This window comes from Actinopolyspora alba (assembly GCF_900112765.1).
GTDB lineage: Bacteria > Actinomycetota > Actinomycetes > Mycobacteriales > Pseudonocardiaceae > Actinopolyspora > Actinopolyspora alba.
This window is the reverse complement of sequence record NZ_FOMZ01000007.1, coordinates 115,344-173,014: the sequence shown is the minus strand read 5'-3', so window position 1 is coordinate 173,014 and position 57,671 is coordinate 115,344. Positions and strand designations below refer to the sequence as shown.

53 protein-coding genes (2 of these 53 cut by a window edge) are annotated in these 57,671 nt (G+C 68.2%); 25 read left to right on the top strand and 28 right to left on the bottom strand.

The features are described from left to right. A protein-coding gene (locus BM150_RS12200; protein WP_217641616.1) for an EamA family transporter crosses the window boundary here: on the bottom strand, nucleotides 1-487 show its 5' portion. It extends 410 nt beyond the left edge of the window; only the first 487 of its 897 coding nucleotides appear in the window; its start codon is at nucleotides 485-487; its stop codon lies off the left edge, out of view. Between the two features lie 360 nt (nucleotides 488-847). On the opposite strand from BM150_RS12200, the gene BM150_RS12190 reads away from it, so the two are divergent. The 4 genes from BM150_RS12190 (at nucleotide 848) to BM150_RS24920 (ending at nucleotide 3,926) form a co-directional block, all read left to right on the top strand. Next, nucleotides 848-2,398, top strand: coding sequence for an alpha/beta hydrolase (locus BM150_RS12190; protein ID WP_092927212.1), 1,551 nt, complete (start codon nucleotides 848-850; stop codon nucleotides 2,396-2,398). Nucleotides 2,399-2,976: 578 nt separating this feature from the next. Further along, nucleotides 2,977-3,285 (top strand): hypothetical protein, encoded by a 309-nt coding sequence (locus BM150_RS12185; RefSeq protein ID WP_092628576.1) that lies wholly within the window; start codon nucleotides 2,977-2,979, stop codon nucleotides 3,283-3,285. 84 nt (nucleotides 3,286-3,369) lie between these two features. Beyond that, complete coding sequence (gene msrB, locus BM150_RS12180; RefSeq protein ID WP_092927210.1) at nucleotides 3,370-3,798, top strand: peptide-methionine (R)-S-oxide reductase MsrB; 429 nt, start codon at nucleotides 3,370-3,372, stop codon at nucleotides 3,796-3,798. After that, nucleotides 3,795-3,926 carry a hypothetical protein gene (locus BM150_RS24920; RefSeq protein ID WP_281243690.1) on the top strand — a complete coding sequence of 44 codons (132 nt, stop codon included), beginning with the start codon at nucleotides 3,795-3,797 and terminating at the stop codon, nucleotides 3,924-3,926. The genes msrB and BM150_RS24920 overlap by 4 nt, the downstream gene beginning before the upstream one ends. Before the next feature lie 34 nt (nucleotides 3,927-3,960). On the opposite strand, the gene BM150_RS12175 is transcribed toward BM150_RS24920, so the two are convergent. The 5 genes from BM150_RS12175 to hemE are packed head-to-tail and all read right to left on the bottom strand — an operon-like array spanning nucleotide 3,961 to nucleotide 7,908. Then, nucleotides 3,961-4,365, bottom strand: a complete 405-nt coding sequence (locus tag BM150_RS12175; protein WP_092927208.1) for a type II toxin-antitoxin system VapC family toxin — start codon at nucleotides 4,363-4,365, stop codon at nucleotides 3,961-3,963. Further along, nucleotides 4,362-4,598, bottom strand: coding sequence for a FitA-like ribbon-helix-helix domain-containing protein (locus tag BM150_RS12170; RefSeq protein WP_092927206.1), 237 nt, complete (start codon nucleotides 4,596-4,598; stop codon nucleotides 4,362-4,364). The genes BM150_RS12175 and BM150_RS12170 overlap by 4 nt, the downstream gene beginning before the upstream one ends. Before the next feature lie 49 nt (nucleotides 4,599-4,647). Further along, nucleotides 4,648-5,346 (bottom strand): hydrogen peroxide-dependent heme synthase, encoded by a 699-nt coding sequence (hemQ, locus tag BM150_RS12165; RefSeq protein ID WP_092927204.1) that lies wholly within the window; start codon nucleotides 5,344-5,346, stop codon nucleotides 4,648-4,650. A 59-nt stretch (nucleotides 5,347-5,405) separates the two neighbouring features. After that, nucleotides 5,406-6,815 carry a protoporphyrinogen oxidase gene (gene hemG, locus BM150_RS12160; protein ID WP_092927202.1) on the bottom strand — a complete coding sequence of 470 codons (1,410 nt, stop codon included), beginning with the start codon at nucleotides 6,813-6,815 and terminating at the stop codon, nucleotides 5,406-5,408. Between the two features lie 13 nt (nucleotides 6,816-6,828). Next, nucleotides 6,829-7,908 (bottom strand): uroporphyrinogen decarboxylase, encoded by a 1,080-nt coding sequence (hemE, locus tag BM150_RS12155; protein ID WP_092927200.1) that lies wholly within the window; start codon nucleotides 7,906-7,908, stop codon nucleotides 6,829-6,831. A 349-nt stretch (nucleotides 7,909-8,257) separates the two neighbouring features. Here hemE and BM150_RS12150 point away from each other — a divergent pair, with 349 nt between their 5' ends. From BM150_RS12150 to BM150_RS12125, 6 genes are all read left to right on the top strand, one after another. Next, complete coding sequence (locus tag BM150_RS12150; RefSeq protein WP_092927198.1) at nucleotides 8,258-8,836, top strand: DUF3000 domain-containing protein; 579 nt, start codon at nucleotides 8,258-8,260, stop codon at nucleotides 8,834-8,836. A gap of 617 nt (nucleotides 8,837-9,453) precedes the next feature. Further along, nucleotides 9,454-10,107 (top strand): response regulator, encoded by a 654-nt coding sequence (locus tag BM150_RS12145; RefSeq protein WP_017976119.1) that lies wholly within the window; start codon nucleotides 9,454-9,456, stop codon nucleotides 10,105-10,107. A gap of 89 nt (nucleotides 10,108-10,196) precedes the next feature. Continuing rightward, nucleotides 10,197-11,462, top strand: a complete 1,266-nt coding sequence (locus BM150_RS12140) for an HRDC domain-containing protein (RefSeq protein WP_092927196.1) — start codon at nucleotides 10,197-10,199, stop codon at nucleotides 11,460-11,462. Between the two features lie 282 nt (nucleotides 11,463-11,744). After that, nucleotides 11,745-12,938, top strand: coding sequence for a thiolase family protein (locus BM150_RS12135; RefSeq protein ID WP_092927194.1), 1,194 nt, complete (start codon nucleotides 11,745-11,747; stop codon nucleotides 12,936-12,938). Continuing rightward, on the top strand, nucleotides 12,935-15,043 hold the full coding sequence (locus BM150_RS12130; RefSeq protein WP_175496796.1) for a 3-hydroxyacyl-CoA dehydrogenase NAD-binding domain-containing protein: 2,109 nt from the start codon (nucleotides 12,935-12,937) through the stop codon (nucleotides 15,041-15,043). The genes BM150_RS12135 and BM150_RS12130 overlap by 4 nt, the downstream gene beginning before the upstream one ends. Nucleotides 15,044-15,348: 305 nt before the next feature. Beyond that, on the top strand, nucleotides 15,349-15,927 hold the full coding sequence (locus BM150_RS12125; protein ID WP_092927192.1) for a Uma2 family endonuclease: 579 nt from the start codon (nucleotides 15,349-15,351) through the stop codon (nucleotides 15,925-15,927). 54 nt (nucleotides 15,928-15,981) lie between these two features. Here BM150_RS12125 and BM150_RS12120 read toward each other — a convergent pair whose 3' ends face one another. The 5 genes from BM150_RS12120 to BM150_RS12100 all read right to left on the bottom strand — a co-directional run bounded on the left by BM150_RS12120 (nucleotide 15,982) and on the right by BM150_RS12100 (nucleotide 23,610). Beyond that, the gene (locus BM150_RS12120; protein ID WP_092927190.1) at nucleotides 15,982-17,154 is read right to left on the bottom strand and encodes a HAMP domain-containing sensor histidine kinase; all 1,173 of its coding nucleotides are present in this window, start codon (nucleotides 17,152-17,154) and stop codon (nucleotides 15,982-15,984) included. After that, complete coding sequence (locus BM150_RS12115) at nucleotides 17,154-17,870, bottom strand: response regulator transcription factor (RefSeq protein WP_092927522.1); 717 nt, start codon at nucleotides 17,868-17,870, stop codon at nucleotides 17,154-17,156. Before BM150_RS12115 ends, BM150_RS12120 begins: the two co-directional genes overlap by 1 nt. Nucleotides 17,871-17,921: 51 nt before the next feature. Then, the gene (gene dxs / locus BM150_RS12110) at nucleotides 17,922-19,865 is read right to left on the bottom strand and encodes a 1-deoxy-D-xylulose-5-phosphate synthase (RefSeq protein WP_092927188.1); all 1,944 of its coding nucleotides are present in this window, start codon (nucleotides 19,863-19,865) and stop codon (nucleotides 17,922-17,924) included. Between the two features lie 278 nt (nucleotides 19,866-20,143). Beyond that, nucleotides 20,144-21,403 (bottom strand): class I SAM-dependent RNA methyltransferase, encoded by a 1,260-nt coding sequence (locus BM150_RS12105; protein WP_092927186.1) that lies wholly within the window; start codon nucleotides 21,401-21,403, stop codon nucleotides 20,144-20,146. A 170-nt stretch (nucleotides 21,404-21,573) separates the two neighbouring features. Then, nucleotides 21,574-23,610 (bottom strand): APC family permease, encoded by a 2,037-nt coding sequence (locus tag BM150_RS12100; RefSeq protein WP_092927520.1) that lies wholly within the window; start codon nucleotides 23,608-23,610, stop codon nucleotides 21,574-21,576. Nucleotides 23,611-24,022: 412 nt separating this feature from the next. Between BM150_RS12100 and BM150_RS12095 the strand changes: the two genes are divergently transcribed. Both BM150_RS12095 and BM150_RS12090 read left to right on the top strand, forming a co-directional pair. Further along, entirely contained in the window at nucleotides 24,023-24,688 is a 666-nt protein-coding gene (locus tag BM150_RS12095) for a potassium channel family protein (RefSeq protein ID WP_092927184.1), read from the top strand. Further along, on the top strand, nucleotides 24,688-25,359 hold the full coding sequence (locus BM150_RS12090) for a potassium channel family protein (protein ID WP_092927182.1): 672 nt from the start codon (nucleotides 24,688-24,690) through the stop codon (nucleotides 25,357-25,359). Before BM150_RS12095 ends, BM150_RS12090 begins: the two co-directional genes overlap by 1 nt. 147 nt (nucleotides 25,360-25,506) lie before the next feature. On the opposite strand, the gene BM150_RS12085 is transcribed toward BM150_RS12090, so the two are convergent. The 4 genes from BM150_RS12085 to dut all read right to left on the bottom strand — a co-directional run bounded on the left by BM150_RS12085 (nucleotide 25,507) and on the right by dut (nucleotide 28,000). After that, on the bottom strand, nucleotides 25,507-26,328 hold the full coding sequence (locus BM150_RS12085) for a DUF3159 domain-containing protein (protein ID WP_092927180.1): 822 nt from the start codon (nucleotides 26,326-26,328) through the stop codon (nucleotides 25,507-25,509). Beyond that, nucleotides 26,325-26,702 (bottom strand): OB-fold nucleic acid binding domain-containing protein, encoded by a 378-nt coding sequence (locus BM150_RS12080; RefSeq protein WP_092628784.1) that lies wholly within the window; start codon nucleotides 26,700-26,702, stop codon nucleotides 26,325-26,327. The genes BM150_RS12085 and BM150_RS12080 overlap by 4 nt, the downstream gene beginning before the upstream one ends. 151 nt (nucleotides 26,703-26,853) lie before the next feature. After that, on the bottom strand, nucleotides 26,854-27,489 hold the full coding sequence (locus tag BM150_RS12075) for a DUF3710 domain-containing protein (protein WP_092927178.1): 636 nt from the start codon (nucleotides 27,487-27,489) through the stop codon (nucleotides 26,854-26,856). A 4-nt stretch (nucleotides 27,490-27,493) separates the two neighbouring features. Beyond that, nucleotides 27,494-28,000: a dUTP diphosphatase gene (dut, locus tag BM150_RS12070; RefSeq protein WP_092927176.1), complete on the bottom strand. Its 507-nt coding sequence runs from the start codon at nucleotides 27,998-28,000 to the stop codon at nucleotides 27,494-27,496. Nucleotides 28,001-28,024: 24 nt separating this feature from the next. Between dut and BM150_RS12065 the strand changes: the two genes are divergently transcribed. After that, a complete protein-coding gene (locus BM150_RS12065) occupies nucleotides 28,025-28,564 on the top strand; it encodes a DUF3093 domain-containing protein (protein WP_175496795.1) in 540 nt (179 codons plus the stop codon). Between the two features lie 195 nt (nucleotides 28,565-28,759). On the opposite strand, the gene BM150_RS12060 is transcribed toward BM150_RS12065, so the two are convergent. Further along, nucleotides 28,760-29,062, bottom strand: coding sequence for a DUF4193 domain-containing protein (locus BM150_RS12060; RefSeq protein ID WP_092628599.1), 303 nt, complete (start codon nucleotides 29,060-29,062; stop codon nucleotides 28,760-28,762). 558 nt (nucleotides 29,063-29,620) lie between these two features. On the opposite strand from BM150_RS12060, the gene cei reads away from it, so the two are divergent. After that, nucleotides 29,621-30,334 (top strand): envelope integrity protein Cei, encoded by a 714-nt coding sequence (gene cei / locus BM150_RS12055; RefSeq protein WP_175496794.1) that lies wholly within the window; start codon nucleotides 29,621-29,623, stop codon nucleotides 30,332-30,334. A 125-nt stretch (nucleotides 30,335-30,459) separates the two neighbouring features. On the opposite strand, the gene BM150_RS12050 is transcribed toward cei, so the two are convergent. Further along, a complete protein-coding gene (locus BM150_RS12050; RefSeq protein WP_092927172.1) occupies nucleotides 30,460-31,290 on the bottom strand; it encodes an inositol monophosphatase family protein in 831 nt (276 codons plus the stop codon). A gap of 63 nt (nucleotides 31,291-31,353) precedes the next feature. Here BM150_RS12050 and ppgK point away from each other — a divergent pair, with 63 nt between their 5' ends. From ppgK to BM150_RS12035, 3 genes are all read left to right on the top strand, one after another. Further along, a complete protein-coding gene (gene ppgK, locus BM150_RS12045) occupies nucleotides 31,354-32,112 on the top strand; it encodes a polyphosphate--glucose phosphotransferase (RefSeq protein ID WP_092927170.1) in 759 nt (252 codons plus the stop codon). Between the two features lie 327 nt (nucleotides 32,113-32,439). Further along, on the top strand, nucleotides 32,440-33,948 hold the full coding sequence (locus tag BM150_RS12040; protein ID WP_092927516.1) for an RNA polymerase sigma factor: 1,509 nt from the start codon (nucleotides 32,440-32,442) through the stop codon (nucleotides 33,946-33,948). 850 nt (nucleotides 33,949-34,798) lie between these two features. Next, nucleotides 34,799-34,993, top strand: coding sequence for a DUF7455 domain-containing protein (locus BM150_RS12035; RefSeq protein ID WP_092628606.1), 195 nt, complete (start codon nucleotides 34,799-34,801; stop codon nucleotides 34,991-34,993). A gap of 295 nt (nucleotides 34,994-35,288) precedes the next feature. Here BM150_RS12035 and BM150_RS12030 read toward each other — a convergent pair whose 3' ends face one another. Beyond that, a complete protein-coding gene (locus BM150_RS12030) occupies nucleotides 35,289-37,103 on the bottom strand; it encodes a DEAD/DEAH box helicase (protein ID WP_092927514.1) in 1,815 nt (604 codons plus the stop codon). A 226-nt stretch (nucleotides 37,104-37,329) separates the two neighbouring features. On the opposite strand from BM150_RS12030, the gene BM150_RS12025 reads away from it, so the two are divergent. Continuing rightward, on the top strand, nucleotides 37,330-38,541 hold the full coding sequence (locus BM150_RS12025) for a YihY/virulence factor BrkB family protein (RefSeq protein WP_092927168.1): 1,212 nt from the start codon (nucleotides 37,330-37,332) through the stop codon (nucleotides 38,539-38,541). Between the two features lie 20 nt (nucleotides 38,542-38,561). Here BM150_RS12025 and BM150_RS12020 read toward each other — a convergent pair whose 3' ends face one another. Next, nucleotides 38,562-38,816 carry a DUF3039 domain-containing protein gene (locus BM150_RS12020; RefSeq protein WP_092628608.1) on the bottom strand — a complete coding sequence of 85 codons (255 nt, stop codon included), beginning with the start codon at nucleotides 38,814-38,816 and terminating at the stop codon, nucleotides 38,562-38,564. Between the two features lie 81 nt (nucleotides 38,817-38,897). After that, the gene (locus BM150_RS12015; protein WP_092927165.1) at nucleotides 38,898-39,224 is read right to left on the bottom strand and encodes a DUF3099 domain-containing protein; all 327 of its coding nucleotides are present in this window, start codon (nucleotides 39,222-39,224) and stop codon (nucleotides 38,898-38,900) included. Between the two features lie 170 nt (nucleotides 39,225-39,394). Between BM150_RS12015 and BM150_RS12010 the strand changes: the two genes are divergently transcribed. The 4 genes from BM150_RS12010 to BM150_RS11990 all read left to right on the top strand — a co-directional run bounded on the left by BM150_RS12010 (nucleotide 39,395) and on the right by BM150_RS11990 (nucleotide 44,442). Next, complete coding sequence (locus BM150_RS12010) at nucleotides 39,395-40,912, top strand: DUF7782 domain-containing protein (RefSeq protein WP_092927512.1); 1,518 nt, start codon at nucleotides 39,395-39,397, stop codon at nucleotides 40,910-40,912. Next, entirely contained in the window at nucleotides 40,909-41,334 is a 426-nt protein-coding gene (gene dtd, locus BM150_RS12005) for a D-aminoacyl-tRNA deacylase (protein ID WP_092927163.1), read from the top strand. Before BM150_RS12010 ends, dtd begins: the two co-directional genes overlap by 4 nt. Before the next feature lie 194 nt (nucleotides 41,335-41,528). Then, nucleotides 41,529-42,953: a rifampin monooxygenase gene (gene rox / locus BM150_RS12000; RefSeq protein ID WP_092927161.1), complete on the top strand. Its 1,425-nt coding sequence runs from the start codon at nucleotides 41,529-41,531 to the stop codon at nucleotides 42,951-42,953. Between the two features lie 553 nt (nucleotides 42,954-43,506). Next, the gene (locus BM150_RS11990) at nucleotides 43,507-44,442 is read left to right on the top strand and encodes a sigma-70 family RNA polymerase sigma factor (protein WP_092927157.1); all 936 of its coding nucleotides are present in this window, start codon (nucleotides 43,507-43,509) and stop codon (nucleotides 44,440-44,442) included. A gap of 106 nt (nucleotides 44,443-44,548) precedes the next feature. Here BM150_RS11990 and BM150_RS11985 read toward each other — a convergent pair whose 3' ends face one another. From BM150_RS11985 to BM150_RS11965, 5 genes are all read right to left on the bottom strand, one after another. Beyond that, nucleotides 44,549-45,277, bottom strand: a complete 729-nt coding sequence (locus tag BM150_RS11985; protein ID WP_092927155.1) for a tyrosine-protein phosphatase — start codon at nucleotides 45,275-45,277, stop codon at nucleotides 44,549-44,551. A 231-nt stretch (nucleotides 45,278-45,508) separates the two neighbouring features. Further along, the gene (locus BM150_RS11980; protein WP_245755450.1) at nucleotides 45,509-46,006 is read right to left on the bottom strand and encodes a hypothetical protein; all 498 of its coding nucleotides are present in this window, start codon (nucleotides 46,004-46,006) and stop codon (nucleotides 45,509-45,511) included. A gap of 233 nt (nucleotides 46,007-46,239) precedes the next feature. After that, a complete protein-coding gene (locus BM150_RS11975; protein WP_092927153.1) occupies nucleotides 46,240-48,927 on the bottom strand; it encodes a bifunctional acetate--CoA ligase family protein/GNAT family N-acetyltransferase in 2,688 nt (895 codons plus the stop codon). A 133-nt stretch (nucleotides 48,928-49,060) separates the two neighbouring features. Beyond that, the gene (locus BM150_RS11970; protein WP_092927151.1) at nucleotides 49,061-50,236 is read right to left on the bottom strand and encodes an acetoin utilization protein AcuC; all 1,176 of its coding nucleotides are present in this window, start codon (nucleotides 50,234-50,236) and stop codon (nucleotides 49,061-49,063) included. Between the two features lie 44 nt (nucleotides 50,237-50,280). Further along, nucleotides 50,281-51,138 carry a sulfurtransferase gene (locus BM150_RS11965; RefSeq protein ID WP_092927149.1) on the bottom strand — a complete coding sequence of 286 codons (858 nt, stop codon included), beginning with the start codon at nucleotides 51,136-51,138 and terminating at the stop codon, nucleotides 50,281-50,283. 348 nt (nucleotides 51,139-51,486) lie between these two features. On the opposite strand from BM150_RS11965, the gene BM150_RS11960 reads away from it, so the two are divergent. The 3 genes from BM150_RS11960 (at nucleotide 51,487) to galE (ending at nucleotide 54,440) form a co-directional block, all read left to right on the top strand. After that, nucleotides 51,487-52,182: an iron-dependent transcriptional repressor DtxR gene (locus BM150_RS11960; protein ID WP_092927147.1), complete on the top strand. Its 696-nt coding sequence runs from the start codon at nucleotides 51,487-51,489 to the stop codon at nucleotides 52,180-52,182. Beyond that, nucleotides 52,179-53,360, top strand: a complete 1,182-nt coding sequence (galK, locus tag BM150_RS11955) for a galactokinase (RefSeq protein WP_092927145.1) — start codon at nucleotides 52,179-52,181, stop codon at nucleotides 53,358-53,360. The genes BM150_RS11960 and galK overlap by 4 nt, the downstream gene beginning before the upstream one ends. A gap of 120 nt (nucleotides 53,361-53,480) precedes the next feature. Continuing rightward, nucleotides 53,481-54,440 (top strand): UDP-glucose 4-epimerase GalE, encoded by a 960-nt coding sequence (gene galE, locus BM150_RS11950; RefSeq protein ID WP_092927143.1) that lies wholly within the window; start codon nucleotides 53,481-53,483, stop codon nucleotides 54,438-54,440. 176 nt (nucleotides 54,441-54,616) lie between these two features. Here the strand turns inward: galE and BM150_RS11945 are convergent, their stop codons facing one another. From BM150_RS11945 to BM150_RS11935, 3 genes are all read right to left on the bottom strand, one after another. Continuing rightward, nucleotides 54,617-55,195, bottom strand: a complete 579-nt coding sequence (locus BM150_RS11945) for a dihydrofolate reductase family protein (RefSeq protein WP_092927141.1) — start codon at nucleotides 55,193-55,195, stop codon at nucleotides 54,617-54,619. Between the two features lie 277 nt (nucleotides 55,196-55,472). Beyond that, entirely contained in the window at nucleotides 55,473-56,606 is a 1,134-nt protein-coding gene (locus tag BM150_RS11940; protein WP_092927139.1) for a DUF4192 domain-containing protein, read from the bottom strand. Between the two features lie 157 nt (nucleotides 56,607-56,763). Continuing rightward, nucleotides 56,764-57,671 carry the 3' portion of a Xaa-Pro dipeptidyl-peptidase gene (locus tag BM150_RS11935; RefSeq protein WP_092927137.1) on the bottom strand. Its footprint extends 895 nt past the window's final position, so 908 of the gene's 1,803 nt are visible here — the last part of the coding sequence; its start codon lies off the right edge, out of view; the stop codon is at nucleotides 56,764-56,766.

Here is a 57,671-nt window from a genome sequence, read left to right as displayed (position 1 = left end):
AGGCGACCCCCAGCGGATCGAGTCCGCCCTCCACGCGGGAGAGCAGCAGGACGCCGGTGGCGGCGAGCAGCGCCCAGACCACGTCGAGCTTGCGGCGGGAACCGAAAACCGCGACCGACAACGGCCCCAGGAACTCGATGGTGACGGCGATACCCAGCGGAATCCGCTCGAAAGCGTGGTAGATGCTGGTGTTCATTCCGGCGAGCATCGCGCCGTATCCGGCGATGACCAAAAAGGTCCTGCGGTCCATCCGCAACGCGGGACGCCACACCAGCAGCAGCACCAGCGCGGCGAAGGTGAGTCGGATCGCGCTCACGCCGAACGCACCGGCCATGGCGAACAGCTGCTTGGCGAAGGCGGCACCGACCTGCAAACTGATCATGCCGGTGACCACGAGCACGGGCGGGGGCACGGCCCCGAAAGCACGGGTGGCCAGCGCGCCGAACCGTCCTTCGGGATGCCGACCGGCTGACGAGGCCTCGTCCAGTTGTGCCACGGTCGCGTTCCATTCCTGTCCGAATCGATGCCGCACGGGTCGACGACGTTCGCCCCCACCGGTGGTCCGCGCGGGTACCCGTCTCGCGGAACACGGGGAATCCCCGTTCCGCCTCGGTGGTGCTGTCCCGCTGCCGGGACGTGGAAAGCGCCACGAGCGGTGGGTGCGGTCGGTGCTGCCGGAGGACCGGCCGGACGGCAGACTACTGCAACACCGCCCTACCGGTACCACCGACGTGACCGCCGCGACCGTTAACCCACTTCTCACACCGACCGTGCGATGATTCCCGGAGTGCACAGGGGAGGGAAGGCGCCCGTCCGAGTCAGCACACCGCGCCGAGAAGGAGTTCACGTGCCGCGCGTCATCGGCAGAGTCGGTGTCATCCTGCTGCTTCTGGTGCTCACGGCGTGTTCCGCGGGACCGTCCGACCGTCCGGCCGTGGCCTATCGGGACGACGGGAACTCCGGTGCGCGAACCCCGCGGAACTCCGAGCCACGAACCGTGCCGCCGCTGGGGCCGTCGAGCCACAACGCGCTGGACTGGTCGGACTGCACCGCCGCGACCAAAAGCGAGCTTGATTCGAGCCACTCCCCCGGCGACATGCGGTTCTCGTGCACTAGCCTGCTGACCAGCACCGATCCTCCCGGGGCCGTGCGCGGTGGCACCACACGGATCGCGCTGCTGACCGCCGGCTCCGGTGACGTCCCGCTGGTGGTGGTCAACGACATCCGCGGCGCACCGGGAACGACCTTCGCCGCGCGCCTCGCCACGCGGCTGCCCGAACGGATGCTGCGCGAGTTCAGGATCATCGGAATGGACCGCCGGGGCACCGGGGATTCCGATCCGGCGAACTGCGTACCCGAGCGGGAACGCGAGGCCATAACTCGGTTCGACTCCCGAGCGACCGACGACGCGGCGTTGGACGGGTTGTTGGAATCGGTGCGTACGGCCAGCCAGAAGTGCCTGTTGGAGCTGGAACGACGAGCCCAGACCTACGACACGCGCCACGCTTCGAACGACCTGGAGGAACTGCGACTGCAACTCGGCGTTCCCCGACTGCACGCCATCGGCCGTGGCGAGGGGTCGCGCGTGCTGAGCGTCTACGCACGTGACTATCCGAACAACGTGGGCAGGATGGTCTTCGACGGTGCCCCGGACCCGACGCTGAAAACCCTGGCGCAGCTGAAACGGCGCGCCGACGGCGCCGAGCGGACCTTCGACGTGTTCGCCGCGACGTGCCGCGACGCCGACGAGTGCGCGCTGGGGGACTCGCCGAGGCAACGGCTGGACTCGCTCATCGAACGCACTCGCGGACAGGCCCTGCCGACGGACGGCGGAGCACCGCTCACCTCGGGGGAACTGACCAGAGCGGTGCTGCACGGTCTGGGGAACCGGGATGACTGGCCCCGATTGACGCGGGCCATCGCGGCGGCCGAGGACGGCGACGGCAGCGCGTTGGCGGGCTTCATCCGGAATTCCGAGGTCGGGGCCGACCGGCTGGGACAGCGCATGGTGACACGCTGCAACGACACGATGTTGCGGCTCCCGCCGGAGCGAGCGCGCGACATCGCCGAGGAATGGGTCGACAGCAGACCACTCTTCGGCGGCGTGTTCGCACAACGACTGATCAGGTGCTCGACATGGCCCAGACCGCAACAGGCGATGCCTTCGCCCGGCAACGGTCGACTGCCACGTATACCGGTGATAGCCACCGAGAACGATCCCCTGACCCCCGCGACCGGCAGTGAGAACATGGCCGCCACGCTGCCCAACGGCAGCAAGGTGAGCTGGCTGGGAAGCGGGCGCGGTGCGCTGGGGCGGTCCGACTGCGTCACGGAACTCGTCAGCGGATTCCTGGTCGAGGGCGAGGTTCCGCCCCGCGACGCGGCCTGTCCGGCGTGATGCCGCGCCCGGGGAGCGGAATCCCCCGCGGGTTCGCTCGCGGTGCCCTCGCGAACAAGGCCCGACGTGGCGTATTCGACCACTCGACGTCGGGCCTCCCCGTAGCGAGGGCGGACGGCGGGGTTCCGCTCCGCGAGCACATGCGGAACCCGGGGCCGCGGGGTCCCGTCAGCAGCTGCTGCAGCACCCGCAGGAGGGGCCACTGCAACTGGCGCAGCAGCTGCACCCACCGAACTGTGTCTCCGTCGCGGTCTGTGCCACGGCTTGCTCCATGACGGCCTCCTGATCGCAGGAACATCGACACGTCGATGCTGCCCCGCCGTCCGCGCCACGGATACCGCTGGACGGGCGACACCCGCGATCGAACACCATTTCCCGTTCGGCACCGGCGCTTCGTCGGTGCCCGTCCCAGCCGATCAGCCGCGCGCCCACCCGATCAGCCGCGGGAGGTTCCGCCCGTACCGGAACGGGAGAACCGCTTGAACGAAGTCCGACAGCGGCTTTCCGAACCGATCAGGTGGCTCCGGTGAACGTTCGATACGGGCGCGTGGAAGAGCACGGAGGGTTACCGTGGAGACATGTCACGCGCCGAGCACGGCGAACCGGACGAGCCGGCCGGCCGTTTCGCCGACGACCTGATCGGACTGGACCCGCACGACCCGGAGGCGCAGGCGTTCGCCGCGCATCTGGACCGGATGCAGCACTGCGGTTCCCGAGCGACCGTCGAGGGCATGTTGCAGGGGGTCGGCGACTTCGCGCAGAGCGCGAACCGACTGCGGGGTGAGCGGAGACTGCTCGCCGTCGTCGTGGTCACGCTGATCCTGCTGGGAGTGGCCTTCACGATATGGAACGCCCTGGTCTTCATGGTGGCGGCGTTCTCCGGGTGACTCCCGCCACCCGATGGGTCCCGCCTCCCGGTGGAGCGCGCCTCCTCCGGTGCCGCCGCACTCGCGCGGAATTATCGTGGGGGTATGGATCCGGTAGTGGGAAGCACCCCCAAGGTCGTCAAGTCGGAACAGCAGTGGCGGGAGCGACTCGACCAGGACGAGTACGCCGTGCTGCGCCAGGGAGCCACCGAAGCGCCGTACAGCGGTGACTACGTGGAGGAGAAGACCCAGGGCGTCTACGAGTGCCGTGCTTGTGGCGCCGAACTGTTCCGCAGCGGCACCAAGTTCGAGTCGCACTGCGGCTGGCCCTCGTTCTGGGACCCCAGCGACTCGGAAGCGGTCCTGCTCCGGGAGGACCGCTCGCACGGCATGGTGCGCGTGGAGGTGCTTTGCGCCTCCTGCCACAGCCACCTCGGCCACGTGTTCGAGGGAGAGGGCTATCCCACCCCGACCGACCAGCGCTACTGCATCAACTCCATCGCACTGCGGCTGGAGCCGGACGAGAACGCTTGACCGAAGCGACCGAGCAGGCGGGGCGGAACTCCGGCCGGGGTCGACGCGTCCGGGAGGTGAAGCAGCGGGCGCTGCCCCCGCTGCCGGTGATCGCGATCTCGGCCGGGGCGATGCGGGGAACGTGGTGAGAGTCCATGCCGTCCTCCGACCGATCGACAACGCTCACGCGACGAGCTCGACGGCAGAGGACAGTCCGGGTGCTCTGGCAAGACGCGCGTCGGCGGTCAGCAGGGGCACGTCCAGGGTGGTAGCCAACGCGACGTAAAGAGCATCGTAGAAGGTAACCGCACCGCGCAGTGACCAGGCCATCTCGGCGAGTGGCCCGACGTGCGGGTAGCGTTGATCAGCTACATGTCTGCTCGCGCGCAGCGCTGCGTGAGCGGACTCCTGGTCCAGCTCCCCTCGCAGCTCCTTACGTCGCAGGACGTTGCCCACTTCGGCGTCGAACTGATGAGGGACATGGCACTCGAGTTCGGGAAGGCGCATTCGGAAGGACCGCGCGGCGGATTCGGAGCTCGTGAGAGCGAGAAGCGCCGCTGAAGCATCGATGACGACCAATGACGTCATCGACGATCGGCTTCCCGGTCCTCGACGATGCTGTCCACTGTCACACCGGTCCCGGTGTTCGTCTCCAGCACTCGCTCCATCGTCGCCAGAACCTCCGCCTTCGGAGTTCTCGACGCCTCCTCTTCCAACACACCACGTAGATACGCCTGCAGCGACTGACCCGACGCACGAGCCCGGGTGCGGTGAACCTCGTAAGCGCGTTCGGAGAGATCGCGAACTTGTATGGTCGCCATAGCACAACAGTAGCGCTGAATCAGCGCAAAATCAATTCAGCGCCGGAGCTCACGGCAGCCGCGCGACCAGGTCCTCCGCCCCGACTCGCGGTCCGGTGTAGAACGGGGTCTCCTCGCGCACGTGCAGCCGAGCCTGGGTGGCGCGCAGGTGGCGCATCAGATCGACGAGCCGGTGGAGCTCGTCGGCCTCGAAGGACAGGATCCACTCGTAGTCGCCCAGCGCGAAGGCGGGAACGGTGTTGGCCCGCACGTCCGGGTAGTCCCTGGCCTCCTTGCCGTGCTCGACGAGCATGTCCCGCCGCTCATCGTCCGGGAGCAGGTACCACTCGTAGGAGCGCACGAACGGATAGACGCACACGTAGGCACGCGGATCCTCGCCTGCGATGAACGCGGGCACGTGGCTCTTGTTGAACTCGGCGGGACGGTGCACGGCCACATTGCTCCACACCGGTTCGCTGGCCCGGCCGAGCGGAGTCTCGCGCCGGAAGTCCGAGTAGGCCGCCTGCAGGTCCTCGATCCTGGAGGCGTGCCACCAGATGAGGAAGTCGGCGTCGGCGCGCATGCCGGAGACGTCGTAGACGCCACGCACCACGAGGTCCGAGGACTCCTCGAGCCCTTCCAGGAACTGCCTGGTGCTCGCCCCGGCCTTCTCCCTGTCCTCGGGAAGTTCCCCGGCGCGGACGCGGAACACCGACCACATGGTGTAGCGGATCGTATCGTTCAACTCGGCGTAGTTCAGGCGGGCCATGCCGACCAGTCTGCCACCGTTCGTGCGCCCCGAGGCGGACAGGTGGGCGGGTGTGTGCCTCAGGTCGCGGCCAGCTGTTCCGCGATCACGGACGCGGCCGACTCACCGGTGCCGACGCAGGCGGGAACCCCGACGCCGTGCAGCGCGGCGCCCGCCACTGCCAGTCGCGGTGTCCGCGAGACGGCGTCCTCGATACCGGCGACGACCTCGGAGTGCCCCACGCCGTACTGCGGCAGCCCACCGCCCCAACGAACGACACGGCTCTGCGAAGGCGCGGCGGTCACTCCGGTGAGTTCGGCCAGATCGGCGCGTACCCGGCGCAGCAGCTCGTCGTCGTCCGGCCGCAGTTCGGCGGGGTCTCCCCTGCCGACCGAGGCCCGGACCAGCGACTCCCCCTCACCACCGCGCAGATGCGGCCACTTGCGACTGGAGAAGGTGAACGCCTTCGCGGTGAACGGAGTCCCGTCCGCGTGACGCTCGCCACGGGCGATGAGCACTCCGGAGGCCGCGGGCAGCTCGACGTGGGACGGCAGCGCCAGTCCGATCACGGCCATGGAGGCGAGTCGGAGGCGACCGAAGCCGTCGGCGGCGTCCGGAACGGGGTCGGCGAGCAGCTTGCGGGCGGCGGGAGCGGGCACGGCCAGCACGACCGCGTCCACATCGAGCGTTCGGGGACTCGGGGCGGAACCGATGGCCAGGTTCCAGCCCCGGGACAACGGACGCAGGGCACGGACCGGCAGGCCGAGCTCGAAACTCGCTCGCGAGCGCTTCCGCAGTTCGTCGAGCAGCGTGTCGTAGCCCCGCCGGAACGCCCCGAACACGGGCGGTCTGTCCGTACCGGGCGGGGACGGTTCCGGCATGGCCGCGTTGACGGCGGCCGTCAGCGACTCGGCGCCCGCGTCCAGCGCGTTCGCCAGCGCGGGCATGGTGGCGCGCAGCCCCAGGGCGTCGGCCGATCCCCCGTAGACCCCGCCGAGCAGCGGCTCCACGAGTCGTTCGACGACCTCGTGGCCGAGCCGTTCCCGCAGCAGAGCACCGACCGAGGCATCGCCACCGGACAACCGCAGCGGTTCGAGTGACTCCTCCCGCTCCACGGCACGCACGCCGCTCTTCGAGAGGACCCCGCTGACGGCCCGTCCGGAGGCGGGGACCCCCATGAGCATCCCCGCGGGCAGCGAACGACTCCCTCCCCCGGCACGCACCGTCGCCGAGGCGGAACGGGGATGAACCAGCTCGTCGTCCAGCCCGAGCTCAGCGGCCAGTCGGGTGACTTCCGGACGCCGCGCCAGGAACGCCTCGGCGCCGAGGTCGTAGCCGCGATCGGCGAGCCGAGCGGTGTAGAGCTTGCCGCCGGTTCGCTCGGCCTGGTCGAACACGACGATCTCGGCGTGCTCCCCCAGTAGCTTCCGCAACCGGTGTGCGGCGGTCATCCCGGCCACACCGCCGCCGATCACAGCGACTCTGGACATGCTTCCGCTCCGGTCAGTCTCGGCGGGAGTGCACGAACTCGACGAGCCTGGTCAACACTTCGGGATCGGTGTCGGGCAGTACGCCGTGCCCGAGGTTGAAGATGTGGCCACCGGCCGACTCGCCCTCCGCGAGGATCCGTTCCGTCTCGCCGCGCACGGACTCCCAGTCCGAGAACAGCACCGCCGGGTCGAGATTTCCCTGCAGCACCGGGCGCGAGGGCCGCAGCGGATCGATCCGCGACGCGGCCGTGTCCAACGGGACCCGCCAGTCGACCCCCGTCACGCTGGCGCCGGCCTCGTGCATCGCTCCGAGCAGTTCACCCGTCCCCACCCCGAAATGGATCCGCGGCACCTCGCCGCCGGTGTACTCGGCTATGCCCCGCAGGATCCGGCTGGTGTGCGGCTGCACGTAGGTGACGTAGTCACGAGGGGAGAGCGCGCCCGCCCAGGAGTCGAACAGCTGAATCGCGTCGACCCCGGCGTCGACCTGCACCCGCAGGAATTTCAGCGTGGTCTCGGCGAGTTTGCCGAGCAGCGCGTGCCAGGTTTCCGGGTCGGAGTGCATGAGCGCCTTGGTTCGCTCGTGGTTGCGACTCGGACCGCCCTCGACGAGGTAGGACGCCAGTGTGAACGGGGCCCCCGCGAACCCGATGAGCGGGGTGTTCCCCAGCTCACCGAGCAACAGCCGGATCGCCTCGGCCACCCCTTCGACGTGCTCGGTCTCCAGTTCGGGCAGGGCAGCCACGTCGGCGGCACCGCGCACCGGCTGGTTGACCACCGGACCGGTGCCGGAGACGATGTCCAGCCCCACCCCGGCGGCGTAGAGCGGAAGCACGATGTCGCTGAACAGGATCGCGGCGTCCACGCCGTGCCTGCGGACGGGTTGCATCGTGATCTCACAGACCAGTTCGGGCGTGAGACAGGCCCGCAGCATGGGAACGCCTTCCCGGACCCTGCGGTACTCCGGCAGCGAACGCCCCGCCTGGCGCATGAACCACACGGGGGTGTGTTCGGGGGTTCCGCCGTTCGCGGCCACCAGCAACGGAGCATCGTCGAGCCCGCGCCGGTTGGAGACGTGCGTGGGATGGGTCATCGGAATCCTCCGCCGATTCGAAGGGATCAGGGGCGCCGTAGGGCCGACTCCGGGCCCCGGCCGCCGACATGACGAACTGTCGCGGAGCCGGAAGGACCACGTCCGGACAAGCGCATGGAGCTCCTCGGAAGTCCTCGCGGGACGGCTTGAGCGGGTGGCCGGGTAACGGCACGCCGACCGACGTCTCGGGCACGCCGGAGCCCCTCCACCCGGGTGGTCGGATCCGCCTGGGACGGATCCGACCTCATGTTCGCACGCCGTGCGAGGAAGCCGAGCGTCCGGTCCACTGTCCGTGATCTCCGGCGTGGCGTCGCCACGTGGTTGCGAACAGGTCTTACAGTCACCTGCTGTGACCGAGATGTCGGCTGTTCCCATGGTTTTTCGGGACGCGGTGGCAACACTGCAGGCCCCACCTCCCCGCAGGGAGATAGAGCTCAGCGAGATACGTCCGCCGAAGCGGCTGGCTCCGTGGACCTACGCGCTGGCGGCCGAGACGAGCGGTCCCGAGGGCACGGCCGTCACGGCCCGACTCGTACTGCTGCACGACCCGGAGGGACAGCCCTCGTGGGAAGGTGTGCTGCGGCTGGTCCTCTACCTGCGGGGCGATGTGGGAAGCGACCTGGCCGGTGACCCCGGGCTGGCCGAGCTCGGTTGGTCGTGGCTGACGGAAGCGCTGCACTCGTGCCGCGCCGACCACACGGCGCTGGGTGGAACGGTTACCGCGACCTGCTCGGCCAGGTTCGGTGACATAGCGGAGCCGGCGCGCGAGCACGAACTGGAGCTGCGGGGTTCCTGGACTCCTTCGGACAGCGAGCTGACCGCGCACGCGCGCGCGTTCCAGGAAGTGATCGGTACCGCGGCCGGGCTGCCGCCGGTCGGCGTGAGCGTGTTGGGCAACCGGACGGCGGAGCGCCGCAGGCACGGCTGAACGCCTCCGGCGAGTGAATCGCTGCCACCCGGGGGCCTGCCTACTGGGGTCTGTCGGCTGGGGTCTGTCGACTGGGGTCTGTCGACTGGGACCTGCCGACCGGGGCTCCCGCCGAGTGGGGCACCTCTCGGACGGTCACTCACACGGCGAGCGGGCCACACCGGACGCCTCGGCGGGGCATCCGAGAGGTAGGGGCCGTCAGGAGTGCGGGACCGGCGGGGGTACGGGACCGTCGGGGCGACCGGGGGCGCGAACGACGGGGCCGTCTCGCACCCTTCCAACGGCGCCGGAGACGCGAAGATCGAAAGATCTTTATCGAATCACTACGTTTCGGCGTTAACACTGTTTTTTAGTATCACCCGAAAGAAGTAGGCAGCGTCACATCGAGGACAACTCGATCGGGATACATACCCGTTTGATCGTCCCAATAATCCGCTCGGACGGTTACGCTACAACCTGAACGACACCACTTTCGGTCGATCAGTGGCGCGGCTGATCGGCCGAGAGTCCCGGTGCCGGTCGGGGGGCACGACCGACTCCAGGGAGGTAGTGACGTGGCTGCCGTCGGCTTAGGTCAGGCCGCTCGTACCACGCCAGCCGGTGCATTGCCGGCTAACATGGTTCCGCACCCGCGGGAAGAGCTGTTCACGGTGCTCGTGGTGGACGACCATCCGCTGCTCCGGGAGGCCATATCCTCCCGGCTGCTGCAGATGGGGGCCGGCACGGTGCACGAAGCCGCATCGATGGCCGAGGCCAAGGCACGCGCCTTGGCCACCGGTCCGTGCGACCTGGCAGTCCTGGATCTGGGACTGCCCGATGGGACAGGTGTAGACCTGGTTACGGAATTGCGTACCCAGGGCTGGCCACGGATCGTGGTGCTCGCCTCGTCCGACGACCCCTATGCGGTTCGGGCCGCGTTTCAAGCGGGAGCACAGGCATACCTGCTGAAATCGGCCTCACCGACCGTGGTCACGGACGGTGTGCGCCGCGTGCTGGACGGCGGTGTGTACGCCGATCCGAACGTGGCTCCGGTGTTGGCCGCCGGTACCCGGGTTCCGGGCACCGACAACACTCCGCGCGAGCTCTCCGCTCGTGAGATCGAAGTGTTGCAACTGGTGGCGGACGGTCGATCCAACAAAGAGATCGGCGAAACGCTCAATTTGTCCGCTCTGACGGTGAAGAGTCACCTGTCACGGATCGGGCGCAAATTGGGTACCGGAGACCGGGCCCAGATGGTCGCGTTGGCAATGCGGGCCGGAGTGATTCGATGACCTGACAACAACCATCGAACCGGTCGGCGGACGGTGAATCGGACCGTTCGGTCCCCTCAGCCGATAGAGGGACGTATCGTCTGTGAGCCGTGGATGCTGTTCACCCCGAATCCGCCGAACCGGACCACTCCGAACCAGTGTTGCTGACGCGTCCCTCCGGTGGTGTCCCACCGGTGGTCGAGCAGCCCCGATCCCTGCGTCTCGCTGCCGCGGCACTCGCCGCGGGCAGTGGGCCGATCGCGATCGATACCGAGCGCGCCTCCGGGTACCGCTACTCGCAGCGGGCATATCTGCTGCAGTTACGCCGCGAGGGCACGGGCACGGTACTGATCGACCCGATCGCGCTGAACGGGGATCCGGGGCCGCTCGTCGCCGCACTCGGTGACACGGAATGGGTACTACACGCGGCCTCGCAGGACCTGCCGTGCCTGGCCGAGCTCGGCCTGCGTCCGGATCGGCTCTTCGACACGGAACTGGCGGGCCGACTGGCCGGCTACGAACGAGTGTCACTCGGCGCACTCGCGGAGCGACTGCTGTCGTACCGGCTGGAGAAGGGACACGGTGCGGCCGACTGGTCGCGCAGACCGCTGCCCCGCGAGTGGCTGGTGTACGCGGCCCTCGACGTGGAGCTGTTGGTCGAACTACGTGCCGCGCTACGCGCGGAACTCGACAAGCAGGGCAAGCTCGACTGGGCGATGCAGGAGTTCGAAGCGGTTCGCACGGCTCCGCCGCCACCCGCACGACCGGAACCGTGGCGTCGGACCTCGGGAATCCACCGGCTGCGCACCCCGGTACAGCTGGCGATCGTGCGCGCGCTGTGGCAACTGCGGGACGACATCGCCCGCCGCCGGGACATCGCGCCGGGACGGATCCTGCCGGACAGCTCGATCATCCGGGCGGCGCGGGAGAACCCGGCCACCAGAGAGGACCTCGTCGCGCTGCCGGTATTCGGTGGCAAGCAGCAGCGCAGGCGATCCGAGCAGTGGTTCGAGGCGCTGCGGAACGCACGCGAGCTGGACCAGGAGGAACTGCCCGCCACCACCGCACCGAACGACGGACCACCACCCACGAACAGGTGGGCGGAACGGGACGCGGCCGCGGCGTCCCGGCTGAGCGCGGTGCGGAACGTGCTCTCCGGTATCGCCGAGCGGAACAACCTGCCGGTGGAGAACCTGCTGCTGCCGGATCTGGTGCGCAGGCTCTGCTGGCAACCTCCCTCGGATGGCGGTGTGGCATCGATAGCGGCACAGCTGCACGAACGCGGCGCCCGGCCCTGGCAGGTGGAACTGACGGCGGAACCGATCGCGAAGGCGATGGGCGAGTCCGACGGCGAAGCTTCCGACCAGGTGAAATAATCCGCTCGATTCACGGTCCGCGGCTTCGGTCCCCACTGGTCCGACGGTGGTGTCACGGCTGTGGTCCAGCAGACATCGATCCCACTGGTTACCGTTCGGTAATGAGCGCTAGAGTGCACGTTACCGGCCGGTAGCGGCAGAGCCCGTCGTCGGGCAACGGAGCCGCCCGGCCTGGCGCGTACCCACATCGACAAGGAGCACGCCGTGGCAGCACCTGCGTCGGCAGCAGCCGACAAGAGCAGCGGCCCCGCATCGGCGGGAACGCCGCGTGCCCTCAGGAACGTGGTCTTCGTCGACGGCGTCCGCACGCCGTTCGGCAAGGCAGGCACCAAGGGCATCTACGCCGAGACCCGAGCGGACGATCTCATCGTCAAGGTCATTCGGGAACTGTTGCGGCGGCAGCCCGATCTCCCACCGGAACGGATCGACGAGGTCGCCATCGCGGCCACCACCCAGATCGGCGACCAGGGACTGACGATCGGCAGGAACGCGGCCCTGCTCGCCGGACTGCCCAAATCCGTACCCGGCTTCGCGATCGACCGGATGTGCGCCGGTGCGATGACGGCGGTCACCAACGTCGCGGGCGGCATCGGATTCGGCGGCTACGACATCGCCGTGGCGGGCGGGGTCGAGCACATGGGCAATCACCCCATGGGCGAGGGGGTGGATCCCAATCCGCGATTCGTGTCCGACAACCTGGTCGACTCCTCCGCCCTGGTGATGGGCTCCACCGCCGAGAACCTGCACGACCGTTACCCGAACCTGACCAAGCAGCGCACCGACGCCTACGCCGCGCTCAGCCAGCAGCGGTACGAAGCGGCGGCGAAAGCGGGCAGGATCGGCGCGGACCTGGTCCCGGTAGCCACCCGCTCCAGCGAGTCCGGTTGGGGACTGGCCACCGCCGACGAACCTCCCCGCCCCGGGACCACCGTGGAGTCCCTGGCGGGACTCAAGACTCCCTTCCGGCCGCACGGCCGGGTGACCCCGGGCAACTCCGCGGGACTCAACGACGGCGCGACCGGCTGTGTCGTCGCCGACGAGGACACCGCCCGTGAACTGGGGCTTCCCGTCGGGATGCGCATGGTCGGCTACTCCTTCGCCGGTGTGGAGCCCGAGGTCATGGGAGTGGGACCGGTGCCGGCCACCGAGAAGGCGCTGCACCGGGCGGGGCTGTCCATCGACGACATCGGACTCTTCGAGATCAACGAGGCGTTCGCGGTCCAGGTACTGGCCTTCCTCGAACACTTCGGAATGGCCGACGACGACCCCAGGGTCAACAAGTGGGGCGGAGCGATCGCCTGCGGACACCCGCTCGCCTCTTCGGGGGTGCGGCTGATGACCCAGCTGTCCAGGCAGTTCGCCGAGCATCCGGAGGTTCGCTACGGCATCACCACCATGTGCGTCGGCTTCGGCATGGGCGGCACGGTGATCTGGGAGAACCCGAACCACGACAAGACCGCCGGGGGCGCCAAGTGAGCATCGACAGCGATTCCGCAGCACTGTTTCCCGACGAGGTCGTGACCCGCGCCCACACCCGGCTCGTCGAGGTTCCGGGACTGGACGGCAGGGTCGCGCTCGTCACCATCGACAACGGTCACGACCACACCAAGCCGTCCACCTTCGGCCCGGCCGGGCTCGCCTCGCTGGACTCCGCGCTGGACGAGGCGTTCGCGGCGGAGCCGGCCGCCATCGCGGTGACCGGTAAGCCGTTCGTGTTCGCCGTCGGGGCCGACCTGTCCGGGATGGGCCAGCTCGGCGAACGGGAGTACGCCCACCGGATCGCCAAGGCGGGACACGACGTGTTCCGACGGCTGACCGAGTCCGAGATCCCCACCTTCGCCTTCGTCAACGGCGCGGCGTTGGGAGGCGGACTCGAACTGGCCCTGTCGTGCCACTACCGCACCGTGGCCGACAACGCGGGCGCGATCGCGTTCCCCGAGTGCTTCCTGGGCCTGTTCCCGGGCTGGGGCGGTACCCAGCTGCTGCCCAACCTGGTCGGCGCGGACCAGGCGGTGACCGTGATCCTGGAGAACTCGCTCAACCAGAACAAGATGCTCAACCCCGGCAAGGCCACCGGCATGGGCATCTTCGACATCCAGCTCGAGTCCCCCGACTTCCTGGAGGAATCGCTGCGCTGGGCCGCGCGGGTGATCAACGGGTCCAGCACCGTGCAGCGCGCCGAGATCGACCGCGGCCAGGGCTGGGACGACGCGATCACTCGCGCGAAGGAGATCGCGGCGAGCAAGACGCACGGCGCCTCGCCGGGCGTGAACAAGGCCGTCGAGCTGCTCGAACTCGCCAGGAACAACGACCTCGACGCCGGTTACGCGGCCGAGACCGAAGCACTCGCCGACGCGCTGATGACCGACGAGCTGCGTGCCGGGCTCTACGCCTTCGACCTCACGCAGAAGCGGGCGAAGAAGCCGGCCGGAGCACCGGACAAGTCCCTGGCCAACGACGTCAACAAGGTGGGCGTCGTCGGCGCGGGGCTGATGGCCGGGCAACTGGCGCTGCTGTTCGCACGTCGCCTGGAGGTGCCGGTGGTACTCACCGACATCGACCAGGGACGCATCGACAAGGGCGTGGCCTACGTGCACGGCGAGATCGACAAGCTCGGTGTGAAGGGGCGGCTCTCCTCAGACGGAGTGAACCGGCTCAAGGCGCTGGTCACCGGTTCGCTGGACAAGAGCGCCTTCGCCGACGCCGACTTCGTCATCGAGGCCGTGTTCGAGGAGATGTCGGTCAAGCAGCAGGTGTTCGGCGAGTTGGAGCAGCACGTCTCGCCGGAGACGGTGCTGGCCACCAACACCTCCTCGCTCTCGGTCGGCGAGATGGGCGCGAAGCTCGCCCATCCGGAACGGGTGGTCGGCTTCCACTTCTTCAACCCCGTCGCGGTACTGCCGCTGCTGGAGATCGTGCGCGGCGAGCGGACCGACGACACCGCGTTGGCCACGGCCTTCGCGGTCGGCAAGAAGCTCAAGAAGTCCTGCGTGCTGACCGCCGACACACCCGCCTTCGTGGTCAACCGGCTGCTGACCCGTTTCCTCGGCGAGGTGATCGCCTCGGTCGACGAGGGGACCCCCTTCGAGGTGGCCGACCGGGCGCTGAACCCGCTGGGGCTGCCGATGAGTCCGATGGTGCTGCTGCAGCTGGTCGGTCCCGCGATCGCACAGCACGTCAACGAGACCATGCACGCCGCCTACCCGGACCGGTTCGGTCTCAGCGACAACCTGCGGCGGTTCGTCGACGCGGGCAAGACGGGCGTGTGGACCACCGACGAGGCGGGCAACCAGATCGTCGACCCCGAGGTCGCCGAGCTGTGGCAGCAGGGCGACGAGCCGCTCTCCGAGGAGCAGGTCCGTGACCGCGCGCTGCGCGCGTTGGCGGAAGAGGCGCGGATCATGCTGGACGAGGACGTCGTCGTCGAGGCCGCGGATCTCGACCTGTGCATGCTCCTCGGGGCGGGATGGCCGTTCTGGCTGGGCGGCATCACGCCCTACCTGGACCGCTCGGGTTACTCCGAGCTGGTCAACGGCAAGCGCTTCCACCAACCAGGGGTGGCCAGCCTGCCCAGCAGCTGAGCGATCGCTCCGGACAGTCCGGTTGGTAATCACGGAGTGACCGGTGCTCGAGGGCCGGGACGGTACCCACCACCGTCCCGGCCCTTTTGGTGTGGAGTGGTCCGCGACGCGCCGAGCGGAGAAGGCGTTCCGCACGGATTCCTCGGAGCCCGTGCCGATTCGCTCCCGGTGACGGCGCTCGCGTGGGTATCCTCGGAGCACAGCTGTCCCCGGCGCACAGCTGCTCCCGGAGCACGGCGAATCGCACGCACGGCGGCTCGCCGGTCGTGGCATGATGGATCACGAACGAGGTGAGGTGATGCTCGGTGACCGCGCTTGTACAGCACGAGATCGGCCCGTTCACGATCGACGACTGGCACGCGCTGCCCGCCCGCGCCGACGGGTCGCGCCTGGAACTGCTCGAAGGGTACTGGCTGGTGACGCCACTACCGAGCGGCCCGCACCAATGGGCCGAGAAACAGCTCGTGAACTTGCTCGACAGGGCTATCGCGTCCACGCCGAACGCGCTGTACGCGGTGGGTGGCATCGGCGTGGAGATCGGCACCGAGCGGCGGACGGCGCTGATCCCGGACTTCGTGGTGCTGGACACCGCTCCCCTCGGTAACTCGTTCGGCGCCGAGCACGTACGGCTCGCCGGGGCGATCTGGTCACCCGGCAACACCGCACGGGAACAGCGCGACAAGCTGGACGCCTGCGCCGAGGCGGGCATCCCGTTCTTCTGGAGCGTTGCCCAGGACGGTCGCGGGCCGACCGAGCTGGTGGCATACCGATTGGACGAGGGACGGTACGCCCCCGCCACATCGGTGCGCCTGGGTGACGGACCGGTACACATCGAGGAATCACCAGCACCGCTGGAACTGGACATCGCCACCCTCCGGCTCTGACCACTCCGCACGACGGCTCGCCGGTGGGAAGTTTCGGAGAAGATTCCGCGGAGCTCACCGCGCCGCGGGCAGCCACACGGTCACTGAGAGCCCGCCGCCCGGAACCGGACAGGCCGAGACGGTGCCACCGTGCGCGCTCGCCGCGGCCCGCACGATGGACAGTCCGAGCCCGGCACCGGTGCGCGCGGTGCGTTCCGTACCCGCCCGGCGGAACGGTTCGAACAACCCGTCCACCCGCTCCGGGGAGACCTCGGCGCCGGACGAGGAAACCGTCAACGAGGTCCACTCCCCCGAAACAGCGGTGACGACGGCAATCCAGCCGCCCTCGACGTTGTAGCGCACCGCGTTCTCCAGCAGGTTTCCCGCCACCCGTTCCAGCAGCGCCGGATCCCCCATCGCGAAGGCCGAAGCGGGACTGACCTCCGTACGCAGCCCGGAGGCGCACACCTGCTCCGCCATCGGCCGCAACGCGCAACGCGCCAGCTCGGTCAGATCTACCGGCTCACGACTCGGCAGCTCGGCCCCCTCGGTACGGGCGAGCAGCAGCAACGACTCGACGAGTCGCTGCGATTTGGCCGTCGCGTCGCGCACCACCCCGGCCATCCGGCGCAGCTCGGCCGCGTCGGCGTTCGGATCGGACAGGGTGACGTCGAGCTCGGTACGGATCACCGACAGCGGCGTGCGCAGCTCGTGACTGGCATTGGCCACGAAACGGTGCTGGGATTCGAACGCGGTTTGGAGCCGGTCCAGCATCCCGTCGAAGGTGTCGGCCAGCTCCGCGACCTCGTCCCTGGGGCCGTGCAACCCGATCCGCTCCCCCAGCGATCGTGCGGAAAGCCTCCGCGCGGTGCCGGTGACCGAGTGCAACGGCCGCAGCACCCTGCCGCACACGGTCCACGCCGACACCGCCGCCGCCAGCACGACGGCCACGAAGGCGGCACCACCGATCAGCAGCACCCGCTCCCGCGCCCGAGCTCGCAGCGCCTCGGCGAGTTCACCAGCGGAGACCTGCACGCCGTCCACCCGCACCGTGGTTCCGGGGGACATGCGCGGCACTGCGGCCACCACGTCGCCGACCAACAACCAGCCGAGCCACAACAGCAGACCGCTGACCAGGGCGACCAGCACGGTCGACAGCAGCGTCAGCCGCAGTCGCAGACCGGGGCCGCGCCGCGCGGGTGATTCGGCGGGCACGGGACGTGCCACCGAACGAGCCCGGAACAGCATCACTTCTCGCCGGCACCGGAGACTTCGGCGTCCGTGTCGGACGAGGTCCCTGAACCGGCGGAGGGCACGCGGTAGCCGGAGCCGACCACCGTGTCGATGACGCTCGGGTCACCGAGCTTCTTCCGCAACGTCATAACGGTCACTCGCACGGTGGTGGTGAACGGATCGGCGTACTCGTCCCACACCCGTTCCAGCAGTTCCTCGGAACTGACCACGGCGCCGCGCGCGGCGAGCAGCACCTGCAGCACCCCGAACTCCTTGCGGGTCAGATCCACCTCACCACCGCTCCTGGTGACCCGCATCCTGGCGGAGTCCAGCTCGAGGTCGTGTGCGGTCAGCAACGGCGGTGTGGCAGGTGTGGAACGTCTACCCAGCGCGCGAACCCTGGCCACGAGCTCGTCGAACGCGAACGGCTTCGCGAGGTAGTCGTCGGCACCGAGCGAGAGCCCCTCGACGCGGTCGGCCACCGTGCCGCTCGCGGTGAGCATCAGAACCCTGGTGAGCTCCTGGGACGCGACCAACTCGGCGCACAGCCGGTCACCGGACAACGAGGGCAGATCACGATCCAGCACCACCACGTCGTAGCGAGTGACCGCGACCTTCTCCTGAGCATCGAGGCCGTCGTAGGTCACGTCCACGGCAAGCCCTTCCCGTCTCAGCCCACGCGCGATCGCGTCGGCGAGCGGCTGTTCGTCCTCCACCACAAGGATCCGCACGCGTTCACCGTGCCACAGCACGGCCGTTCCGGACGATCAGGGAGCGCGGGATCACTCGGCGCGCGGTGTGTCCAGATCGGTGGCGATACCGGTCTCGTCCTCGTCCAGCTGCCCTTCGAGCCGATCGGCCACCCACTCGGTGATCCTGCGGGCCACGTCCTGCTCGGTGAGTCCGAGTTCGGCGAGCACCTCACCGCGCGAGGCGTGTTCCAGAAAACGATTCGGAATCGCGAGATCCCGCAGCGGAACGTCGATGTCCGCGTCACGCATGGCGGCCGCCAACGACCACCCGAAACCACCGTGCCGACCGCAGTCCTCGAGCGTGACGACGAGACGGTGGCGCCGGGCCATGTCGAGCACGGCTCCCGGAACGGGAACCACCCAGCGCGGGTCCACCACGGTCACGCCAATCCCCTGCGCGGCGAGTCGCTCGGCGGCGGCGACCGCGAGCTCGCCGAACGCGCCGACCGCGCTCAACAGCACGTCCCGTTCCTCGTGTTCGGCGGGGCGGCGCAGCACGTCGACGCCGTCGACCCGCTCGAGCGCGGGCACCTCGTCGATGACCGTTCCCTTCGAGAACCGCACCACGGTGGGACCGTCCTCCACCGCGACCGCTTCCCGCAGCTCCTCACGCAGCGTCGCCGCATCGCGCGGGGCGGCGACCCGAATACCGGGGATCATCCCCAGGACGGACAGGTCCCACATGCCGTTGTGGCTCGGCCCGTCGTCACCGGTCACGCCGGAGCGGTCCAGGGTCACCGTCACCGGCTGCCGGTGCAGCGCCACGTCCATGAGCAACTGGTCGAACGCGCGGTTGAGAAACGTCGAGTACACCGCGAACACCGGGTGCAACCCGCCCATCGCCATGCCCGCGGCCGAGGTCATGGCGTGTTGCTCGGCGATGCCCACGTCCACGCAACGATCGGGGTAGTTCCGGGCGAACTTGTCCAGACCGGTGGGGCCCAGCATGGCACCGGTGATCGCGACGATGTCGTCGCGTTCCCCACCGATACGGACGAGCTCGTCCGAGAACACGTTGGTCCAACTGGTCGCGGTGGGGCCGGTGGGAGCGCCCGTTGCCGGGTCCATCACCTTGACCTGGTGCATCTGGTCGGCCTCGTGGTTCTCGGCGGGTGCGAAGCCGTTGCCCTTCTGAGTGACAGCGTGCACGATCACCGGGCCGCCGAATGTCTTGGCCATCCCCAGCGCGTAGTCCAGTGCCTTGAGATCGTGCCCGTCCACAGGCCCCAAGTACTTGATCCCGAGATCGGAGAACATCACCTGCGGGCTCAGCGCGTCCTTGATACCCCGCTTGGCCGCGTGCAGGCCGGTGTAGAGCGGCCGACCGACCACCGGAAGACTGCGCACGGTACGACGACCGTTCTCCAAGGCCCGCTCGTAGCCGGGACGCAACCGCAGCGAGGCCAGGTGCTCGGCCAGCCCGCCGATCGTGGGGGCGTAGGAACGCCCGTTGTCGTTGACCACGATCACCAGCGGGCGTTCCTGGTCGGCCGCGATGTTGTTGAGGGCCTCCCAGCACATGCCTCCGGTCAGTGCCCCGTCGCCGACGACGGCGGCGACGTGACGACCGGAGTCGCTCAGCTGGATCGCCCGCGCCAGGCCGTCGGCGTAGGACAACGAGGTGGAGGCGTGGCTGTTCTCGACCAGGTCGTGCTCGCTCTCGGCCCGCGAGGGGTAACCGGACAGCCCGTCGCGTTTTCGCAGCCGGTCGAAGCCCCGCTGCCTGCCGGTGAGCATCTTGTGCACGTAGGACTGGTGCCCCGTGTCAAACACGATGGGGTCGCGTGGTGAGTCGAACGCACGGTGCAACGCCAGGGTCAGCTCGACCGCACCGAGATTCGGCCCGAGATGACCACCGGTACGCGACACCTTCTCGATCAAGAAGGATCTGATCTCGGCGGCGAGCTCGACCAACTCACCGTGCTCCAGGCGCTGGACATCGGCCGGGCTGTGCACGGACTCCAGCAGCGTCACCGCTCCACCTCGCTCGTCGTGACCGACTACAGGTCTCGAGGGCAAGGGCACGGCTCCGGTTCGCGGAGCGGCCCGCTGCCCACAGCACGCGGCTCCCATCACGGAACCGCGCTTCGAACTTTCACTTCGCACATCACGTGCCTGCCGTGATGCATTACATCGTCATGCTTCTCGGGATCATGCACTACGGGGTCATGTAATACAGGGTCACCACTTGACCTCGCCAGTGTACGGAGCCACGAACTACGTGGCTCCACAAGGCGTAGTGACGCGCTGACTCACGAGTTCCGTTCAGTATCCTCCAACAGAGCGATGCATTCCACGTGCTGCGTCATCGGGAAGGCGTCGAAGGCCTCCAGCCGGCTCAATCGGTAACCCCGCTCCCGGAAGAGCCCGATGTCGCGTGCCAGGGAGGCGGGATCGCAGGCGACGTGGACGACCCGGCTCGGCCGTGCGCGGCTGATCGCGTCCACCACCTCGCTGCCCGCCCCCTTGCGCGGCGGATCGAGCACCACCACGTGGGGAGCGGGAACGGTCGGCTCGGTCACCACGCGTTCCACACGGCCGGATCGCACCCGCACCTGCGGCAGATCGGCCAGGTTGGCCTCGGCGTCGCGTACCGCCGACTCACCGGACTCGACGAGCAGCACGTCACCGTTCGCTCCGGCCTGCTGCCCGAGCACGGCCGCGAACAGTCCGACACCGCCGTAGAGGTCCCACGCCCGGCCGCCGGAAGGGACATCGGCCATCCGGGCGACGACTTCGGCGAACCGATCGGCGGCTTCGGGGTGCACCTGCCAGAAGCCCTCCGAACGGACACCCCACTCCCGCCCCACCGCGGCCTCGTGGGCGATCCCCGTTCCCCGTACCTTCCGGGCGGACCGGGCGGGACGACCACCGCCACGACCGGAGCGCCGGGGTCGAACCGAGTGCTCGGTGACGTGCACCTGCCCCGAACCGTCCCGGGTGACGGCCACCTCTGATCCTGGCGTCCAGGAACGGGAAGCGACCTCGTCGAGCGCGCCCTCCACCGTGATCGGGCAGTCCCGAACCGGTATCACGCGGTGACTGCGGTGCGCCCGAAAACCGACCGCGCCGTTGTCGTCCACCGCCAACCGGACACGGCTGCGCCAGCGCAGCGGACCACCGGGCAGCGGCGACACCTCGACCGGGTACTCGACCCCCGCCAGTCTCGTGAGTTGCTCGGCCACCACGGCGGCCTTCAGCTCCCGTTGGACGGCGGGGTCGACGTGCTGCCAGTCGCAGCCACCGCAACGATCGGTCCCGCGTGCGATGTCGGCCAACGGGCAGGACGGTTCCACCCTGCCGGGAGCGGCTTCGACCACCGCCACGGCATCGGCGCGGCAGAATCCGCCGCCGCGGTCCTCGGTCACCAGTGCGTCCACGGTCTCTCCGGGAAGGGTGTGCCGCACGAACACGACCCGGCCCTCGTACCGGGCGACACAGTGCCCGCCGTGGGCCACCGCACCGACCTCGAGACGAAGCCGTCGCCCCGTCCAGTCCGGTTTGTCATTCACCAGGTCTCACGGCTCCAATCAAAGGTGGCTTCCGGCCGACGAGCGGCACGGAAACCGATGACGAGACAGTAGCGACGGTTTCCCGTGAAGCGCGGCGCGTGGGGTCGGGAACACCGGGCAGCGCACACCGGTCGGTAGCACCGCCCCGGCACGGACGTACGTCGGGAGGATCAACGCTGCCCGTTGCTCCTCCCCCCGCTGCTCCGCTCCCCGTTGCCCTTGTTCCCGTTGCCGGCTCCCCAACGCACCGAACGGCGAGGCGTGGGGGCGCGCAGATCGACCCTGGTGGAGGACTCCAGCTGCCACGGAACACTGGTGACCATCACGCCCGGCTCGAACAACAACCTGCTCTTGAGGCGAAGCGCACTCTGATTGTGCAGCAACTGCTCCCACCAGCGTCCGACCACGTACTCCGGGATGAAAACGGTCACCACATCGCGCGGACTGTCCCGCCGGATGCGCTTCACATAGTCCACGATCGGCCGAGTGATCTCACGGTAAGGGGATTCGAGCACCTTGAGCGGGACCGTGATGTCGCGTTCCTCCCAAGCCGCCACCAGCTGCCTGGTGTCCGAGTCGTCGACGTTGACCGTGATGGCCTCCAACTCGTCGGGGCGGGTGGCGCGTGCGTAGGCCAGTGCCCGCATGCTCGGCAGGTGCAACTGCGAAACCAGCACCAGTCCGTAGTTGCGGGAGGGCAGTACCGTCGGCCCGTCGGTGCGGCTGAGCTCCGCACTGACCCGGTCGTAGTGCTTGCGGATACCACGCATCAGCAGGTAGCCCGCGACCATCGCGGCGATCGCGATCCAGGCACCGTGCAGGAACTTGGTGATCAGCACGATGACGAGTACCGTGGCGGTCATCGCGAGCCCGATCGAGTTGATCACACGGGCCCTGCGCATGCTGGCCCGGGCGGAGGGATCCTCCTCGGTACGTAACCGCCGGTTCCAGTGTCTGATCATGCCGCTCTGGCTCAGCACGAACGAGACGAACACTCCGACGATGTAGAGCTGGATCAGCTTGGTCACCTCGGCCTCGAACACGAGGACCAGCACGGTGGCGAACCCGGCCAGGAACAGGATGCCGTTGGAGAAGGCGAGCCTGTCGCCCCGGGTGTGCAGCTGCCGCGGCAGGTACCGGTCCTGTGCCAGGACGGAGCCCAGCAACGGGAAACCGTTGAAGGCGGTGTTGGCAGCCAGCACCAGGATCAACCCCGTGCAGAAGATCAGGTAGTAGACGGCGGGTGTGAACCCGCCGAACACCGCGTGAGCCAGCTGCGCGATCAGCGTCTTCTGCTCGTAGCCCTCCGGCACCCCGATGAGCTGGTGCTGCGGGTCCTCCGCGATGAGCACGCCGGTGATGCGGGCCAGCATGAGCAACCCCATGAACATGGTCACGGCGATCAGACCCATCCACAACAGGGTGGTGGCGGCATTGCGCGGTTTGGGCTTGCGGAAGGCGGGAACACCGTTGCTGATGGCCTCCACGCCGGTCAACGCGGCGCTGCCGGAGGAGAAGGCGCGCAGCACGAGGAAGACGAAACCGAGTCCGGCGATCTGGGAGGGCTCCTGGGCCAGTTCGAAGCCCGCGCTCTCGGCCCGCAGCTCGTCACCGCGCACGTAGGTGCGGTAGAGCCCGACACCGATCATTCCGAGGATACCCAGCACGAACGCGTAGGTGGGCACGGCGAACGTGGTGCCGGACTCGCGGGCGCCCCGCAGGTTCACTGCCGTGAGCAGGGCGATGGCGCCCACCGCGAAGGCGACCTTGTGCGTGGCCACGAACGGCACGACCGAGCCTATGTTGGCGGCGGCCGAAGAGATGGAGACGGCGACGGTGAGCACGTAGTCGACCAGCAGCGCGCTGGCGACCACGAGCCCCCAGCGGCGGCCGTGGTTGGTGGTGGCCACCTCGTAGTCACCACCACCGGAGGTGTAGGCGCGAACGTTCTGGCGGTAGGAGGCAACCACCACCAGCATCACCGCGACGACGACGAGGCCGATCCACGGGCTGATCGCGTACGCCGATATACCGGCCACGGACAGCGTGAGCAGGATTTCCTGCGGCGCGTAGGCCACGCTGGACATCGGGTCCGACGCGAACACCGGTAGGGCGACGCGTTTGGGCAGCAGCGTGTGCGACAACCGGTCACTGCGGAACGGTCGGCCCACCAGCAGACGCTTGGTCACGGTCGCGAGCTTGGACACGGCCAAGAGCGTAGGAGGCCGCCCACGAACCGCTCCCGCGGGATCGCGTGCCCGAACCGCGTCGCGCGCCGGAACGGGCCTTCGCGGCACCCGCCGACGATCTCCCGAGAACGGCGGCTTTTCCGGGATCTCCGGGCCGAAACCGGTGGCAGCGAACTCGTTGCGCACCGGAAACCGAACACCGCGTTCTCGACGGACCCCCTGGGTGAGCGACCCCCGCCTCACTCGATACGGTGCACCGGCCCGCGTCGACTAAGCGCGTCGTGTCGATCCGCTCCGTCGTCCTCACCGGATCGGGCCGTTTCGAGACACGGAGACTCGGCACACCGACGGGTACTGTCAGAGCTGTGGGAAGGGTCACGGATCCCGACACAGTGGGTCCGGCAACCAGCCGAGAGCGAGGAAACCGGTCGTGCATGTCGTGATCATGGGCTGTGGCCGAGTGGGGGCTTCCCTCGCGGCCGCACTGCAACGGCTCGATCACACCGTGGCAGTCGTGGACAAGAACGGTGAGTCCTTCCACCGGTTGAGCAAGCAGTTCCACGGCCAGTGTGTGACCGGGAACGGTTTCGACCGGGACGTACTGATCGAAGCCGGGATAGAACGGGCGGGCTCCTTCGCCGCCGTGTCCAACGGGGACAACTCCAACATCGTCTCGGCGCGGGTGGCCCGGGAGACCTTCGGGGTGGATCACGTGGTGGCACGGATCTACGACCCGAAACGGGCCGAGGTTTACCAGCGGTTGGGGATTCCGACGGTGGCCACGGTGCCGTGGACCACCGACCGGTTCCTGCGGATGCTGCTCCCGGAGGGGGTGGCGACGGATTGGCGGGACCCGTCCGGGAGCGTGGCCGTGCTGCGCCTGCCGTTGCACGAGAGCTGGGTGGGCAGGCGCACCCGTGACCTGGAGACCGCGACCGGATGCCGGGTCGCGTTCATCATGCGGTTCGGCAACGGTGTGCTTCCGAAGTCGGACACGGTGGTGCAGGCCGACGACACCGTCTACGTGGCGGCCCTGTCGGGAACGATCACCGAGATAACCGCGACGGCGCAGCGCCCACCCGAGGAGACCCAGTGATGCGCATCGCCATAGCCGGAGCAGGCGCGGTCGGGCAGTCCATAGCCGGCGAACTCCTCGACGGCGGGCACCAGGTCATGCTCATCGAGCGCTCGGCGCAGAACTACCAGCCCAGGGCCATTCCTGGAGCCCAGTGGGTGCACGCGGACGCCTGCGAGCTCTCCTCGCTGGAGGAGACCGGGATCGAGACCTGCGACGTGGTGATAGCGGCCACCGGTGACGACAAGGTCAACCTGGTGGTCTCGCTGCTGACCAAGACGGAGTTCGCGGTCAGGCGAGTCGCGGCACGGGTGAACGATCCGCACAACGAGTGGTTGTTCAACGAGGCGTGGGGGGTCGATGTCGCGGTGTCGACCCCGCGCATGCTGGCCGCGATGGTGGAGGAAGCGGTCAGTGTCGGTGACATCGTCCGACTCATGACGCTGCGTCAGGGCCAGGCCAACCTGGTGGAGATGACCCTGCCCGAAGGGGCTCCGCTGGCGGGCCGCAGGGTCCGTGACCTGACGCTTCCGGCGGACGCCGCGCTGGTCACGATCCTTCGCGGGGGGCGGGTCATCGTTCCGCGGCCCGACGACCCGCTGGAGGTGGGTGACGAGATGCTCTTCGTCGCCTCGGGCGACGTGGAACGGCGGATCAGTGAACTGGTGCACGACCCGCCGGACCTGGACTGAGGAGTACCGGCCGCGAAGCGGGGCAGACTCGTAGCGGTCGGATTTCCGAGCGGAACGGTTCACGGGAACGCTTCGCCGAAACGGCCGGGAGGAACACGCGGCGGGACCACCGCCCTCCCGGCAGCCGGACTCATCCCATTTCCGGAGTCATCCCATCTCGGGCCGGGGACGCGCCGGAGCCACCTCGCCGGTACCGGCACCACCGTCGGACTCCCCGGATTCGGCTTCGCTTGCCTGTTCGGCGACCTTGCCCGCGCGTCGAATGGCCCAGACCGTCACCAGCAGTGCCAGCGCGGTGAGCGGATACCCCATGGCGATACGCGCCACGGCCAGCCAGCCCGTCTCGTCAGCGGCGTAAAGCCACTGCTGCACCACGAACTTGGCGACGAAAACGATCGTCCAGGCAAGCGTCGCCAGATCGTAACCGGTCAAGGCCTTTCGCTGCTGTCGCCACCGGAACCCGTGCCCGTTGAGCACGGACCAGGCGACGCCGATCAGCGGCCAGCGCACGAGCATCGAAACGAGGAAGACGCCACCGTAGATCAGGCTGGTCCAGATCCCGAGCAGAAAGAACCCCTTGGCGTCCCCCGTGCGGTAGGCGATGAAGGAACAAACCGCCACCCCGAGCACACCCGAGACAGCCGGTTGCAGGGGTTCCCTTCGGACGATCCGCACCAGGGCGAGCACGAGGGAGCTCGCGATGGCGATCCAAATGGCCGGAATCATCCCGACCAGCGAGTTGGCGACAACGAACACGACGATGGGAACGGCGGAATAGGCGAGACCGCTGACACCGCCCATCTGCTGCAGCAGTGTCTGCTCGGCCCCGTCGGCTCCCTCGGCGGGGGCACGCATCCCGAACGGCGGCTTGGGCGAACCGGCGGTCCCGTCGGACCCGCCGTCGGACGCCTCGTCGTAACTCCGGACGGGGTCGTCCCCGTCCGGAGTGGATGAACTGGATTCAGTCATGCGGTGTTCTGCAACTCGTAGTAGGGATTGTAAAGAACCTTGTGACCATCACGATCGGCAATCCGACCGCGGGCCTTTATAGTTCTGCCGGGTTCGATACCGGTGATCTGACGCCTGCCGAGCCAAACCAATGTCACCCCGTCGGTGCCGTCGTACAACTCGGCTTCCAACGTGGGGACCGAAGCCTTGGGCGCCATACCGACGCAGCGGACTCGGCCCAGCACCTCCGCTTGTTCACCGCACTTGCAGTCGCACGCCCGCCTGGCTCCGCTCGCCCGCGACCTCTCGGAGAGGTCGTCGGCGTCGAGTTCGGCGACGTCGCTGGTGAGGCGACGTACGAGGCGGCGGAGGTAGCCGTCTCCGGTGTTGCTCATCTCGCGCTCCTGTGCGCAGTGGGCCAGTGTGCCCGCGCGGGTTCTCACCCGTGCGAGTTCAGCCTAGTCTCGTAGTCCACCCTCATGTGGGGTAACGACGGTTCGAGCGAACGACTTCCGGCTTCGAACCACAGCCGGAGTGCGAGCGTTCTCAGGCTCCCGCCTGCTCCTGCTGCTGCTGAATGTGCTGTGCGATCTCCTCGGGAAGCTCGATCGGCAACGGGGTGCGGACCGGCATGGGGTCCGAACCGCGATCGACGACCGTCTCGTCGATGACCGCGTACAGTAGCTTCGTGCACGCCTCGAGGTCCTCGGACGGGCTGGCCGCCACACCGCGCAGCAACCAACGGGGCCCGTCCACACCGACGAACCGCAACGAGGTCCTGTCCGTGTCGGCCACGAGCTCGGTGTCCCAGATTCCCTGCTCGTGACGCACGTCGGCCCCGTCGGAACGCAACTGCTCGATCAGCTCCTCGCGCACCTCCTGCCAGAGGTCACCGGTTCGCGGAGCGGCGAACGCACTGACGGTGAGCCGCCCGGAGGGGGTGAGCAGGTGCACGGCCCGCACCGGCCCCTCGGGATCGACCTCCACCTGCAACTGGCTGTTCTCCGGCACGGGCAACCGCACCGATCCGAGATCGAGCCGTTCGACTTCGTCGTGCGGAGCCTCGTGCTTGTCGTAGGGTCCGCCGTCGGGCGCGGAATCCGCCCCGTCGTGATAGTCCTCGCTGACGTCGGAACCATCCGCGTCATTCTCGCGTCCGTCGCGACGGCGCCATCCGAACATCCCGTCAGACCTCCGTACTACCGGTCGTATTGCCTGTGTCGCCAACCTCGGCCGAACCCGTCAACGCACTGTGACCTCCGGTCGAACCATAACCGTCGGAACCGCGTACCGACTCCGGCAGTTGGACGACCTCCTCGAAAACGGCGTGTTCGACACGCTGCACCACCAACTGGGCTATTCGGTCCCCGCGCCGCAGTACGATCTCCCGGTCCGGATCATGATTGATCAAGCACACTTTGATCTCACCCCGGTAGCCCGCGTCAACGGTTCCCGGCGCGTTGACCACACTGAGCCCCGATCGGGCGGCCATCCCGGAACGCGGGTGCACGAAACCGGCGAAACCCTCCGGGAGAGCTATGGCGATCCCGGTACCGACCACAGCACGACGCCCGGGGTGGAGCACCAGGTCCTCCGCTGTGACGAGATCCGCACCGGCATCACCGGTCCGGGCGTAGGACGGGGGTTGTATTTCGGGATCGACACGAGTAAGCAGGACCTTCACGCTTGGCACGGGGCGCAAGACTACCCTGAGGACGTGTCGGATAGTTCAGAAGCGGCCCCCGAAAGCGGTCCCACAACCGGGTTGAATGACACGACCGGAGAAATCCGTTACCGGGAACGGCTGCACGTCTCCTGGTGGAGTTGGCCGTTGCCGCTCGTAGCGGCCGCCCTGCTGGCCGCAGAGGTGCACATGGGGTACCCGGGCATTCGGGCGTGGCTGCCCTACGTGGTGCTGTTGCCGTTGTCGATAGCCCTGCCTGTCTGGCTGAGCCGAACGCGCCTCGTGGTCACCGAGCGGGAACTACGGGCGGGCAACGCGCGGTTGCCGCTGCGGTTCGTCTCCGACGTCGAGGTGATCCCGCGGGAACGGAAACGACGAGCGCTCGGCCCGGAACTGGATCCGGCGGCCTTCATGCTGCACAGCCCCTGGGCACCAACCGCCGCACGAATCTGGTTGGACGATCCCGACGACCCGACCCCCTACTGGGTGGTCAGCACGCGGCACCCGGAACGACTGGCCGAGGTGCTGCGACGTGGCGAACGGCAGGCCGGCGGAGACCACCGAGCGGAGTAGCCCGGACCACGTGCTCGGGGGACGCCCACCGCATCCGGACAGCCCGCGGCGGATCGGCTCGGTGCCGAACGGGCCGGTGGAAGTGTGCCACGCTGAGAGCGGCACGTCCGCCGGGGCACACGTTGAACGTGAACAGCGGACTGGACGTGCGATTTCTCACATCCAGCCCGCCATCGGGTCCTCGACCCACGCGTTTCAGGCCGCGCAGTCGCGGCAGACGTATTTCCCGTTCCGCTCCCCCGCCAGTCGATTGCGGTGGTGCACTAGGAAACAGCTGGAGCAGGTGAACTCGTCGGCCTGCTTCGGGAGCACCTTGACGGTCATCTCCTCACCGGAGAGGTCGGCACCCGGAAGCTCGAAATTGTCCGCGATCTCACCCTCGTCCGTGTCCACGGACCCGGACTGAGCATCGTTGCGTTTGGCCTTGAGCTCTTCCAGCGAGTCCTCGGGAAGATCCTCGGACTCGTTGCGCCGCGGAGCGTCGTAGTCGGTGGCCATCTCGTTTCACCCCTGCATTTGTGGAGATTTGCAATGGTGTGCCGCTGGTCAACGTTCCAGGGCTCCAATTTGTGCCCGCACGCGAGAGTGGCGGAGGTCTCCGTTTGTCCTGCGCTCCAAGTTCCCCCGAAACGAGCGACCGACCTCAACCTCACAGCGTGGAGCGCGGGAAGGGTAGCTCATCCCGGAGCGTGATACGCACCGGGTCACCCATAGGTGTGGTATGTGCTTCACCCCGCCGCCGGTGAATCCTGTGGCCCGGGCAACAACATGGCAGGGTGGGACGCGGTCGAACGGACACGAAGAACGACATCGGTCAGCCGTGGAGACGATGGGGGTGCTCCACCGTTGCCACGATCTGTCCCATCGACGTAACGGCACACCTGGCAACGACGAAGACACACCGGGCAACAACTTCGACACGACTGTCCGCACGAGGCCGCGTAGTCGCGCTACAACACCTAAGCTGATTGGGGCGGACAGTCGATTCGGCGTGAAACCGTTTCGATCTAACTCACCGGGACGAATGACGGCTCGATCAGGGGAGGCTGGCAGAACGTGTCCACCGCGAGCACAGGAAAAGGGCTGCGGGGTCCGCGGTATCGGCGCCGGCGTCCATTGCCCGCGTTGATCCTGCTCGCCGTACTCGCCCTGTTGTCGGGTTTCGTCTGGACCAGGGTGTTCGAATCGACCGAGTCGGTGGAAATGGCGACTCGCTGCAACTTGCCGGAAGCCGAGGCCGGCACCTCGGCGGCGAAGCCCGGCGAACCTCCCACGAAGACGCCGGCGGGCACGATGCTGTCCCGTGAAGCGTTGGACGACACCACGCCGCTCCCCCCGCAGGACGTCTCGGTGCACGTGTTCAACGCCAACGGTGAGGCCAATCAGGCCACCCTGGTCACCGAGGAGCTGAACAATCTCGGATTCGCCAAAGGTGGCGACCCGGCCAACGATCCGATCTACACGGATCCGAACCTGAAATGCCACGGCCAGATACGCTACGGCCGTGCGGGTGCAGGAGCCGCCCGCACGCTGAGCCTGATCGCCCCCTGCGCGCAGTTGGTCCGCGACCAGCGCCCCGGCACGACGGTGGACCTGGCGCTGGGATCGGAGTTCGACGGGGTACGCGCCACCCAGCAGGCCCACCAGGTACTGCAGCAACTCAAGAACTGGGCCAAGGAGAACCGCCGGAGCGGAGCCGACCAACAGCGGGTGGGCCAACCGAACGTCTCCGAGGAACTGCTCGACGCCGCCCGTGACGTGCACTGTTAATCGTTGCCCTCCCCGGGCCCCACACGGGGCCGGGAACGTTCCCGACCCCGGATCCGCCGTGACGCGGGTGCGGCGTCGGACCCGCACGCCCGGACTCCGGTCGAGTCCCGCGGCACGCGAAGTTCTCAGATATCGGCGGCCCCGTGCTCGAACAACTTGCCGGTGAGACCGTCGACGATCCCGGGAGCAGCGCAGACGATGGCCTCGTCCCCCAGACCGTCGGTGGTTCCCGTCGCGGGCAGTCGTAACCGCGCGCCCGCCTCGGCGGCTATCAGCGAGCCGGCGGCCCAGTCCCACCGCGACAGGCCGTGTTCGTAGTAACCGTCCAGCCATCCGGCGGCAACAGCACACAGCTCGAGGGAAGCAGCGCCACCGCGCCTGATGTCGCGTATCTCACCGATCAGCTCCAGCAGCAGCGAAGCCTGTCGGACACGACGTTGCCGGAGATAACTGAATCCGGTTCCGAGCAACGCCAGGTCGAGGCGATGCGAATCGGCGACCCGGAGGGGCTCACCGTCGAGATCGGCACCGTGGCCCACCGCGGCGCTCCAGACACGCCCCGACGGGGGTTCCACCACGGCACCGGCCAACGAGACGCCGTCCAGCTGCGCGGCGATCGAAACGGCGTACGCGGGGTAGCCGTAGAGATAGTTGACGGTTCCGTCGATGGGATCGACCACCCAACGCAGCCCCGCCTGCTCCGCCTCACCCCCCTCCTCCTCGCCGAGTACCGACTCGCCCGGCCGGAGTTCGGCGAGTCGCCGCCTGATCAGCTTCTCGACCGCCCGGTCCGCGGCCGTCACCACGTCCGTCTCGGTACTCTTCGTGTCCACCGCACCCGCGGTGACGATCTCGTTCCGCATGGTCATCGCCAGGTCGGCGGCCTCCCGTGCGACGAGCACCGAAGTGTCCCGCAGCCCCACGGCGTCATACTGATGTGTCAAACCCACGTTCACATCGCAACACAGCGCGGTTAAAGTCTGCACACCTCGTCCTGAATCGAATAGGAAGGATCAGGCATGGGCACTGCCCGCGGATTCGGCATTGACATCGGCGGCTCCGGCATCAAGGGATGCCCGGTCGATGTCGAGGGTGGAGTCCTGGCCGACGAACGGCTGCGCATCTCGACTCCCCACCCATCCACCCCGGAAGCCGTGGCCGATGTGGTCGCCGAGATCGTCGGCAAGTTCGGCTGGGACGGCCCGGTGGGCATCACACTACCGTGCGTGATCAAGAACGGCACGGCGTTGACGGCCGCCAACATCGACGAAGACTGGATCGATACAGACGCCCAGGGACTGTTCGCCAAGCGGCTCGGGCGAGCTCGTGAGCAAATCGTAATGCTCAACGACGCCGACGCCGCGGGGCTGGCCGAGATGCGCTTCGGCGCCGGAGTGGAACGCGAATCCGGTCTCGTGGTCGTCCTCACGTTCGGCACCGGCATAGGCAGCTCGGCGTTCCTGGACGGGCGTCTGCTGCCGAACACCGAACTCGGGCACATCGAGGTCGCCGGGCAGGACGCCGAGGCTGAGGCAGCGGCCTCGGTCAAGGACAACCTCGGACTCAGCTACGAGGAGTGGGCTCCCAGGGTGAGCAGGTACATCCAGAGTCTGGAGAAGTTCCTGTGGCCGGATCTGATCATCGCGGGGGGCGGTGTCAGCAAGAAATCGCACAAGTGGCTGCCGCTGCTGCAGAACCGAACTCCGATCGTGGCGGCGTCGCTGAAGAACGACGCGGGTATAGTCGGTGCGGCATCAGCCGCCGCGCAACGCGCGTAGCATCCGGCTGCGGTGCTAAAACAATCGCACCGCGACTTCCCGAGCCGTGCACCGGGCGTTCCCGCGACGGGAGCGTGCGGCGCGGGCCCGGGGGTTGGTGCGCCGAATGGGGAATGTGGCTTCCGAGCGCGACGAACTCGGGGCGTCGGAGACCCGTGCACACGACACGGTGTTCTGATCAGCCTTGCAGCGGAACCACACTCACCTGACGCAGTTACAATGGAACACGTCCCACCGAATTCACGGCCTTCCGGCACGCCTCGTAGGGCTCGAACGGTGGGTTGTCCCCGACCCCTGGCGGCCGAGGTTTCGCGCCCCCGGCCAGCCCTGACAGACCGTCGCGAAAGGGCGTACGTGGCAGCCGCAGAAACCGCAACCCGACGCTCCGGCTCCGCTGCAGCATCAGGCGGGGCCCGGTCCGAGCCCAACAAGACGAAGACCGCTTCGAACGCGGACACGGCTCCCGAGGCCGAAACCGACGAAGCACCGAAATCCTCGTCCACCGGCAAGAAGAACTCCAAGGGCTCGACCACGACAAAGTCGAGCGGAACCAAGTCCAGCGGAACCAAGTCGAGCGGGACGAAATCGACCGGCCGCAAGAGCACTTCCAAGTCGTCTGCGAAGTCGACGACGAAGAAGACGGCCAAGTCGGCCGGTGACGACACCGCGTCCCAATCGACGGGCGAGTCGACTCCGGACCAGGCCAACGGCGAGAACCTGGAGATCGACGAACCGATCGAGACCGACCTGAGTTCGGCCAACATCGGAGACGGCGAGCTCGACGACATCGAGGTCGACATCCCCGAGGAGCCGGAGGTCGTCGAGGACGAGGAAGGCAAGACCGACCCGGACTTCGTCTGGGACGAGGAGGAGTCCGAAGCTCTCCGGCAGGCCCGCAAGGATGCCGAGCTGACCGCTTCTGCCGACTCCGTGCGTGCCTATCTCAAGCAGATCGGCAAGGTCGCGCTGCTCAACGCGGAGGAGGAGGTCGAACTCGCCAAACGGATCGAGGCGGGCCTCTACGCCGCCGAGCGGCTGCGGCAGGCGGAGGAAGCGGGCGAGATGCCCCCCTTGCAACTGCGGCGGGACCTGCGCTGGATCGTGCGCGACGGTGAGCGCGCGAAGAGCCACCTGCTGGAGGCCAACCTGCGGTTGGTGGTGAGCCTGGCCAAGCGCTACACCGGGCGTGGAATGGCCTTTCTGGACCTGATCCAGGAGGGCAACCTGGGCCTGATCCGTGCGGTCGAGAAGTTCGACTACACCAAGGGCTACAAGTTCTCCACCTACGCCACCTGGTGGATCCGACAGGCGATCACGCGCGCCATGGCGGACCAGGCCCGCACGATCCGCATTCCGGTCCACATGGTCGAGGTCATCAACAAGCTCGGCCGCATCCAGCGTGAACTGCTGCAGGATCTGGGGCGCGAGCCCACTCCGGAAGAGCTCGCCAAGGAGATGGACATCTCCCCCGAGAAGGTCCTGGAGATCCAGCAGTACGCCAGGGAACCCATCTCGCTCGACCAGACCATCGGTGACGAGGGCGACAGCCAGCTCGGTGACTTCATCGAGGACTCCGAAGCCGTGGTGGCCGTGGACGCGGTCTCGTTCACCCTGTTGCAGGACCAGCTGCAGTCGGTGCTGCAGACGCTCTCGGAACGGGAGGCCGGTGTGGTCCGCCTCCGGTTCGGACTCACCGACGGACAGCCACGCACGCTGGACGAGATCGGGCAGGTTTACGGCGTCACCCGGGAACGCATTCGCCAGATCGAGTCCAAGACGATGTCGAAGCTCCGGCATCCCTCGCGGTCCCAGGTACTGCGCGACTACCTGGACTGAGTGATCCGTCACGGGCCCGTGCCCGCTCGGGGCTCTCCCGGGTGGGTCGGTTCCCGCCAGGTGTGGCGGGGCACTTCGTGCGAACCACATCGCGTGCCCCGCAGCCCGGCGGTACCTCCGGTTCGCGGTCCTTCCGACCGGCGGGCCGACCAATGGGGATCTCGCGGCCCGGTGAACGTGTCCGAACACCCGAAATCGCACTCGCTCCGGCCGTCCCGCAACCGCGCCCGCCCCGAACGGGGCCGGGCGCTTTCTCGTGTCGACTCCGGGCCGGCCCGAAGCGAAAGTCCCGCCGCTCGCCCTGAGTTACGGGCGGCGGGCCGCCGATCGCCGCTGCCACACCGCGGCCACGAGGCCGGGATCTGATCGTGAATGGCCCCAGCCGGGTCGTTCGGCTCTCCACCCGTTCCGGACACGGCCCCGAGCAACACATCCCCCACGAAAAGTGATCGGGACCACATTTTTCGTACCACAGGTCGGGAACAGGAGTACTCCGCCCGTTCGCCCACAGCGGAACCCTCGACGTCGCAGCAGGCACAAATATGCCGAAAAACACACTGAAGAGCTATTGCTTTTTGATCCAAATCACAGATCGTGATCGGCCAATAGCATTGTTTTCGCTGGTCAGCAGGTAAGTGGCAAGCAGGGCTACAGTGTGCTCCCGCCCACTCCGCCATTCGGGCATTTCCGGGTGACGCAAGTCGCTGATCGAGGTTGGAACAGTGACGCGAGCCCAAGTGTCTGTAAGAGTGGAACTTGCGACACCGGCCCCGTCGCCAGCGGGCTACCGGTGGTTGCAGCAGGATCGAGGCGTCGGGTACCCCCGACGCCGGGACGGAGGGAGATTCCGATGCCTGACACACTCACCCGCCCCGAGTTGACCGCCGCCGACCGCTGTGACCGCTGCGGGGCCGCCGCAAAGCTCAGGGCAGTTCTCCAGTCCGGCGGAGAACTGCTGTTCTGCGGACACCACGCCCGTGAGTTCAAGTCGGGACTCAGCGAGATCGAGGCGGATCTGCAGGAAGACGAACAGATCGAACTCTGAGATCACGGTTACCGGACCGTCGGGGCGCCGGACGAGCCGAGCAGTCGGTGAATCCGGTCACCCGGCGAATTCCGGAGCCGGTTCCGGGGATGGAACCACAACGAGTGCCCGGTCGGACTCCTCCGGCCGGGCACTTCGTGTTTCGTTCTCCTCGCACCCCACTGGTTCCCCCGCCCCACCGGAGCCGGACGGATCCGGACCGGAAGCGGCGGGAGCCCGGCGGCCGCACCGATACCGGCCCGGGTGCCGAGGACGTCGGCAGGAGCCCGGGCACGTCACCAGGAACCCTGGCACGTCACCAGGAGCGAAGGGTGGCGATGCGCTCCTCCAGCTGTTCGATGCTGGCGCTGGCGGTGGCCGGCCCGCCACAGACCCGGCGCAACTCCTTGTGAATCGCCCCGTAGGGCTTTCCGGTCCGCTGGTGGTGCAGTGACACCACCTTGTTGAGCTCCTTGCGCAGCGCCTTGAGACGCTCCTGGACGCTCTGCGGACGCTGCTTGTCGGTCCCGGACTGCCCATCACCGGACGAGCCACCCTGCTGCGGATCGCGCCCCGGTGTCGTGGCCTGCTCCGCCTTGTGCTGCTTCTCGCGCTTGTCAACCTCGCGCAGCTGCTCCTGCTGGCGCTGCTGCAACAGCGCGCGCACCTGGTCCGGCTCCAGCAGACCGGGCAGCCCGATGTAGTCCTGCTCCTCCTCGGTGGTGGCGAAGGCAGCGGTACCGAACGAGGAGCCGTCGTAAATCACCTGGTCCAGCTCGGCCTCGGCCCCCAACGAGGTGTAGGGCTGCTCGTTCTCCCCCGGCTCGTCGCGCTGCCGGTTGGCCTCGACCAGTTCCTCGTCGTCCCAGCCCTCCTTCTCCCGGTGCGGCTTGCCGAGCACGTGGTCGCGATCGGCCTCCAGCTGGCTGGCGAGCTCGAGCAGCACGGGCACGCTGGGCAGGAAAATGCTGGCGGTCTCGCCGGAGCGGCGGGCACGTACGAACCGGCCGATGACCTGTGCGAAGAACAGCGGAGTGGAGGCACTCGTGGCGTAGACCCCCACGGCGAGCCGCGGCACGTCCACTCCCTCGCTGACCATGCGCACCGCCACCATCCAACGATCGTCGGACTCGGCGAAGGCGGCGATTCGCTCGGAGGCCTGCGGGTCGTCGGAAACCACCACGACCGGTTCCGTTCCACTGATGCGTTGCAGCGTCTTGGCGTAGGAACGAGCGCTCTTCTGGTCCGAGGCGATCACCAACCCGCCCGCGTCCGGCATCCCGTCGCGGCGGAGGTGGGTGAGCCTGGTGTCGGCGGCCTGCAGTACGGAGGGAATCCATTCCCCACCGGGATCGAGCGCGGTGCGCCAGGCACGCGCGGTCTGCTCGGCGGTCATGGGCTCGCCCAACCTGGCGGTGAACTCGTCACCGGCGCTGGTGCGCCAGCGGGCCTCGCCCGAGTAGGCGAGGAAAATTACCGGCCGGACCACACCGTCCCGCAACGCGTCGGAATAGCCGTACAGATGATCGGCCTTGCTGCGCTGCGCCCCGTCGGAGTCGGGCTCGTAGGTGATGAACGGGATGGGGTTGTCGTCGGAGCGGAACGGTGTACCGGTGAGGCTGAGCCTGCGCTCGGCGGGGGTGAATGCCTCCCGAACCGCGTCGCCCCAGGATTTGGCATCGCCCGCGTGGTGGACCTCGTCCAGAATCACCAGGGTTTTTCTGCGCTCGGTTCGCACCCGGTGCAGGTTGGGGTGCGAGGCGACCTGCGCGTAAGTGAGCGCGACACCACGATAGTCGCGGGAGGTCGTACCGTCGGAGTTGCTGAACTCGGAGTCGATCGGGATCCCGGCCCCGCCCGCGGCGAGCGCCCACTGATGCTTGAGGTGCTCGGTGGGGGTAACCACCGTCACCGCCTCCACCGTCCGGTCGGCCAACAACTCGGCGGCGACGCGCAGCCCGAAAGTGGTCTTACCCGCTCCCGGAGTCGCCACCGCCATGAAGTCGCGTGGTTTGCTCGCCAGGTACCTCGTCAGCGCTCTGCGCTGCCACGCACGCAGCGGCTTCTCGTTGGCCTGTGACGGGTCGCTGAGCACCGAACGAACGGATTGGTCAACTTGCGCCTCGGACACGCTCGTCTGCCACTCCTTTCCGATCAACACCCGCGGCCGGAGTCATCCGCCCCCGATCGGCCGAAACCCTCGGCAACGACACTTCCGCGCGACACCAAGAACCTCCGGGAGCCTACCGCTCGACCACTCGCCAGCGAGCCCGCAGGGGCGGGGGCGCCGGAGAATGAAACCCCGCGACGACTACCGGGCGCACTACGGACACCGGCGACGACATTCTGGAAGTGGCATGAATCCGAGTTCGAACCGCGACGGGCGGGAACGCCCCCGCAGCCGAGCGAGCGGACCGAGACACCTGGTGGTCCGAACCCTGCGCAAGTCGTGGAACGACGACATCTTCTCGGAGTCTGCGGCCGCCGCGTTCTGGCAAACGCTCTCCCTCCCACCGCTGCTGCTGGGGCTGCTGGGCAGCCTGGGTTTCGTGGGTGAGTGGCTGGGCCCAGAAGTGGTCGAGACCATGCAGCGCAGAGTCGTGGGATTCGCCGGAACGATCTTCAGCGACACCGTCGTCGACCGGATCATCCGTCCCACGGTCGCCGACATCCTGACCGGTGGGCGGACGAGGGTCGTCTCGGTGGCGTTCCTGCTGTCGCTGTGGGCCGGTTCCTCGGCCCTGGCCTCGTTGATCGACTCGATCACGCTGGCCTACGACCAGTACATGGTGCGCAACGCGATCTGGCAACGGGTACTGGCACTGCTGCTGTACCTGGTCAGCCTGGTCGCCGCGATGCTCATCCTGCCGCTGACCGCGCTGGGGCCGCGCTGGCTGCTCGACGTGCTGCCCGAGTGGCTCCGTGCGGACGTGACCGTGCTCATCCGACTGTTGTACTTCCCGGTCACCGGGGTGCTGCTGGTACTGGCGCTGGCGACGCTGTACAAACTCGCGCTGCCCCGCAAGCTTCCCTGGCATCGCGGGTTGCCCGGCGCGCTGCTGGCGATGGTGGTGTTCCTGTGCTCCAGCGTGGGACTGCGCCTCTACATCACCTGGGTGACCAGCACCGGATACACCTACGGTGCGTTGGCCACCCCGATAGCCTTCCTGCTGTTCGCCTTCTTCATCGGATTCGCGGTGGTGGGCGGAGCGCAGTTCAACAACGCGATTCAACACACCTGGCCCGCCGGGATGACGCGACGGGAACGGCGGCGCTGGCGACGCCTGGAGATGCAACGTGCCGCCCAGCGGTTGCGCACCGAACGTGGCTACGACGCCTGGCGTGGCGGTACGGGGCACGACAGGACGGAGCACGAGCGGACAGGGTACGACAGGACAGCGCGGGACCGGGAGCACGGCACCTCGTCCGAGGAGTCCGGCGCCACGACGAATTCCGCTCCCACGACCGGGGACTCCGACGGTGCCCGCGGGCCGGATTCACCCGGTGCGGGACCGGGTGCCGAACCTCCGCACCGCGGGCGACCGTCGACCGAACCGAACTCGGATTGAGGCGCGGAACGAGATCGGCTCTACTCGTCGTCGCCACCACCGGGCGGGAGCCCCTCGAAGATCTCCTTGCACTCCGGGCACACCGGGGAGCCGGGCTTGGCCGATTTGGTGACCGGGAACACCTCGCCGCACAGGGCCACCACGTGACTGCCCATCACGGCACTCTCGGCGATCTTGTCCTTCTGGACGTAGTGAAAAACCTCGGGCCGGTCGTCACTGGTCTGCTCGGTGTTCTCCGGCCGGGTGTCGGTCTCCGGAAGAGTAGTCGTAGTCATAACACCATGATGCCCCACCACGTGGGACCGCGACGCCGTCCGGTAGCGGCTCAGCCGAGGAACCGCCACGGAGGGGCACGGTCATCCGCCGTCGATCACCCGGTGCTCCGCGTCCTCCAGTTCACGCTTCCGGGAATCGCGGTGGTACCGGTTGACGTGCTCGGTCTTGCGAGGAGGCCGGTCATTGGCCACCAAAACCGCTATCCAGGGCAACGGGATGGAGACAGCGATGATGATCAGGGACAGCCACCAGATCGGGTAAACCATGACGGCCGCCACCAGACATGGGATGCGCAAGGACATCATCAGCGCGTACTTCTTGCGCCTGGCCGCTTGCTGATCGTCGTACGACGGCTCTGCCTCGGTGATGAGCACCGGGGTGTCGTCATTACGCTGGGAGCCACTCACGACACCACCTCCACACTCACATCGTCCCACTCGACCGTCCCACCGCACATCCCCGGCGTTGTTCGTCCCGGGGGACGCGGGCGAGCGCGGGGCCCGGCGACCTCGGACGACGCCGCCGGATCACGGGTGTGCCCGAATCCGGAGGACACCGACGTGTGAGGATCGAGGACGTGACTCCCGAACTATCGCACGATCGCATCGACCGGCTGCGCGAGGCGTTGCTCGCCGCGAACTACACGGCCGACGGCGTGGTCGACACGTTGGGGCCGCGGGCCCACGCCGCCCTGGGAAGAGGGGAGCCCGAACCGGCGATTCGGGCCACCTCCGAAGTGGGCGCGCTCAACACGCTCATCCGCCTCTTCCTGCTCGGGCACCCGGTCGACCGGGCCGCGGCGGAACAGGCACTGCACCCGCTGGCCGTGGAAGAGGCCGTCGCGGCAGGCGTCCTCGTGCACGACGGTGACTCGGTACGTGCGGGACTGGACATCCGACCGCACGCCGCCACGGGCAACTCGTGGTGGATCATCTCCGACCTGGACGCGGACACGCGTCCCTCGAACCTGCCGGTTTCCCGCGAGCACGTGCTCGGAGTCGGCCACGCCTCGATGAGTCTGGTACGCGCCACCCCGACCAGGCAGGTGGGATCGTTGCTCGACCTGGGGACGGGATGCGGCGTGCAGGCGCTGCACGCCGGCACGCACGCGGAACGGGTGACGGTCACCGACGTCTCCGAGCGGGCGCTGTCGCTCGCGAAGGCCACCTTCCGACTGAACCGCATCGATGTGGAGGCACTCCACGGCGACTGGTTCGACCCCGTGGCAGGGCGACGCTTCGACCAGGTGGTGTGCAACCCCCCGTTCGTGGTCGGCCCCGCACGAACCGATTTCGTCTATCGCGACTCGGGACTGTCCGGCGACGACGCGAGCGCTCTCGTGGTCGGCAGGGTTCCGGAACTGCTCAACGAGGGCGGCACCGCACACGTGCTCGCCTCGTGGCTGCACCTGGCGGACGAGGACTGGCGGGAACGGGTCGGTGGCTGGCTGCGGCACACCGACGTGGACGCCTGGTTCGTGCAGCGCGACGTGGCCGAGCCGGAGCTGTACGTCGGCACGTGGCTGCGTGACGCCGGGATCGATCCGAGGTCGGAAACCGGCAGGAACAAATCGGCCGAATGGCTGGAGTGGTTCGAGACCAACGGTGTCACGGCCGTCGGCTTCGGCTTCGTCACGCTGCGCCGCACGCGGGGGCAACAGCCCGGCGAGGTGGTGTGCGAGGACCTCAGGCAGGCTTTCGACGATCCCCTCGGCGCCGAGGCCGACGAGTGGCTGCGCAGGATCGAGTGGCTGCGGCAGCGCCCGACCCGGGAGGAACTGCTGCGCAGCCCGTTGGTGACCGCCCCGGGGCTGGTGCTGGAGCAGGTCAGCTCGCACGAGCAGGACGGCTGGAGCACCTTCGTGCACCGGCTGCACCGAACCGACGGGCCGGGCTGGCAGCACGAGGTCGACGAGATCGGCGCCAACCTGATCGCGGGCTGCCAGGGCGCGCTCGCCACCGACGAACTGCTGGAGCTGCTCGCCGTCGGTCACGGGGCCGATTCCGCTGAACTGGCCCGTTCGGCCGAACCGGTGCTGCGTGAGTTGATCCGGCACGGCATGCTGCTGCCCGCCGAGTGGGGGCCACAGCGATGAGGGCGGTGGTGACGCGAGTCTCGGAAGCCACGGTGCGCGTGGGCGGCGAGGTGGCGGGAAGCATCACCGAGCCGGGGCTGCTGGTGCTGGTGGCGGCGACCCACTCGGACACGTCCGAGCAGGCGGAGGTCATGGCGCGCAAGCTTCACGAGCTGCGGGCGCTGCGGGACGAGCAGTCCTGCGCCACCGCTGACGCACCGCTGTTGGTGATCAGCCAGTTCACCCTCTACGGGAGCACTCGGAAGGGGCGGCGACCGTCCTGGAGCGCCGCGGCGGCACCCGAACAGGCCGAACCGCTGGTGGACTCGGTGGTCGAGCGGTTGCGCGACCGGGGTGCCCGCGTCTCGACAGGTGTCTTCGGAGCGGAAATGGCGGTGGAGAGCACCAACGACGGCCCGTTCACGCTGCTCGTGGAGACCTGATTGAAGTTTTCCGGTCGGGTTGGTGGGTCGCTCGGTGGAACCTCTCGCACGTCTCGTGAGCGGGGCCGGAGACATCGAGTAGGTAGAGCGTCCACCCCGCCATTCTCAACGTATAGCGCACCCGGGGACTTGTGGCAAGACCCGGGTCGTGGCGCAGGCTTGTCCGCCGAGCCTACGGAGACGGGGGGATTTCAGTGATCGACGTGATCATCGCGGGTGGCGGGCCGACCGGCCTGATGCTGGCAGGTGAGCTGCGGCTGCACGGCCTGCGCGTGCTCGTGCTGGAACGGGAGGCGGAGCCGACCCCGGTGGTCCGTGCACTCGGTCTGCACGCACGCAGCGTCGAGGTGATGGACCAGCGCGGTCTGCTGGGGCGGTTCCTGGCGCACGGCAGGCAGTACCCGCTCGGCGGCTTCTTCGCGGGCATCAGCAAGCCGTCACCAGAGCGGTTGGACACCGCACATCCGTACGTCCTGGGCATCCCGCAGCCGATCACCGACCGCCTGCTCGCCGAGCGCGCCACCGAGCTGGGCGCCGAATTACGACGTGGCCGCGAACTGGTGGGGGTGGAGCAGGACGAAGCGGGGATCACCGCCGAACTGGCGGACGGCACGCTGCTGCGCTCGCGCTACCTCGTCGGCTGCGACGGCGGGCGAAGCACGGTGCGCAAACTGCTCGGAGTCGGCTTCCCCGGTGAACCCGCCAGGACCGAGACGCTGCTGGGCGAGATGGAAGTGACCGAGGACGCGGCGACGGTTGCCGCAACCGTCGCGGAAGTCCGCAAGACCCAACCGCGGTTCGGCCTCGGACCCCTCGACGAGGGGGTCTACCGCGTCGTCGTCCCCGCGGCGGGGGTCTCCGAGGACCGCACGGTCCCGCCACCCCTCGAGGAGTTCAAGCAGCGGTTGCGGACCTTCGCGGGCACCGACTTCGGCGCGCACTCACCGCGCTGGCTCTCCCGCTTCGGCGATGCCACCCGGCTCGCCGAGCGCTACCGGGTCGGCAGGGCGCTGTTGGCGGGTGACGCGGCGCACGTGCACCCGCCCACCGGCGGGCAGGGACTCAACCTCGGCGTCCAGGACGCGTTCAACCTCGGATGGAAACTCGCAGCCGAGATCAACGGCTGGGCGCCGGAGGGACTGCTCGACAGCTACCAAACCGAGCGGCACCCCGTGGCCGCGGACGTGCTGGACAACACCCGCGCGCAGATGGAACTGCTGTCCGCCGAGCCGGGCCCCCGCTCGGTACGGCGGCTGGTCTCGGAACTGATGGACTTCGATGAGGTCAACCGGTATCTGATCGAGAAGATCACCGCTACCGGGATCCGCTACGACTTCGGCGGGGGTCACGAGCTGCTCGGCCGTCGGATGCGGGACGTGAAGCTGGGACGGGGACGGCTCTACGAGCTGATGCACCACGGTCGCGGGCTGTTGCTCGACCGAACCGGTCGGCTCTCGGTGGCGGGCTGGGCGGACCGGGTGGAACACGTGGTGGACGACTTCGAGGAACCGGACGTGCCCGCGATGCTGCTGCGGCCGGACGGCCACGTGGCCTGGGTCGGCGACGACCAACCGGAGCTGGTCGAGCGGCTGCCCACCTGGTTCGGCGCAGCGGGCTGAGGCACGGTTCGTCCGGAAGGCCGAGGGGCAGCTCGGTCGAGCACCGCGCTCGCGCCTTCCGCCGCTCCCCTGGCATCTTCTCCCACACGGGCACCGGTCACGTCGAGTGTGACGACGCTGACGTCGCTCATCCGACGATTCCGGGAACGATTTCGGCAACGTGTGCGTTTTCCGGGTAACCAGACCACAACACAACGCCCGAGAACCGGTTCCACAGCCGGTCACCGGCCACCCCTCGAACCACCGCCCAGGTGGAGGTGGGACCCGCCGGGAGGGCGGCGAACCAGCCGACCGAGATGCCACAGGCCGTGAAACAGCCGCTTCCGATCAGCCAGACGAGAAGCCCCACATCTCGTACCGCCGATCCGACCCCACGGTCGATCCGACGAGTAACCAGAACCGAACCGACTCAACCACCGGCACCATCCGCCACCGACGATACCGAAGAAGGACGAATCATTACCACCACACCGAGCGTACCCGTCCTTCGTGTGGCGCGGTGGCGTGCCGGTACCCCGGCACCCGACAACCAGCCCGTCAGGGAGGTAGCTCTATGACCGTCCCGCAGACCACAGCCCCGGACGTCACCAACGAGGCCGACCTCGACAACCAGGGGCCATCGGCCGATCTGGTGCGGGTCTACCTCAATGGTATCGGGCGTACCGCACTGCTCAGCGCCCAGGACGAGGTGGACCTCGCCAAGCGAATCGAGGCCGGAGTGTTCGCCAAGCACCTGCTGGACACTTCGGAGGACATGACCAGGGAGCGTCGTAGCGACCTCAAGACGGTCGTGCGCGACGGCCGTGACGCGAAGAACCACCTGATGGAAGCCAACCTGCGGTTGGTGGTGAGCCTGGCCAAGCGCTACACCGGGCGTGGAATGCCACTGCTGGACCTGATCCAGGAGGGCAACCTGGGCCTGATCCGTGCGGTCGAGAAGTTCGACTACACCAAGGGCTTTTTTTTGGTACGAGGCATGGCCGATCAGAGCCGTACGATCCGCCTACCCGTCCATCTGGTGGAGCAGGTCAACAAACTCGCCCGGATCAAGCGGGACCTGCACCAGAAGCTCGGCAGGGAGGCCACCGAGGAGGAGATCGCCGGCGAGGCGGACATGTCGGTGGAAAAGGTGATCGACCTCATGGATCACTCCAAGGATCCGGTCAGCCTGGACATGCCTGTCGGGTCGGAGGAGGACGCCCCGCTCGGGGACTTCATCGAGGACTCCGAGAGCGCCGATGCCGAGAACGCCGTGATCTCCGGGTTCCTGCAGGACGATCTGCGTCGCGTGCTGGACACGCTGGAAGGTCGGGAGCAGCAGGTGATCCGCATGCGTTACGGCCTGGACGACGGTCAGCCGCGCACGCTGGACCAGATCGGCAAGGCGTTCGGCCTCTCCCGGGAACGTGTTCGCCAGATCGAGCGTGAGGTCATGTCGAAGCTGCGGCAGGGTGACCGGGCGAACAAGCTGCGCTCCTACGCGAGCTGAGCCGGAACTCGCACGCCGGGGCGCCGGGGTGAACCCGTTCACCCCGGCGCCCCGAAGGCGTCCCGGGAAGCACTCCACGTGGAGCGGGTCCTTCAGGCGGAGAAGGTCACCGCGGACCCAGCAGCCGCTCTCGCCAACGTCGGATGTCCTCGGGAGCGGCACCGTGCCGCATCAGCCAGCCGGCCACCCCCTCCTCGTGCGACTCCAGGCGTTCGAGCGCGTGTTCGATGGCGTGTGTCGGCGCGGAAACGAACTCGTCGACATCGGATTCGTCGACTCCCGGGGGTAGTTCGGGTTCTATCCGGAGCCGCCGCAGCACCTGACGCATGTTGCGGTCGGTGTGCACGTAGTCGGCCACCACCGCGTCGTAGCGAACTCCCGCCGTACGCAACAGCATCGCGCAGGCCACACCGGTGCGATCCTTGCCCGCGGCACAGTGCACCAGCACCGGACCGTCGGTCTCCACCGCGATCCGGAAGACCTCCAGCAGCGGTTTCGCGGCGAAGTCCAGGATGTAGCCGTACAGCTCCGGCAACGTCAGCCAGGGGTCCTGCCCCGACTCCCCGCGCAGCCCTTCGAGCAGCGGGATCCGGTGGACCGTGCTGACGTTTTCCAACGGGTGCACCGCGTCGGATTCCGTACCGGTGTCGCGAAGGTCTATCACCGCTCGGGGCGGCCAGTGGGGAGCCTCCGGGGGATCCTGGTCCCCGTGATAAGGCGCATCACTGCGTAACAGCACACCGGGACTGGTGGTCACCCCGTCCTCGACGGGCAGTCCCCCCAGATCCCGAAAGTTGACCAGTCCGTTCGGAACACCATCGCTCCGCTCTGCCATTGGAATGCGCCCTTTCCCTCCAAGCCGTGCGCGGAAGCCTTCCGCGCACGTAATCATGGACAGGATCGCAGGTTCTCCGGCAGGCCTGAAGGCTTCACTCGTCCCGAGAAGGCACGAAGTCTTGTCCCAGTGACTCGCGTGCCCCTGCGAAGACTCGCGTATTCCCCGCGAACGAGTGATCCGGCGAAGCGGAGCGCGGTGCCCTCGTATTCGGTGAGGCTCCCGCGAGCGCTACTGGTCGCTCGGGACGTCGACCTCCCGCTCGGTGAGAACCACGGTCCGGTCGCCGAGGGGTTCGTCGATCGGGGCGACCACGGGTGGATAGCGCAGATCCATGGTGCACGGACCGGACGGATTCGGGTTCTCCTCGACGAGAACCAGCTCCACCCGTTCAGCGCTCTGGCCGGTCACCTCGGCGCGCACGCTGCCGCATCCGCCCTCCTGGCCGATCGCGACGAGCTTCCTGCCCGAGTTCCTGGTCCAGACCTCACGGGGGTACCCCTCGGGCAACGCGGAGGCATCGACCTGTTCGGCGGGAACCTCGGTGCCCTTCGGCTTCCGTCCGGGGGGTCCTGACGCACCGTCGTCGGGCGCGATCCTGGACCGCTGTTGTTCGGAGGGCGGCGGTGGTGGCTGGGCACCGAACCCGACATCGGACCGCCCTTCACCACAGGCGGTCAACGCGAACAGCATCACACCGGCACCCAGCAGGGTTGGCAGTCGTCTCATACCACCTGGACGTGGCCACCCCGTTCGCCGGTTGCGCCGCGTGTCGGATTGGCGACAACGCGACACACCGAACCGCCGCGAGGAGTTGGCCCGGCCCCACGACCGACATCCGATGGTCCGGGCACGACCTCGACGCTTGTCGTGGAACGGTTCGTCCCGTGCCCCGTTCACCATCGGCGTGCTCGACGGTTCGGGAACGTCCCGAGCCACGGGGTGAGCAACTCGGAAGCGGTTCATCGGAGCCTGCGCGGTCCGGAATCGGGAGAATCGGGTGTCGGCCCCAACCCGAGCACCGCACCCGTGACCCAGGCACCCGACGGGGCGGCCAACACCGGCTCCAGCACCAGCTCACGCACTTCGGGCAGATCCTCGGCCAGGCTGGCCACCCGCAGCACGAGGTCCGCCATCGAGTCGAGATCCGCCGCCTGGCCCCCGCGATAGCCGGTGAGCATCGGCGCGGCGCGCGGCTCCCTGATCAGCTCCGCCACGTCGGTGTCGGTCAGCGGCACCGCCCGATAGGCACGATCACCGATGAGGTCGTTGGCGGGACCGGCCAGGCCGAAGGAAACGAGGGTACCGAAGGAGGGATCGTCCATCAGCCGTATCACGCACGACGTTCCCTTGGGGGCCATCCGCTGCACGTAGAGCTCGGTCGTTCCGGAAAGGTCGTACAGGTCCCGGTAAGCGGTTCGCACCGCGTCGGGCCCACCGAGGTCGAGGCGTACCCCGGCCAGATCCGTACGATGCCGAAGTCGTTCGCTGGCCGACTTCAGCGCCACGGGAAACCCGACCTCCTCGGCGGCTGCCACCGCCGAATCGGCATCGGTGACCAGTCGGAACGCCACCACATCGATTCCGTAGCACTCCAGCAGCAGCACCATCTGCTCGTCGGACAGCCTGCCGATCCCCGAGCCGGTCCATTCCTCGACCAACCGGCGCGCCCGTTCGACGTCGACTCCTTCCGGACGGACGAGCTCACCCTGCGGCGCGGCGCGCCAGTTCGCGTACCGCACGGCACGGGCCAACGCCAGCACCGCCCGCTCCGGGCTGGGATAGGAGGGCACCGAGCCGGGGCCCGGAGTTCCGTCCGGTCCCGGAACCGCCAGCTCGTCCGGCACTCCTTCTGCGGCGAGGAAGGTGCTCACCACCGGTTTGGTCCGCAGCGTTCCCGCCTCGTGCAACGCGGTGCGCAGCTGCCTGGCGTAAGCCGTGCCCGGCACGGCCACGGGCGGGGCGAACACCGTGACCAACGCGTCCACCTCGCTGTTCTCGGCAGCGGAGCGTACCGCCGCGGCGAACTCCTCGGGCCCGGCGGCGGCCCCGACATCCACCGGGTCCACGACCGGACGCAGCCCCTGCTCCAGTGCGGCGTCGGCGGCCAGCATCCCCAGCGCGCTCGAATTACCCACGATCGCCACCCGCTCACCACCGGGCAGTGGCTGGTGTGCCAACAACAGCGCGGCGTCGAACATCTGCGCCACGGACTCGACCCGAATGACGCCCGCCTGATCGAACAGCGCCTGCACACTGGTCTCGTCGATCCGTACCGAAGTGGCGGCCAGTCCCGCACGCACGGCGTGACGTCCCGACTTGACCGCGATTATCGGTTTGCTGCGCCCCAGGCGTCGTGCCAGGCGAGCGAACTTGCGCGGATTGCCGAACGACTCCAGGTACAGCAGCACCACGTCGGTGGCGGTGTCGGTCTGCCAGTACTGCAGCAGGTCGTTGCCGGAAAGGTCGGCACGGTTGCCCGCGGAGACGAACGTGGAGACCCCGAGGCCGCGCTCGGTGGCCGCGGCCAGAATCGCCACCCCCAGCGCCCCGGACTGGCAGAAGAACCCGGTCCTGCCACGCCCGGGCAGGCGCGGAGCCAGACTGGCGTTCAGCCGCTGGGCCGGGTCGGTGTTGACCACACCCAACGCGTTGGGGCCGACCACGCGCATACCGTAGACCCGCGCCTGGTGCACCATGCTGCTCTCGGCCTCCCGACCGCTGGGACCGACCTCGCTGAAACCCGAGCTGACGATCAGCAGCGCTTTGACGCCCTTGGTCAGGCAGGCGTCCAGCACCTCGGCGACACCGCCCGCGGGGATGGCGATCACAGCCAGGTCTATGTCGTCGGGAATGTCGAGCACCGAGGCGTAGGAACGCACTCCCCGCACCGCCCGGTGCTCCGGATTGACCGGGTATATCGGTGCGGCGGAATCGGCCCCGAGCAGGTTGGCCAGCACGGTGTGGCCGATCTTGTCCGGGGCGATGGAGGCGCCGATCACCGCTACCGAACGCGGGTGCAGCAGGTTGTGCACGCTGCGGGCTTCGGCGGCCTGTTCCCTGGCGCGTGCGACCGCCAGTGACTCCTCGGTCGGGTCGAGCGGGAACTCCAGGTGGACCAAGCCCTCCTCCATGGCCCGTTTGACCTCGTAACCGGCATCACGGAAAACGCGGACCATCTGGGAGTTCTCGGCGAGGACCTCGGCGACGAACCGGCTGAGACCGCACTCCCGCGCGGCGGCAGCGAGGTGTTCGAGCAGGATCGATCCGAGCCCTCTGCCTTGGTGCCCGTCCTGCACCACGAACGCCACCTCGGCCGACTCCTCCGGTTCACGCAGCCGGTCGAAGCGCCCCACCGCGACTATGTCGTCACCGAGCAGTGCCACCAGCGCCACCCGGTTGACGTAGTCCACACGGCTGAAGCGGTCGACGTCGCGCTGCGGCATCCGCGGATAAGGCGAGAAGTAGCGGTAGTAACGGGTGCGATCGCTGAGCCTGCCGTGGAATGCCACGAGTTGATCGGCGTCGGCGGGCAGGATCGGCCGCAGATGAACCGTGCCGCCGTCCGAGAGGACGACGTCGGCCTCCCAGTGGCGCGGGTAGTGGGCTTCCGGTTCCCACTGCTGCTGTTCGCTCGCGGAATCGTCCACCGTGAACCTCTCAGCGACTGCCGTGCACTTGTCCGAACTATCGACCGAAGGAACTCGTAGAGCTTTCCCCGTCGTGTTGTCGCCCGCAAGTGGTGGTGCTCCCCGCGCGGCACCACCGACCGGATGGCTTCGATCAGTCGCGGCCGTCCAGCGGTTCCAGACCGTGCAACGGAAAAACCGCGTTCCTGGTGTCCCGGATCGCCGGATCCACCGCGTACTCGGCCGTGCCGTCCCAGGGAGTGAATGCCGTCTCGCCCCAGTCGGTCATCGACGTCGGCAGCGCCACGTTGCCCGCGACCTTGCTCGCGTGGGCGATCCAGTCGGCGGGAACGTTGCGCTCGGCCGCGACGTCCCGGTCGAGCGCCGTGGCCAGCAGATGGGTCCAGGCGCGGGGAACGACCCTGTGCAGCGCGTAACCGCCCCCGCCGAGAATCAACCAGTTCCCCATCGCGTAGCGATCGGCGAAACTCCGCAACGAACGGTAGGCGGCGCGTTGCCCGTCCACGGACAGCGCGAGATCGGCCAACGGGTCCTCCCGGTGCGGATCAGCACCGCACTGGGTAACCAGCACCTGCGGGGCGAACGCATCCAACAACGAGGGAACCACGGCGTGCAGCGCCCGCAGCCACCCCGCGTCCCCCGTCCCCGGGGGCAGTGCCACGTTCACCGACTCGCCCTTCGCGGCACCCTCGCCGACCTCGGTGGGGAAACCGGTACCCGGCCACAGGGTGTGGGGGTGCTGATGCAGCGAGATCGTCATCACCCGGGGATCTTCCCGGAACGCCGCCTGCACCCCGTCACCGTGATGCACATCGATGTCCAGGTAGGCGATCCGGTCGATCCCGTTGGCCAACATCCAGGCGATGGCGACCGCGCAGTCGTTGTAAACGCAGAATCCGGCCGCGTTGTCCGCCATCGCGTGGTGCAGGCCGCCCGCCAGATTGACGGCACGATTGGCACGGCCGGACACGATCTGTTCGGCCGCGGTCAGGGAAGCTCCCGCGACGAGCGAGGCCGACTCGTGCATTCGGTCGAATATCGGGTTGTCGTCGGTGCCCAGCCCGTGCCCCACTCCGGGGCCCTCCGATGGAGCGGCTCGAACGGCCGCCAGATACCCGGGCGTGTGAACCCGTTCGAGTTCGGCATCGGCCGCCTGTCCGGGAACCAGTGGAACCACCCCGTCGAGTACCCCCAACGAGCGCGCCAGTCGCATCGTCAGGTCCAGCCGAACGGGGTGCAGCGGATGGTTGCCGCCCAGGTCGTAGGAGAGCAGTGACTCGTCCCAGACAACGGCGCACTCGTTGCTCATGGTGGGAAGCTACCCGCCAGGAGGGACGTGACACACCCGTTGACTCATCCCGGCCAGGCACCGGTGGCAGTGGGCCGGTGGGGATCGGCGGACCACTCGGACCAGGACCCCGGGTAGAGCACCGCCGGGTTCTCCGGAGTGCGCAGCCCGGCGTGTTCCAACGCGAGAACCACCGAACAGGCGTTGATCCCGGAGCCGCAGTAGGCTCCCGCATCCCCCGTCGAGGTGAGGCCGAACTCGGTGAACCGCGTCGACAGTTCGGTCGGGGAACGCCAGGTACCGGCAGCGGTGACGTGCTCCCCGGCGGGAGCGTTGTAGGCCCCCGGAATGTGGCCGGCCCGCGGATCCACGGGTTCCGTCTCACCCCGATACCGCTGGCCTGCCCTGGCATCCAGCAGAATCCCGGTGCGAGCCAGTCGCCGCGCCCCCTCCGCGTCGGTGACCGGCATGTTCCCGGGAGAGACCACGAATTCCCCGGGGTCCGGTCGCGGCACCTCCGTGGTGACGGGCAACTCGGCAGCGGACCACGCGGCGAATCCGCCGTCGAGCACGTGGACATCGGGGTGTCCCGCCCAGCGCAACAACCACCAGGCGCGCGCGGCCACCGACCCGTCCACGGAGTCGTAGACGACCACTCGCCGGTCGGAGCTCACGCCGGCACGACGAAGCGCTCGCTGCAGCACCCCGGGGTCCGGCAGCGGATGCCTGCCACCGGCCTCCCCGGCGGGTGGGGCGGCCAGCTCGGTCTCGGTGTCGACGAACACCGCCCCCGGCAGGTGCCCCTCGGCGTACTCCCGCTCCCCGGGAGGCCCGAGCAGATTCCAACGAACGTCCAGCACTACGGGCGGCTCGGTACCGCCGAGCGCGGATTCGAGTTGTCGAGGTTTGATCAGCGGACTCATCGCGACCTCCGGTCTCGGTCCGGGTGGCTTCATCACGTTGAACGTGCCGATGTTCAGCTGCGTGCCCGCCGAACGTCACCGCGGCCCCGGTAATCCGGCCGGAGCAGGACGCGAGCCCGGCTCGGAGGCCGAGCCACCGGCAGCGCAGCCGCTTCGGCAGCGGCTGTCGGAGCACCGTATCGACATCGTCACGGAGCGGGCTTCCCCGCTCCCGAAGGCCGTTGGCTCCCGGGCGACAGCCCGCCCCTCCCGGAAAGGGAACGGGCGGAGACACGAGACTCCGACCGGGCACCAGTCAGGGGCTCGCGTTCCGGCTAGCATTGATGGTGGACCGAATGGGGAGCTGGCGTGAACGATCTCATCGACACCACCGAGATGTATCTCAAGACGATCTACGAGCTTGAGGAAGAAGGGCTCGTCCCGCTCCGAGCCCGCATCGCGGAACGGTTGGAACAGAGCGGGCCGACCGTCAGCCAGACCGTCGCCCGCATGGAACGGGACGGGCTGCTGTCGGTCGCCGAGGATCGGCACCTGGAACTGACCAAAGCCGGCCGGGAACGGGCCATCGGTGTGATGCGCAAGCACCGCTTGGCCGAGCGACTGCTGGTCGACGTCATCGGTCTGGAATGGGAGCACGTGCACAGCGAGGCGTGCCGTTGGGAGCACGTGATGAGCGAGGCCGTGGAGCGCAAACTCGTCAACCTGCTCGGCACCCCCAGCACTTCGCCGTACGGAAATCCGATCCCCGGACTGGACGATCTGGGGGTCGGCGACGGCGCTCCCGAGGTGGACACCGAACTGCAACGTGTGGACGAGATCGCCCGCAACGGTGGTGGCCGCGCGCTGGTCTGCAGGATCGCCGAACACGTACAACTCGACCCGGAGCTGATGAACTCGTTGAAAACGGTGGACGTGGTCCCGGGTAACGACATCGAGATAGTTTCCGTGGTCGGCAGCAACAAGCCGATCGACGTGCGGGGCAGCTCCGGTGGGACCCAACTGCCCCCGTCCGTCGCACACGCCGTCCTGGTTCGGCCGCGTTGAGCGGGGCGGCGGAGCGAGCCACGAGGGCTTTCGTGGCGGAACACGAAGTGGAACCGGATTCGGTCTGGTCCGCGCCCGGCAGGGTCAACCTGATCGGCGAGCACACCGACTACAACGACGGCTACGTCTTTCCGTTCGCGTTGCCGCACCGCACCGCGGTCGCCGTGCGGCGGCGGGACGACGGTTTGCTGTCGTTGGCCACGCACGGTTCGGACGACACGCTGCAGCGCGCCGGAACGTTCCGGATCGACGACCTCGAAGCGGGCGAGCCGAGCGGCTGGGCGAGCTACCCGGCGGGAGCCGCCTGGGCTCTCCGGGAGTCCGGTATCTCGCTGCCCGGAGCGGATCTGGTCATCTCCGGCGAGGTGCCCACCGGCGCGGGACTGTCCTCCTCCGCCGCGCTGGAGTGCGCCACGGCGTTGGCCCTGCTGGACGCGGCGGGGCGAGCGCTGGACGGTCCGAACGCGCCGGACGTCATGGACGTCGCGCACTGGACCCGTCGGGCCGAGAACGAGTTCGTCGGGGCCCCGACGGGACTGCTGGACCAGACGGCCTCGTTGCGCTGCGAACGAGCTCACGCGTTGTTCTTCGACGTACGCTCGGGAGATACCGAGCAGATCCCGTTCGACGCCGCGGGCAGCGGGCTGGAAGTGCTGGTCGTCGATACCCGTGCGAACCACTCGCACAGCGAGTCCGGCTACGGGGACCGGCGGAAGGGGTGCGAACAGGCGGCCGAACTGCTCGGGCTCTCCGCGCTGCGGGACGTCTCGGCGGCGGAGCTGGACGACGCGCTGCGACGGCTGCCCGAGGAGTTGCGTCCGCTGGTTCGGCACGTGGTGACCGAGAACGACAGGGTGCTGGAAACGTTGCGACGGCTGCGGCGCGACGAGCTCGCCGAGGTCGGTGAGCTGTTGACCGCCTCGCACACGAGCCTGCGCGACGACTACCGGGTCTCCTGCGCGGAGCTCGACGTCGCCGTCGAGGCAGCGCTGGAATCGGGGGCGTCGGGTGCCCGGATGACCGGCGGTGGTTTCGGAGGGTCGGCGATCGCGTTGGTCTCCGCCGAGCTGCGTCCCCGGACGGAGCAGGCCGTCACCGAAGCGTTCGAGCGGCACGGCTTCGCCGCGCCTCGGCTGTTCACCGCCGTTCCCTCCACCGGAGCGGCACGGGATCGCTAGTCGGGTCGAGGACTGTCCCACTCGCCGCGACGTGAGCGGGTACCTGCTCGGAGCTTCCTCGTGGAGCGCGCCGAGGTTCGACCTACGTTGTGAATCGATACTGTCGGAAGGTAGTGCAACGTGAAACTGCTGGTAACCGGAGGCGCCGGATACGTGGGTAGCGTCTGCGCCGCCCGGCTGCTCGAAGCGGGTCATCAGGTGGTGGTGCTCGACGATCTGTCCACCGGGCACGCGGACGCCGTGCCCGAGGGTTGTCGGCTGGTGACGGGCGACGTCGCCGAGCACGCGTCGGAGGTTCTCGCGGAGGGGTTCGACGGGGTGCTGCATTTCGCCGCCAAGTCGCTGGTGGCGGAGTCGACGAAGGACCCGGCGCGTTACTGGCACGGCAACGTGCTGACCTCCGTGCGACTGCTGGACGCGATGCGCGAGCACGCTGTCGAGCGAATCGTGTTCTCCTCGACCGCGGCGGTCTACGGGCAGCCCGACTCGGTTCCGATCACCGAAGAGGCCCCGACTCGGCCCACCAACCCGTACGGGGCCACCAAGCTGGCCATCGATCACGCCATCACCTCCTACGCGACCGCGTACGGCATCGCGGCCACGAGCCTGCGGTACTTCAACGTGGCTGGTGCCCACGGGGGGCTGGGAGAGCGGCACACGGTGGAGACGCACCTGATTCCGATCGTTCTCGAAGTGGCACGCGGTCTGCGCGAGCGCGTCCACATCGCCGGGGACGACTGGCCCACACCGGACGGCACCTGTCTGCGGGACTACATCCACGTGCGGGACCTGGCGGAAGCGCACGTACTGGCCCTGGAGAAATCGCTGCCGGGCAACCACCGGATCTACAACCTCGGTAACGGCACGGGCTTCTCGGTCAAGCAGGTCATCGACGCGTGCCGTGCGGTGACCGGCAGGGAGATTCCCGCGGAAGTGGCGGAACGGCGTCCGGGGGATCCCGCCACGCTGGTGGCCTCGAGCGAGCGGGCCCAGCAGGAGTTGGGCTGGTACCCACAGCGCCGTGAGATCGAGGAGATCGTGCGTGACGCGTGGGACTTCGTCCGTGACGACAGGAACTGACCGAGTACCGCACGACTGACCGAGTACGCCACCGGACCGGATCGAGCTTTTCCACTCGACGATGGTCCGGTGCTTACCCGTCGGAACGGTTGGCTCCGTGGTGAAGGGACGCGGCCCCGGTTCGGTCGATGAGCTGAGAACGACACCCGGCAGCGGCTCCACCCGGAACGCCACACTCAGCCACCAACGCCGAGCGGGCCGTCGAGCACAGTGGGAACGTACTCGAGCAACTGGATCCGGCCGTCGAACGTACGGCTGTCGACCAGGTCGAGGGCGAGATCGGGATACCCGTCGAAGACACGCTCCTTCCCGGTAGCGCCCGTGATGACCGGGAAAACAACGAGACGGAAACGGTCCACCACACCGGCTTCGAGTAGTGACCTGCTCAGGTTGAGGCTGCCGATGGTGCGCATGGGCAGCGAGCCGCGCCGCTTCATGTTCCGCACGGCTTCAACGGCGTCCCCTTCGGCCAACTCGGTATTGGCCCATGACAGTGGTGTCTCCAAGGTGGAGGAGAACACCACTTTGGGCATCGCGGTCAATGCGGCGATGCCGGGATCATCGGGCATCTCGGGCGCGAAATCGGACATCAGCCTGTACGTGGTCGCACCCATGAGCACGGTGTGCTCTTGTTCGGCTCCTTCCGCTATCCAGGCGAGGTATTCGGGTCCCGCCATGCCCCAGTACCCCGGCCACCCGTCCGCCGACGCATAACCGTCGAGCGAAACGATGAAGTCCACCATCAAACTTGACATGATGCTTTTCCCGTCCGAATCGTGCGGTGTCGCGGTAGTGACAGCCGGTGAGGGGGAAACTCGCCGTATCGAGCCGTGACACGAGTAAGCATACGGTCACCGCGGACACCGTGCCGACGTGACGACCCAACATGTCGGACCAGCCGCTCCCTCGTCGCTCCCGGGAGCACTCGCCACTCGGGTCACGTGTGTCCGGAAGTGTCCTGCGTTCAACGAAGCTCGTACGACGGAGCTCGCCCACATTCGAGTTCACCGCCCTGGGACACGGTGGCCGGGTTCAGGTTTCCTCCTGTTCGATCATCAACCGCGCGTCCACCGCGGTGTCGCGCACCACGACGGCGAGTTCCTCCGGACCTATCCCGCTGTCCAGCGCTCGCCGCAACAGCTCACCGAGGCGGTGCGCGGGCCTGGTCCGTTCGACCCGGTCCAGCGCCACGCTCGCGAGGGCACCGTCACCCCGCAGATAGGCGGAGAACGCCAGCAGTGCGGCCACATCGGCGACCTCGGGTTCGGGTGCTTTTCTGACCAGCACGAACCACAGCTGTTCGGCGGCACGGGACCAGACGGTCAGCGCGATTCCCATGGCCAGGTCCCGCACCCGGTAGTCGGACAACGCCACCAGCACTCGCAACAGGTCCTCCTCGGTCAGCGGACTACCCCGCGCGGTACGGCGGATCGCGGCGAACACCGCCTCGGTGTCGGCGGCGCACATCGTCGCGTCACCCCGGTGCGGCTCCGCCTCGTCCTGCATCAGGTTCAGTCGTGCCGACCACCTGGCCGTGGTCTCCGGGGACTCCGGAGCGATACTCGCCGCGAGTTCCTCCCTGCTGGAGAACGTGATCGCCCCCGCCACGGCCAGCTCGGCCGCCAGCGGGGAGGACCTCGGATCGGGTACCGTTCCGTCCCATTGCTCGCCGTAGCACCGCCAGATCCCGTCCGGTCGGATCTCGGGCGTCCAGAGCGCCCGGACGAGCGGTATGTCGGCCGTGCGCAGCTCGTGCCGCAGTGACTCCACCAGTTCGGAGTGCGGCGGATCCCCCGTGGCGGGGTCCGGCGGCCGGACTGCTGCGGGAGCGTCGCTTCCGGACTCCGCCGGATCGATGTCCGGGGCAGGATCGGCGTCCGAGGCAGGCTCGGCGTCCGGGGTCGCGACGACGGCGGCCATCAGACCGTCGGGACCGTCGTGCGAAACCGGTCCCCGCACCAGCTCCGCCGCCAGTTCACGACGGCAGCTCGGCTCGGGGAGATCCACCCGGGCGGTCATCCCCAGCCTCGCTACCTCCGGACCGCCGTGCAGCGTGGTCAGTACCAGTGAATCCCTCGGGTAGAAGCCGAGCAGGTGCGGAATCGCAGCCAGGTACTCCGCCGGGGCCGAGAGTCGGACAGTGCGTTGCTTCGCGGTAGAACCCATACCTCCAAAGTCGACGTCACGAAGTTGACGCGAAAACCCGGATTCCGCTGCTTGTGCAGGGTTCGAGGAGATGTGGACGACTAGCGGACGGCAGGCCGCCCGATGTAGTCCGGTGGTGGCGCCACCGGGCCGCACCGAGCGGTGCCGCTACGCGGGTTCAGAAGAAACGATCGCGCTCACCACGAGCGACCACCACGGGAACACGGAGCTCGCTGTCCGACAGCTCCAGGCGCAGCCCGGTTCCGGCGGACGGGCGCAGCGTGTAGTCGTGATCGCTGGAGAGCACGACCAGCCCGAGGCTGTGCCCCCGCCGGAGGACGTAGTCGTCGGGCATCATGCTCACCTCGATCCGGTACTGCTCACCCGGTTCGATCGGGGTTGTCCTCGCCACGGAACGACGATTCTGCGGATCGGTCCAGCCACGGGTGATGGGGGTGACGGTGCCGTCGGGAGCACGATCGACCAGCATGGCCGTGACGTTGGCGGCGGGACGGTCGAACGACAGCGCGAGTCCCGCCCGCGCCGTGCCGCTGATGCGGACACTGCGCGGGAGGTCGCGCGTGAAGTACGCCAGCCGGTGCGGTGAGCTCTCCGCCCTCGCGAGTTCCTCGGCCGTCTCGCCGGCGTCGTCGCGCAGACTTTCGACGGCGTCCGTCGAACCGTGGCGGAACAACCGCAGACCACCGCGCTCGGAACCACCGGGAGTCGGGCTCAGCGAGATCTCGCGGGCGGCGGGGGCGGGCCACTCCCACTCGCGGTGCCAGCTGCCGTCGGCACGCTGGATGGTCGCCCGGGGTTCGAAGCGAACTCCGTTGTTCACACCGTGCAGATAGTGCGTGAACCAGCGGTTCAACGTACGCAGCCACTCGTCCCGGCGCACTCCGATGGGGTCGAGATGCCCACCCCGGTGCCACCAGATCCGGTGCTCGACGCCGTTCTGACGCAGCGCCTCGTACCACTGTGCCGCCTGCTTGGTCTTGACGTTCCAGTCGTTGAGACCGTGCACCATCAGCACGGAGGCGTCGATGTTCGAGACCCCGTCGAGATAGTCGCGTTCGTTCCAGA

What these genes read in the sequence shown, in the direction of transcription:
- ppgK (WP_092927170.1), top strand. Translation starts at nt 31,354, where the DNA reads ATGGGCACTGCCCGCGGATTCGGCATTGACATCGGCGGCTCCGGCATC.
- hemQ (WP_092927204.1), bottom strand. Translation starts at nt 5,346, where the DNA reads ATGGCCCGCCTGAACTACGCCGAGTTGAACGATACGATCCGCTACACC.
- BM150_RS11965 (WP_092927149.1), bottom strand. Translation starts at nt 51,138, where the DNA reads ATGAGTCCGCTGATCAAACCTCGACAACTCGAATCCGCGCTCGGCGGT.
- BM150_RS11985 (WP_092927155.1), bottom strand. Translation starts at nt 45,277, where the DNA reads ATGGCAGAGCGGAGCGATGGTGTTCCGAACGGACTGGTCAACTTTCGG.
- BM150_RS12085 (WP_092927180.1), bottom strand. Translation starts at nt 26,328, where the DNA reads ATGACTGAATCCAGTTCATCCACTCCGGACGGGGACGACCCCGTCCGG.
- BM150_RS12060 (WP_092628599.1), bottom strand. Translation starts at nt 29,062, where the DNA reads ATGGCCACCGACTACGACGCTCCGCGGCGCAACGAGTCCGAGGATCTT.
- BM150_RS11945 (WP_092927141.1), bottom strand. Translation starts at nt 55,195, where the DNA reads ATGTCAAGTTTGATGGTGGACTTCATCGTTTCGCTCGACGGTTATGCG.
- msrB (WP_092927210.1), top strand. Translation starts at nt 3,370, where the DNA reads ATGGATCCGGTAGTGGGAAGCACCCCCAAGGTCGTCAAGTCGGAACAG.
- BM150_RS11990 (WP_092927157.1), top strand. Translation starts at nt 43,507, where the DNA reads ATGACCGTCCCGCAGACCACAGCCCCGGACGTCACCAACGAGGCCGAC.
- hemE (WP_092927200.1), bottom strand. Translation starts at nt 7,908, where the DNA reads ATGACCCATCCCACGCACGTCTCCAACCGGCGCGGGCTCGACGATGCT.
- hemG (WP_092927202.1), bottom strand. Translation starts at nt 6,815, where the DNA reads ATGTCCAGAGTCGCTGTGATCGGCGGCGGTGTGGCCGGGATGACCGCC.
- BM150_RS12175 (WP_092927208.1), bottom strand. Translation starts at nt 4,365, where the DNA reads ATGACGTCATTGGTCGTCATCGATGCTTCAGCGGCGCTTCTCGCTCTC.
- BM150_RS12090 (WP_092927182.1), top strand. Translation starts at nt 24,688, where the DNA reads ATGCGCATCGCCATAGCCGGAGCAGGCGCGGTCGGGCAGTCCATAGCC.
- BM150_RS11970 (WP_092927151.1), bottom strand. Translation starts at nt 50,236, where the DNA reads ATGAGCAACGAGTGCGCCGTTGTCTGGGACGAGTCACTGCTCTCCTAC.
- BM150_RS12025 (WP_092927168.1), top strand. Translation starts at nt 37,330, where the DNA reads ATGAATCCGAGTTCGAACCGCGACGGGCGGGAACGCCCCCGCAGCCGA.
- BM150_RS12020 (WP_092628608.1), bottom strand. Translation starts at nt 38,816, where the DNA reads ATGACTACGACTACTCTTCCGGAGACCGACACCCGGCCGGAGAACACC.
- BM150_RS12145 (WP_017976119.1), top strand. Translation starts at nt 9,454, where the DNA reads ATGGTTCCGCACCCGCGGGAAGAGCTGTTCACGGTGCTCGTGGTGGAC.
- BM150_RS11980 (WP_245755450.1), bottom strand. Translation starts at nt 46,006, where the DNA reads ATGAGACGACTGCCAACCCTGCTGGGTGCCGGTGTGATGCTGTTCGCG.
- BM150_RS12080 (WP_092628784.1), bottom strand. Translation starts at nt 26,702, where the DNA reads ATGAGCAACACCGGAGACGGCTACCTCCGCCGCCTCGTACGTCGCCTC.
- BM150_RS11940 (WP_092927139.1), bottom strand. Translation starts at nt 56,606, where the DNA reads ATGGGTTCTACCGCGAAGCAACGCACTGTCCGACTCTCGGCCCCGGCG.
- BM150_RS12185 (WP_092628576.1), top strand. Translation starts at nt 2,977, where the DNA reads ATGTCACGCGCCGAGCACGGCGAACCGGACGAGCCGGCCGGCCGTTTC.
- BM150_RS12075 (WP_092927178.1), bottom strand. Translation starts at nt 27,489, where the DNA reads ATGTTCGGATGGCGCCGTCGCGACGGACGCGAGAATGACGCGGATGGT.
- dtd (WP_092927163.1), top strand. Translation starts at nt 40,909, where the DNA reads ATGAGGGCGGTGGTGACGCGAGTCTCGGAAGCCACGGTGCGCGTGGGC.
- BM150_RS12120 (WP_092927190.1), bottom strand. Translation starts at nt 17,154, where the DNA reads ATGCTGTTCCGGGCTCGTTCGGTGGCACGTCCCGTGCCCGCCGAATCA.
- BM150_RS12035 (WP_092628606.1), top strand. Translation starts at nt 34,799, where the DNA reads ATGCCTGACACACTCACCCGCCCCGAGTTGACCGCCGCCGACCGCTGT.
- BM150_RS12170 (WP_092927206.1), bottom strand. Translation starts at nt 4,598, where the DNA reads ATGGCGACCATACAAGTTCGCGATCTCTCCGAACGCGCTTACGAGGTT.